This is a genomic window from Methyloversatilis discipulorum (genome assembly GCF_018780585.1).
In the GTDB taxonomy this organism is placed as follows: Bacteria; Pseudomonadota; Gammaproteobacteria; order Burkholderiales; family Rhodocyclaceae; genus Methyloversatilis; species Methyloversatilis discipulorum_B.
Map to the genome: position 1 here is coordinate 1 of NZ_JADMJL010000024.1, position 57,224 is coordinate 57,224.

Annotated in this window: 51 protein-coding genes and 1 tRNA gene (1 of these 52 running past the window's edge); 32 read left to right on the top strand and 20 right to left on the bottom strand. The window is 65.5% G+C overall.

Going from position 1 to position 57,224, the window contains the following annotated elements:
* Positions 1-63 precede the first annotated feature (63 nt).
* Positions 64-360, bottom strand: coding sequence for a His-Xaa-Ser repeat protein HxsA2 (gene hxsA2, locus IV112_RS21495; protein ID WP_366937690.1), 297 nt, complete (start codon positions 358-360; stop codon positions 64-66).
* A 36-nt stretch (positions 361-396) separates the two neighbouring features.
* Entirely contained in the window at positions 397-702 is a 306-nt protein-coding gene (gene hxsA2 / locus IV112_RS21500) for a His-Xaa-Ser repeat protein HxsA2 (RefSeq protein ID WP_366937689.1), read from the bottom strand.
* Positions 703-1,246: 544 nt separating this feature from the next.
* On the opposite strand from hxsA2 (IV112_RS21500), the gene IV112_RS11870 reads away from it, so the two are divergent.
* From IV112_RS11870 to IV112_RS11885, 4 genes are read left to right on the top strand one after another with little or no spacing between them, the layout of a single operon-like run.
* A complete protein-coding gene (locus tag IV112_RS11870; protein WP_296809751.1) occupies positions 1,247-1,936 on the top strand; it encodes a Tn7 transposase TnsA N-terminal domain-containing protein in 690 nt (229 codons plus the stop codon).
* Complete coding sequence (locus tag IV112_RS11875) at positions 1,933-3,909, top strand: Mu transposase C-terminal domain-containing protein (protein WP_304003719.1); 1,977 nt, start codon at positions 1,933-1,935, stop codon at positions 3,907-3,909. The genes IV112_RS11870 and IV112_RS11875 overlap by 4 nt, the downstream gene beginning before the upstream one ends.
* A 15-nt stretch (positions 3,910-3,924) precedes the next feature.
* Positions 3,925-4,851, top strand: coding sequence for a TniB family NTP-binding protein (locus IV112_RS11880; RefSeq protein ID WP_296809746.1), 927 nt, complete (start codon positions 3,925-3,927; stop codon positions 4,849-4,851).
* On the top strand, positions 4,848-7,073 hold the full coding sequence (locus IV112_RS11885; RefSeq protein ID WP_304003720.1) for a TniQ family protein: 2,226 nt from the start codon (positions 4,848-4,850) through the stop codon (positions 7,071-7,073). Before IV112_RS11880 ends, IV112_RS11885 begins: the two co-directional genes overlap by 4 nt.
* Before the next feature lie 549 nt (positions 7,074-7,622).
* On the opposite strand, the gene IV112_RS11890 is transcribed toward IV112_RS11885, so the two are convergent.
* The 6 genes from IV112_RS11890 to IV112_RS11915 all read right to left on the bottom strand — a co-directional run bounded on the left by IV112_RS11890 (position 7,623) and on the right by IV112_RS11915 (position 15,808).
* On the bottom strand, positions 7,623-8,774 hold the full coding sequence (locus IV112_RS11890) for a ribonucleotide-diphosphate reductase subunit beta (RefSeq protein ID WP_304003721.1): 1,152 nt from the start codon (positions 8,772-8,774) through the stop codon (positions 7,623-7,625).
* Positions 8,775-8,924: 150 nt separating this feature from the next.
* The gene (locus IV112_RS11895; RefSeq protein WP_304003722.1) at positions 8,925-11,786 is read right to left on the bottom strand and encodes a ribonucleoside-diphosphate reductase subunit alpha; all 2,862 of its coding nucleotides are present in this window, start codon (positions 11,784-11,786) and stop codon (positions 8,925-8,927) included.
* A gap of 258 nt (positions 11,787-12,044) precedes the next feature.
* Positions 12,045-12,599, bottom strand: coding sequence for a 1,6-anhydro-N-acetylmuramyl-L-alanine amidase AmpD (ampD, locus tag IV112_RS11900; RefSeq protein WP_304003723.1), 555 nt, complete (start codon positions 12,597-12,599; stop codon positions 12,045-12,047).
* Between the two features lie 59 nt (positions 12,600-12,658).
* The gene (locus tag IV112_RS11905) at positions 12,659-14,008 is read right to left on the bottom strand and encodes a sigma-54-dependent transcriptional regulator (protein ID WP_304003724.1); all 1,350 of its coding nucleotides are present in this window, start codon (positions 14,006-14,008) and stop codon (positions 12,659-12,661) included.
* Positions 13,978-15,600 carry a sensor histidine kinase gene (locus tag IV112_RS11910; protein WP_304003725.1) on the bottom strand — a complete coding sequence of 541 codons (1,623 nt, stop codon included), beginning with the start codon at positions 15,598-15,600 and terminating at the stop codon, positions 13,978-13,980. The genes IV112_RS11905 and IV112_RS11910 overlap by 31 nt, the downstream gene beginning before the upstream one ends.
* On the bottom strand, positions 15,578-15,808 hold the full coding sequence (locus IV112_RS11915) for a PP0621 family protein (RefSeq protein ID WP_304003726.1): 231 nt from the start codon (positions 15,806-15,808) through the stop codon (positions 15,578-15,580). Before IV112_RS11915 ends, IV112_RS11910 begins: the two co-directional genes overlap by 23 nt.
* A gap of 275 nt (positions 15,809-16,083) precedes the next feature.
* Between IV112_RS11915 and IV112_RS11920 the strand changes: the two genes are divergently transcribed.
* The 5 genes from IV112_RS11920 to IV112_RS11940 all read left to right on the top strand — a co-directional run bounded on the left by IV112_RS11920 (position 16,084) and on the right by IV112_RS11940 (position 26,382).
* Positions 16,084-17,472 carry a tetratricopeptide repeat protein gene (locus tag IV112_RS11920; protein ID WP_304003727.1) on the top strand — a complete coding sequence of 463 codons (1,389 nt, stop codon included), beginning with the start codon at positions 16,084-16,086 and terminating at the stop codon, positions 17,470-17,472.
* A gap of 57 nt (positions 17,473-17,529) precedes the next feature.
* On the top strand, positions 17,530-18,375 hold the full coding sequence (locus IV112_RS11925) for a FecR family protein (protein WP_304003728.1): 846 nt from the start codon (positions 17,530-17,532) through the stop codon (positions 18,373-18,375).
* 87 nt (positions 18,376-18,462) lie between these two features.
* Positions 18,463-20,346: a glycosyltransferase gene (locus IV112_RS11930; protein ID WP_304003729.1), complete on the top strand. Its 1,884-nt coding sequence runs from the start codon at positions 18,463-18,465 to the stop codon at positions 20,344-20,346.
* A 13-nt stretch (positions 20,347-20,359) separates the two neighbouring features.
* Positions 20,360-25,540, top strand: a complete 5,181-nt coding sequence (locus tag IV112_RS11935) for a glycosyltransferase (RefSeq protein ID WP_304003730.1) — start codon at positions 20,360-20,362, stop codon at positions 25,538-25,540.
* Entirely contained in the window at positions 25,537-26,382 is an 846-nt protein-coding gene (locus tag IV112_RS11940; RefSeq protein WP_304003731.1) for a class I SAM-dependent methyltransferase, read from the top strand. The genes IV112_RS11935 and IV112_RS11940 overlap by 4 nt, the downstream gene beginning before the upstream one ends.
* Here IV112_RS11940 and IV112_RS11945 read toward each other — a convergent pair.
* Positions 26,330-27,430 (bottom strand): class I SAM-dependent methyltransferase, encoded by a 1,101-nt coding sequence (locus tag IV112_RS11945; protein WP_304003732.1) that lies wholly within the window; start codon positions 27,428-27,430, stop codon positions 26,330-26,332. The two genes, IV112_RS11940 and IV112_RS11945, sit on opposite strands and share 53 nt — an antisense overlap.
* Positions 27,431-27,449: 19 nt before the next feature.
* On the opposite strand from IV112_RS11945, the gene IV112_RS11950 reads away from it, so the two are divergent.
* On the top strand, positions 27,450-28,304 hold the full coding sequence (locus tag IV112_RS11950; RefSeq protein WP_304003733.1) for a class I SAM-dependent methyltransferase: 855 nt from the start codon (positions 27,450-27,452) through the stop codon (positions 28,302-28,304).
* Positions 28,305-28,307: 3 nt separating this feature from the next.
* On the opposite strand, the gene IV112_RS11955 is transcribed toward IV112_RS11950, so the two are convergent.
* The 6 genes from IV112_RS11955 to IV112_RS11980 form a co-directional block, all read right to left on the bottom strand.
* Positions 28,308-28,982, bottom strand: a complete 675-nt coding sequence (locus IV112_RS11955) for a methyltransferase domain-containing protein (protein WP_304003734.1) — start codon at positions 28,980-28,982, stop codon at positions 28,308-28,310.
* Positions 28,983-28,993: 11 nt separating this feature from the next.
* On the bottom strand, positions 28,994-30,070 hold the full coding sequence (locus IV112_RS11960; RefSeq protein WP_304003735.1) for a class I SAM-dependent methyltransferase: 1,077 nt from the start codon (positions 30,068-30,070) through the stop codon (positions 28,994-28,996).
* A 100-nt stretch (positions 30,071-30,170) separates the two neighbouring features.
* Positions 30,171-31,070 (bottom strand): WcbI family polysaccharide biosynthesis putative acetyltransferase, encoded by a 900-nt coding sequence (locus tag IV112_RS11965; protein ID WP_304003736.1) that lies wholly within the window; start codon positions 31,068-31,070, stop codon positions 30,171-30,173.
* A complete protein-coding gene (locus tag IV112_RS11970; RefSeq protein ID WP_304003737.1) occupies positions 31,067-32,110 on the bottom strand; it encodes a GSCFA domain-containing protein in 1,044 nt (347 codons plus the stop codon). The genes IV112_RS11965 and IV112_RS11970 overlap by 4 nt, the downstream gene beginning before the upstream one ends.
* 325 nt (positions 32,111-32,435) lie before the next feature.
* Positions 32,436-32,512: transfer RNA gene (locus tag IV112_RS11975), tRNA-Pro, on the bottom strand.
* Positions 32,513-32,580: 68 nt separating this feature from the next.
* A complete protein-coding gene (locus IV112_RS11980; RefSeq protein WP_304003738.1) occupies positions 32,581-33,543 on the bottom strand; it encodes a polyprenyl synthetase family protein in 963 nt (320 codons plus the stop codon).
* A gap of 151 nt (positions 33,544-33,694) precedes the next feature.
* Between IV112_RS11980 and rplU the strand changes: the two genes are divergently transcribed.
* The 4 genes from rplU (at position 33,695) to proB (ending at position 36,637) form a co-directional block, all read left to right on the top strand.
* Positions 33,695-34,006: a 50S ribosomal protein L21 gene (gene rplU, locus IV112_RS11985; protein WP_019919226.1), complete on the top strand. Its 312-nt coding sequence runs from the start codon at positions 33,695-33,697 to the stop codon at positions 34,004-34,006.
* A 52-nt stretch (positions 34,007-34,058) separates the two neighbouring features.
* The gene (gene rpmA, locus IV112_RS11990; RefSeq protein WP_008057943.1) at positions 34,059-34,322 is read left to right on the top strand and encodes a 50S ribosomal protein L27; all 264 of its coding nucleotides are present in this window, start codon (positions 34,059-34,061) and stop codon (positions 34,320-34,322) included.
* Between the two features lie 124 nt (positions 34,323-34,446).
* Entirely contained in the window at positions 34,447-35,538 is a 1,092-nt protein-coding gene (gene cgtA / locus IV112_RS11995; protein ID WP_304003739.1) for an Obg family GTPase CgtA, read from the top strand.
* On the top strand, positions 35,522-36,637 hold the full coding sequence (gene proB / locus IV112_RS12000; RefSeq protein WP_304003740.1) for a glutamate 5-kinase: 1,116 nt from the start codon (positions 35,522-35,524) through the stop codon (positions 36,635-36,637). Before cgtA ends, proB begins: the two co-directional genes overlap by 17 nt.
* Before the next feature lie 24 nt (positions 36,638-36,661).
* Here proB and IV112_RS12005 read toward each other — a convergent pair whose 3' ends face one another.
* Positions 36,662-38,119, bottom strand: coding sequence for a sensor histidine kinase (locus IV112_RS12005; RefSeq protein ID WP_304003741.1), 1,458 nt, complete (start codon positions 38,117-38,119; stop codon positions 36,662-36,664).
* A gap of 122 nt (positions 38,120-38,241) precedes the next feature.
* On the opposite strand from IV112_RS12005, the gene IV112_RS12010 reads away from it, so the two are divergent.
* The 6 genes from IV112_RS12010 to IV112_RS12035 all read left to right on the top strand — a co-directional run bounded on the left by IV112_RS12010 (position 38,242) and on the right by IV112_RS12035 (position 43,843).
* Positions 38,242-38,403, top strand: coding sequence for a DUF1328 domain-containing protein (locus IV112_RS12010; RefSeq protein WP_024300587.1), 162 nt, complete (start codon positions 38,242-38,244; stop codon positions 38,401-38,403).
* Positions 38,404-38,443: 40 nt separating this feature from the next.
* Entirely contained in the window at positions 38,444-39,082 is a 639-nt protein-coding gene (locus IV112_RS12015) for a response regulator (RefSeq protein WP_019919231.1), read from the top strand.
* A complete protein-coding gene (locus tag IV112_RS12020) occupies positions 39,079-39,594 on the top strand; it encodes a response regulator (RefSeq protein ID WP_304003742.1) in 516 nt (171 codons plus the stop codon). Before IV112_RS12015 ends, IV112_RS12020 begins: the two co-directional genes overlap by 4 nt.
* Positions 39,595-39,908: 314 nt before the next feature.
* Positions 39,909-40,613: a PEP-CTERM sorting domain-containing protein gene (locus IV112_RS12025; RefSeq protein WP_304003743.1), complete on the top strand. Its 705-nt coding sequence runs from the start codon at positions 39,909-39,911 to the stop codon at positions 40,611-40,613.
* Positions 40,614-40,694: 81 nt separating this feature from the next.
* Positions 40,695-42,998 (top strand): TonB-dependent receptor, encoded by a 2,304-nt coding sequence (locus IV112_RS12030; RefSeq protein WP_304003744.1) that lies wholly within the window; start codon positions 40,695-40,697, stop codon positions 42,996-42,998.
* Positions 42,999-43,108: 110 nt separating this feature from the next.
* On the top strand, positions 43,109-43,843 hold the full coding sequence (locus IV112_RS12035) for an FxDxF family PEP-CTERM protein (RefSeq protein ID WP_304003745.1): 735 nt from the start codon (positions 43,109-43,111) through the stop codon (positions 43,841-43,843).
* Positions 43,844-43,855: 12 nt separating this feature from the next.
* Here IV112_RS12035 and IV112_RS12040 read toward each other — a convergent pair whose 3' ends face one another.
* Entirely contained in the window at positions 43,856-44,344 is a 489-nt protein-coding gene (locus IV112_RS12040) for a hypothetical protein (RefSeq protein WP_304003746.1), read from the bottom strand.
* Between the two features lie 124 nt (positions 44,345-44,468).
* Between IV112_RS12040 and IV112_RS12045 the strand changes: the two genes are divergently transcribed.
* Both IV112_RS12045 and IV112_RS12050 read left to right on the top strand, forming a co-directional pair.
* Entirely contained in the window at positions 44,469-45,767 is a 1,299-nt protein-coding gene (locus IV112_RS12045) for a sensor histidine kinase (protein WP_304003747.1), read from the top strand.
* A complete protein-coding gene (locus IV112_RS12050; RefSeq protein WP_304003748.1) occupies positions 45,760-46,293 on the top strand; it encodes a response regulator transcription factor in 534 nt (177 codons plus the stop codon). The genes IV112_RS12045 and IV112_RS12050 overlap by 8 nt, the downstream gene beginning before the upstream one ends.
* 36 nt (positions 46,294-46,329) lie before the next feature.
* Here the strand turns inward: IV112_RS12050 and IV112_RS12055 are convergent, their stop codons facing one another.
* The 3 genes from IV112_RS12055 to IV112_RS12065 form a co-directional block, all read right to left on the bottom strand.
* Positions 46,330-46,848, bottom strand: a complete 519-nt coding sequence (locus IV112_RS12055; protein WP_304003749.1) for a YcnI family copper-binding membrane protein — start codon at positions 46,846-46,848, stop codon at positions 46,330-46,332.
* 2 nt (positions 46,849-46,850) lie between these two features.
* Positions 46,851-48,962: a TonB-dependent receptor family protein gene (locus IV112_RS12060; protein WP_304003750.1), complete on the bottom strand. Its 2,112-nt coding sequence runs from the start codon at positions 48,960-48,962 to the stop codon at positions 46,851-46,853.
* Positions 48,963-49,066: 104 nt separating this feature from the next.
* Positions 49,067-49,435 (bottom strand): DUF2946 family protein, encoded by a 369-nt coding sequence (locus tag IV112_RS12065; RefSeq protein ID WP_304003751.1) that lies wholly within the window; start codon positions 49,433-49,435, stop codon positions 49,067-49,069.
* Positions 49,436-49,565: 130 nt separating this feature from the next.
* On the opposite strand from IV112_RS12065, the gene pcnB reads away from it, so the two are divergent.
* The 10 genes from pcnB to IV112_RS12115 all read left to right on the top strand — a co-directional run.
* The gene (gene pcnB / locus IV112_RS12070; protein ID WP_304003752.1) at positions 49,566-50,903 is read left to right on the top strand and encodes a polynucleotide adenylyltransferase PcnB; all 1,338 of its coding nucleotides are present in this window, start codon (positions 49,566-49,568) and stop codon (positions 50,901-50,903) included.
* Entirely contained in the window at positions 50,903-51,253 is a 351-nt protein-coding gene (locus tag IV112_RS12075) for a DMT family protein (RefSeq protein WP_304003753.1), read from the top strand. Before pcnB ends, IV112_RS12075 begins: the two co-directional genes overlap by 1 nt.
* 37 nt (positions 51,254-51,290) lie before the next feature.
* Positions 51,291-51,929, top strand: coding sequence for a deoxynucleoside kinase (locus IV112_RS12080; protein WP_019919244.1), 639 nt, complete (start codon positions 51,291-51,293; stop codon positions 51,927-51,929).
* Complete coding sequence (gene panB / locus IV112_RS12085; protein ID WP_296809708.1) at positions 51,926-52,762, top strand: 3-methyl-2-oxobutanoate hydroxymethyltransferase; 837 nt, start codon at positions 51,926-51,928, stop codon at positions 52,760-52,762. The genes IV112_RS12080 and panB overlap by 4 nt, the downstream gene beginning before the upstream one ends.
* Before the next feature lie 17 nt (positions 52,763-52,779).
* The gene (gene panC, locus IV112_RS12090; RefSeq protein ID WP_304003754.1) at positions 52,780-53,619 is read left to right on the top strand and encodes a pantoate--beta-alanine ligase; all 840 of its coding nucleotides are present in this window, start codon (positions 52,780-52,782) and stop codon (positions 53,617-53,619) included.
* A gap of 106 nt (positions 53,620-53,725) precedes the next feature.
* Positions 53,726-54,109, top strand: coding sequence for an aspartate 1-decarboxylase (gene panD, locus IV112_RS12095; RefSeq protein ID WP_019919247.1), 384 nt, complete (start codon positions 53,726-53,728; stop codon positions 54,107-54,109).
* Between the two features lie 95 nt (positions 54,110-54,204).
* A complete protein-coding gene (locus IV112_RS12100; RefSeq protein ID WP_019919248.1) occupies positions 54,205-55,083 on the top strand; it encodes a LysR family transcriptional regulator in 879 nt (292 codons plus the stop codon).
* Positions 55,084-55,225: 142 nt separating this feature from the next.
* Positions 55,226-55,492, top strand: coding sequence for a hypothetical protein (locus IV112_RS12105; protein ID WP_043363778.1), 267 nt, complete (start codon positions 55,226-55,228; stop codon positions 55,490-55,492).
* Positions 55,492-55,752: a hypothetical protein gene (locus IV112_RS12110; protein ID WP_304003755.1), complete on the top strand. Its 261-nt coding sequence runs from the start codon at positions 55,492-55,494 to the stop codon at positions 55,750-55,752. The genes IV112_RS12105 and IV112_RS12110 overlap by 1 nt, the downstream gene beginning before the upstream one ends.
* Positions 55,749-57,224, top strand: the 5' portion of a protein-coding gene (locus IV112_RS12115) for a PepSY-associated TM helix domain-containing protein (RefSeq protein WP_304003756.1). It continues 105 nt past the right edge of the window; 1,476 of the gene's 1,581 nt are visible here — the first part of the coding sequence; it begins with the start codon at positions 55,749-55,751; the stop codon falls past the right edge of the window. Before IV112_RS12110 ends, IV112_RS12115 begins: the two co-directional genes overlap by 4 nt.

A 57,224-nucleotide genomic window follows, 5' to 3' on the forward strand; every position in this document is an offset into this window, starting at 1 on the left:
GTTGCTGCCTCACGGACGAAAAATCCCGGAAGGGTGGCTTTGATCAGCGTTTCCCTAACACTTTTAGTAGCCCGATCGATGTGAGGAGTGCGATCGATGTGAGGAGTGCGATCGATGTGAGCGATGGTAGGCCATCATCTGACCAGTGTCGGCCCGCTTCAGAACAAAGTCGAAAACCTCCCCGTCCGAGTGGATAGCCACGGTCTCGGTAGTGCCAACCAGGTTGAGGACGTGATTATCAACGGACGGGGCGTAAGGCACCGCCAGATCCGTCCCCTTAGGCGCCTGCTTAGCGTAAGCGGAGAGAATCCCACTTGCTAACAGAGCAACGGGCACGAGAAACTTATGTGATTTTTTCACACGCTCTCCAGCCAAAGATCACTGCCAAGGCAAGAATTAGAACCCCGATCGATGCGAACTATGCGAGCTGTGCGACGCGTGAGACGCGTGAGACGCATGTGATTGATGCCAAGCCATCATCTCGCCAGAAGCGGCCCGCTTAAGAATGAAAGAGTAGTTGTCATCACCAGCTCGAACCAGTTGCTCCCCACCATGAGTGAGTGCAAGGGTCGTTGGTGCGTCAGTCAGGCCGGCCGCGACAGGGGTACTCGAAGGCTCCGTGTTCTCGATAGCAGCACTCGCGTACTGATTCGCTATGGCTGCAACAAGGCCAGCAACCGGCACCAAGAACTTGAACTTCATTTCTATCCCCCCTAAAACCGCTTCGGCCTACTGCTCTACGTTAGCATAAATCAATTCCGGTTAATGTTGTACCACCACGCCGGTACTCTTCTAAATACTCTGCGCACGAGAGTTCGAGGAAGTTGCGCTCTATCCGGGGTTCCTATAGTTCATGACGGCTCATGTGCCTGTGCAGCGCGCCCGCTAGATCGTTCAATGCCACGTCCAGTGCTTCGGCTTCGGTCGCTTGGATATGAGTGCGGCGGATATAGGCGCCAGGTAATCCCTCATTGCCCCCGCTCGGGTGCAGGTGGGGCAGACGCTTACATCCAATGATGCACCGTCGGGGAAGTGCAGGCATCAAGTTGGCTACGCTCCTGATGGCAAGAACCGCCCCCGAATTGAACTAACGCTCAATAGTTGGACGGTTGCCGTGCGCCAACTAGGTGGCGTTGCTCAAGCGGTACCTCACTGGGCTTTGGCCGCTCAACTTTAGCTTGGAGCACAGCACGGGGCGGATCCACCGACTGCTCCGCGTCCTCAAGGTCGGACATCGGGTTCCGTAATGTGGAAGATGCGCCACGACCAGATTGCTTCCAGCAACCTCACCACCGCCCCGCCGCAGCCGCCGTCTAAGACTCCTGCTCGGAAGATTGGCAGAGGGCGCCCCGGCGTCCACATCGTCCAGTTCCCGTCGGAGAAGAACCAACGAGTCATCCCTGTAGAGGGCCGGCTCGAGGCAGACATGTGCCTGCTTCTTGAGTTTGACCCCGCAATCAAGAGCTACAGGTCACAGCCGCTGACCGTTCGACTTGAGGACGAGCACGGGCTGTTCAATCACACGCCTGACTTTGAAGTTCAACCGACGGGGGGACGCGCCTTCCTGCTTGAGGTGAAGCCGCACGCACGAGCCTCTCAATCGTTTCGGGCTCAACGCATCGAAGTTGCACGGCAACACTTTCTCGGTATGGATCTCGAGTATGTGCTTCGGACAGAGCGCCATATCCGTATTGAACCTCGCATCACTACTCTGAGAAATCTGTACGGCCGCGCCCGAACGGTATCCCGAGAAGGACTCATCGATCTCTTGGCGCTATTGCCTAAAGACGGCTCGCCAGCAACTTTGAAGGAAATCGCAGCCCAGATGCCCAGCAACCTCGGGCACATCGGACGGGGTCTCCTTGAGGGGTGGGTAGAGGTGGAACTGGAGAAGCCAATTGGTCCGAATTGGCTTGTGTGGAGACGGCCACGATGAGCGCGCTGGCGAACCAAGAGTTCAGGCCGCCCAAGGTAGGCGAGCGCTATCTCTATTCGGGATTCGAGTACGAGGTGCTGCGGATTGACCAAGCGGTCGTCACCATCCGCGGCGTAAACGCGAAACGACAAAGCGATATCCCATTGCTGCGCTGGCAGGACCTCGCTGCACGGGGACGAATGACAGCGCTTGTCGAGCATGCAGAGTGGCAAGATCTCTACCGTAACGCCGCAAACCTCACAGACAAAGAAGCGACGACACATCAGCGCCGCCTCGCCTATGTGCAGGCATTTGAACGTGAGCTTCTCGGACGCGCGCCAACCGAGCTTGGACTCTTACTGATCAAGAGGGTCGCAGAGGAGCGGTCGGAAAAACCACCCTCCATCTCCCGCGTACGGTTCTGGCTTCGTCAGTATCGAGAAGCCGGGAAGAATCCGTTGGCCCTCATCACACGAGAGCATCGGACTCGACAGCGTAAGCCCCGCATGAACCACACGGTGATCGAGCTTACCCAATCGATCCTCCGTTCAACCTTCCTCGATGACCGACGCCCAAGCGCACAAGCGATCTATCACCTGCTGTGCGCGGAAATTGAAGGCGAGAATCTCAAGCGAAACCCTGAGGATAAGTTGCGCGCGCCCTCCCGCGCGTCGTTTTACCGGACGGTCGCGACCCTGGACGCTTACGACGCTGACTTGAATCGCCACGGAAAGCAGTACGCGAAGCGCAAACACCGCCATGGCGTGCGTATCCATCCACCTTCGATGGTTCTGGAGCGCGTCGAGTCTGATAGCAACTACGTGGATCTGATCGTAGTGGACGAGAACGGCGATCCGATAGGTCGGCCTGTATTGACCGTTCTTATCGACATATTCAGTCGCTGCGTTCTGGGGTGGGATCTCTCGTTTGTGCCGCCTTGCGCCGCAAAAACCCTCCGCGCATACAAAGACGCCCTTTCTTCGGAGAACGGGCGCCTCGCAGGCGGCGCTCCGATTGAGCTCATCGTAGATGGCGGCCCCGAATTCAGAAACAGCAGCCTGTTCCAAGTGGCAGAGCGATTTGGTACCTCTGTCCGCATCGTTTCCCCGCGGGAGCCCAACGAAAAGCCTCATGTGGAGCGGTTCTTCCGCACCATGAACACCACGTTCATTCACCTCATGCATGGAACGACCCGTTCCTCTCCACAGGATCGAGGTGACTACAGGGCCGTCAAGAACGCGTGGATTCAACTCGAGGAATTGCGCGAGCGATTCGCGGCCTGGCTCGAGCAGATCTACCACAACTCCCTGCATTCCGAGCTCGGGATACCGCCGTCAGTCGCGTGGAAAAAGGCGACTGAACTCGACACGCCTACACGGTATCGCGACGAAGGCTTGGACATGGTTTGCCGCAAGTCGGTTGAGCGCGCCATTTCCGGTGGGCGAGTGCAGCTCTTCAATTTGTGTTGGACAAGCCCCGCCCTGCCGGATCTGGCGGCAAGACTCGCACAGCATCCGGAGAAGGATCGAGTGACAGTTCTCTACGACGAGACCGATCTCGATCATGTGTTCGTTGTGGATCCTGAAGATTCCACCCGGCTTGTCCGCGCAGATCCCGTAGATGCGCGTTACCAAAAGGGGCTCACGTTTACTGAGCACCAGGCGGCCACCACTGCGCTCAAGGCTGCGGGCAAGGAAGCAACGAACACCATCCTTTTGAACCAAGCGCGCAAGCGCCTTTGGGACGAGCTCGATCTCTCGACGACGAAAGCCCGAAAGCGATTTGCTCGGATGCAGAACGAAAAGATGGCGAGTCGTCTCCGCGCCGCGGGAGACCAGGGCCAGCTCGCATCCGATCCGGACGCGAGCGCACTCCCCTCCGAACAGACTCACCTTCTGGAAGCAACGCTACCCTCTTTTGAGGAGAGCAAGCCTGGCCAAAGCACCGTCGAGGATATTTGGGACGAAGAAGGCGACATCTTCAAGTCCCTCTGATCGAGAACGACCAACATGAAACTGGAAATGCTGCCAACCGGTCTCGAGGCCTTTCGGGACGTGTTCTATCAACACGATGAGGTGCTGAAGTGCCTCGAAGCTTTCAACGAAGTCCTCCGCTTCAATGACGGCCGACTCGAGCCGGTATCGCTCGCCATAAGTGGCCGCGCCGGCACTGGCAAGACAACCCTTTGCAACCACTTGCTCGCGCAACACCGTATCCAGACACAGGAGGAACCCGAGGGCATCCGACGGGTGATTCCGGCGTTCTACCAAGCGGTGCCGGGGGTTGCGACGATCAAGGACTTGGCGCAGAAGCTGCTGATTCGCCTGCAGGTGACAGATCTTTCCGGGAACCGTACGCAGCTGACCGAGAGACTCGTTCAGAACCTGAAGACGTGTCAGACGCGCTTCTACATCCTTGACGAATTCCAGCACCTCGTAGATCCGAAAAAGGAGAAAACCCACGCAACCGTGCGGAACTGGGTCAAGGATCTGATGAACGAGTCCAAGGTGCCCATCATCTTGGTCGGGACGGAAGACCTGTTGCCACTTCTGGAAGGGGATGAGCAGATCGAACGGCGATTTCGACGCAGATGCTCCCTTACAGAGTTCAGCTTGAACAACGACTACCTCAAGGTTCTCGTGTTCTTTGTGAAACGTCTAAAGGACCATTGCTCGTTGCAACCAAGCGCTGAATTGAAGACGCCCCAATTCGGTCAGCGCATGTACGCAGCCACTGCCGGCAACATGTGCGCCACAAAGGATCTATTCGTCGAAGCGGCCGACCTCGCACTTCGTGGCAAGAGCGCAGAAATCAGCGGTGTGCACTTCAAGCAAGCCTTCGAACGCATCCAGATAGCTCGGGCGCTGGTTCCGGAAGGCCTCAACCCGTTCACCATGACTGAAGACAGCCTCGCACTATCTAGAAAGCGCCGATGAACTATCTGCCGCTGCCCATTCCTGGCGAATCGCCCCTTAGCGTCGTGCTCCGCTGTACGGAAGAGAACGGATACTCTTCGGCAAGCAAGTTCATCTACCGGTTGATCAAGAGCCCCGCTCAATCTGTTCTGTTTCGGAGCGGTCATTTCGCGAAAAAAATCGTAGAGCTATATCCGGAACGCCTTCAGGCGCGACTGCTCGCCTGCTTCTTTCAGGAACTGCCTAGCATATCTTCCCGCAAGCCGGTCCGGATTCTGAATGCGGAATTTCCTGGGGATCTAATCCGGTTCTTCCATCAGCCGGTTTGTCCTCGATGCGCAGCCGATGGCTACTATCGGGCGGAAACCAGCGTTGCGCTCTTCGAATACTGCGCCAAGCATGGCCAAAAACTGATTCGTAAGTGTCCTGAGTGCGAATCTCTATACGGGCCCGGGCAGCGCGGCATTGATCAGTGCAGCTGCAAGGCCAGGATATCCAGCAATCCCGGCTCCAGAGCATTCGCCTTTGGTGAGCGAAGGCTGTACCGAGCCATGGAGGATGGCGACCAAGCCTGGGTGACCCGCCTGCTGGCGTTCGTACGCGTTCTCGAGATCGAACGGGAACCCGACTACGTAAAGCGTTCGAAACTGCTCGCCTATGCAGCACTTCTCGCTATGGACGTCGACCGTGGAGTCCGCGCATTCGCGCGGCACCAACAAAGGCGCTATCCGCACCTACTACCCCGGGTTTGGCTCGCTCGTTTGCTTGCTATCCACTCCCCAGCGAGGCAAGCAGCCGAAGATCTTGCCCAACGCCTCTCCCGTGACTACGACATCTCTTGCGCAAGGACAGTCCCGGAGGGGGTCGCGGACGAAGACCTGTTGCTACTTTTGGACAGCAGAGCTGCTTCTGCTGTCCTGGGCATCACGCCCAACACACTCACTAGTCTGAGCACCGCCCAAATCCTGAGCCGCATCGAGCGCAATTCAATCATCAGAAATCGGTATGGCAGTCACGAGATATCGTCCTTGATGGCGAGGCTTTCGAAGAGCAGCCGTTCAGAGTTCCACGGATCTGACGAGCAAACGCGCACTCAGGCATATGCGGATGAGTTGGCTGAAATGAATGCGGGCGCCCGAATCGTCGATCGATTCGACATTGCTCAAGGACTGCCGTCTTTGAGGTCAATCAAGATTAAGGATGTGCAGCGAGCTCTGCCTTGCAGTGCCCGCGTTGCCGTACCGTGGGCCAACTTGGAGGAGTCAGGGACTGCAGAGAGCCAAGCGGAGGATAAAAAGCTCATGGGCTTGCAACAGACGGCTGAGCGCCTCCGTACCTACCCTGATGCTGTGCGACGGATAGAGAAGACCCGACTGATCTCCCGCCACGTCCCGTCCGGTGAAAAAGCTCGGCAACCCATGATGTTCGCCGCTAGCGACGTGGAGGCGTTCGATAGACAGTATGTGTTCGTGGGCAGCCTCGCAACGCAGTTGGCTACCGGAGCAACCTCACTATCCGACAAGCTTGCGGCTGTGGGGGTCCACCCGGTATCTGGTCCTAGGGTAGATGGCGCCTTGGTCAATGTTTTTCGCCGTTCGGACATCGCCAAAGTTGATCTCCAACGCGTGAAGGCGCTCAAGGACTACCCCACCCGAGCGGGACGCAAGCCGGCAGGCAGCGTGACCTACGATCAAACGGTCTGGATGACGGCCGTCGAAGCGGCTGACGAGCTCGCCATGAACACTCAACAGATCGCAGTCTTACAACGTACCGGGCAGTTGCCTGCAGAAGTTCCGCCCAATCGAGAAGCGGACAACCGAAAGTACTTCCGAAGAACTGCCGTCAAGCGATTGAAGGATGAGTTGGCCTCACTTCGAACGATTGAATCCGTATCGTCTGAGGTCGGCTTAACGAAGCGAGAGTTCGTCGTTCGCTTCATTGACTCGGGCTTCATTGAGTGCGTGGCGCCGTTAGGCGAGCTCCGCGTCCAACAAAGCGACATTCCAAGAATTCACGAGAACCTGAAGCGATTCATGAGCGCAGCTCAGGCTGGCACGCTCTTAAATACGCATAGCCGATACCTGCTGAATGCAGAACGAAGCGGCAGGATCACGCGAGCCCCTGAGAAGGAAACCCAGATCCACGGAGTGGTACTGTTCCGGCGGAACGACGTGCTCCAGATGGCTAACGCGGGCGAGGTGCAGCCGATTCGTAGGGGGGTGTCGAAGCGGTTGAACGCATAGTTCCACGCTCCTGACAGTTCCACCGCGAACCGGGCGGTCACTTTCCAGATTCCCCGACACGCCCTACCAGCGCCAAACACGCGTTCACCCCCAAGAACGCGAAGCCCAAAATGCACGTACCTGGGCGACGCATGCGCCCCTGCGCGTCATCCCTCATCTCTACCCGCTGGACGACCTCACTCCCCACCACTCTTGTCTCTAACGAGACTCCACTTCTGTCTCAATCGTTAAGCGGCCCGAGGTAAAGCCGGTTTCAATGGCGGCATGTAGGCGAGAACCCAAATCCGTGCAGGGCGGCAGAGACACACTACTCTCGTCTTTAATGAGATATTTTTCTTGTCTCTAGTGAGACAGCTAAAAGACAGCAAGGTCGTGCTGGTCCGAGAGCACGCAACACCTTCCCGCATGAGAGCGCTCTTCAATCCAGCGGGAACAAGAAAAAGGGCGCCCGAAGGCGCCCTGAGGTGTGCGTTACCGTCTCTAATGAGACGTTATCGTCTCTAGTGAGATTGCTCTCGTCTCTAATGAGAATCTACGTTTATTACATCATCAATCCCAGCTCAACGCCCCACCCGTCTGATACTCGATCACCCGGGTTTCGAAGAAGTTGCGTTCCTTCTTCAGATCGATCATTTCGCTCATCCACGGGAAGGGGTTTTCCGCGCCCGGGTACAGCACGTCCAGACCGATCTGCTGGGCGCGGCGGTTGGCGATGAAGCGCAGGTATTCCTTGAACATATTGGAGTTCAGGCCGAGCACGCCGCGCGGCATGGTGTCTTCGGCGTAGCGGTATTCCAGCTCGACCGCCTTGCGGAACAGGGCCTTCAACTCTTCGCGGAATTCCGGGGTCCAGAGGTGCGGGTTTTCGAGCTTGATCTGGTTGATCAGGTCGATGCCGAAATTGCAGTGCATGGACTCGTCGCGCAGGATGTACTGGTACTGCTCGGCAGCGCCGGTCATCTTGTTCTGGCGGCCCAGTGCGAGGATCTGCACGAAGCCGACGTAGAAGAACAGGCCTTCCATCAGGCAGGCGAACACGATGAGGCTCTTCAGCAGCTGCTGGTCGGCTTCGGGCGTGCCGGTCTTGAAGGCCGGGTCGGTCAACACGTCGATGAAGGGGATGAGGAACTCGTCCTTGTCACGGATGGACTGCACTTCGTGATAGGCGTTGAACACCTCGCCTTCGTCCAGGCCCAGCGACTCGACGATGTACTGGTAGGCGTGGGTGTGGATGGCCTCTTCGAAGGCTTGGCGCAGCAGGTACTGGCGGCACTCGGGCGCGGTGATGTGGCGGTAGGTGCCGAGCACGATGTTGTTGGCGGCCAGCGAATCGGCGGTGACGAAGAAGCCAAGGTTGCGCTTGACCAGACGGCGTTCGTCGTCGGTCAGGCCGTTCGGCGACTTCCACAGTTCGATGTCGCGCTGCATGTTCACTTCCTGCGGCATCCAGTGGTTGGCGCAGCCGGCGAGGTACTTTTCCCAGGCCCACTTGTACTTGAAGGGCACGAGCTGGTTCACGTCGGTGCCGCCGTTGATGACGCGCTTGTCTTCGGCGCGGATGCGGCGCATGCGCGCGTCGCCCTGGGCGGCCGGCGTGGCCGGCGGCGACATCGGCAGTTCGCGCGAGTCAGGCATCGGAGTGCGCAGCGCCAGACCGGGTTGCGGTGCGGTCATCGGCAGGTCGTCTTCGAAACTCAGCATTGTTGTTCTCTCCTTCAGTCGGCGCGCACGGCGCGCCGGGTATTGCTTTAGTCAGGTGGGGCGATGCGCGGAGCACGCTCCGCTCGCCGCTGGCCCCCAGCCTCTAGCCCCCCACCCTTGCCCGCAGACGCAGGCAAGGGTGGAAAGTCCTCACTGGCAGGCTTCGCAGGTCGGGTCGTCGATGGCGCAGAACTTGGGCGCCGGCTCTTCGGACTGGCTGGGCACCGCGTTCAGTTCGCCGCCGCGGCCGGTGGATTTCTCGGCGTGGGTGGCGCCCATGGCGCGCAGGTAGTAGGTGGTCTTCAGGCCGCGCAGCCAGGCGAGCTTGTAGGTTTCGTCCAGCTTCTTGCCCGAGGCGCCGGCCATGTAGATGTTCAGGCTCTGCGCCTGGTCGATCCACTTCTGGCGGCGCGACGCGGCTTCGACCAGCCACTTCGGCTCGACTTCGAAGGCGGTGGCGTACAGCGCGCGGATGTCGGCCGGGATGCGGTCGATGCGCGACAGCGAGCCGTCGAAATACTTCAGGTCGGCGACCATCACTTCGTCCCACAGACCCAGCTTCTTCAGGTCGCGCACCAGGTGCTCGTTCACCACGGTGAATTCGCCCGACAGGTTCGATTTGACGAACAGGTTCTGGTAGGTCGGCTCGATGCTGGCATCGACGCCGATGATGTTCGAAATGGTGGCGGTCGGCGCGATCGCCAGGCAGTTCGAGTTGCGCATGCCGTAGTTCGCGATGCGGTTGCGCAGCGCGTCCCAGTCCATCGTGACCGAGCGGTCGACTTCGAGGTAGCCGCCGCGCTGCTCGGCCAGGATGTCCAGCGAGTCGTGCGGCAGGATGCCGCGGTCCCACAGGCTGCCCTTGTAGCTGGAGTAGCGGCCGCGCTCTTCGGCCAGTTCGGTCGAGGCCCAGTAGGCGTAGTAGGCCACCGCTTCCATCGAGCGGTCGGCGAACTCGACCGCCGCGTCGGAGGCGTAGGGCGTGCGCAGTTCGTGCAGCGCTTCCTGGAAGCCCATCAGGCCCATGCCGACCGGGCGGTGCTTCAGGTTGGCGTTACGCGCCTTGCCGACCGAGTAGTAGTTGATATCGATGACGTTGTCGAGCATGCGCATCGCGGTGCGGATGGTCTTGCGCAGCTTGTCGTGGTCGAGCGCCTTGCCGCCGTTGCCGTCGTCCTTCAGGTGGGCGACCAGGTTCACCGAACCAAGGTTGCACACGGCGATTTCGGTGTCCGAGGTGTTCAGCGTAATTTCGGTGCACAGGTTCGAGCTATGCACGACGCCGACATGCTGCTGCGGCGAACGCAGGTTGCACGGATCCTTGAAGGTGATCCACGGGTGGCCGGTTTCGAACAGCATCGACAGCATCTTGCGCCACAGCGCGACCGCCTGCGTTTTCTTGAACAGACGGATCTCACCGCGCGCGGCCTTCTCTTCGTAGCGGGTGTAAGCCTGCTCGAAGGCGCTGCCGTAGAGGTCGTGCAAGTCCGGGCAGTCGGCCGGCGAGAACAGCGTCCATTCGCCGTTTTCCATCACGCGGCGCATGAACAGGTCGGGAATCCAGTTCGCGGTGTTCATGTCGTGCGTGCGGCGGCGGTCGTCGCCGGTGTTCTTGCGCAGGTCGAGGAATTCCTCGATGTCGAGGTGCCAGCTTTCGAGATAGGCGCAGACGGCGCCCTTGCGCTTGCCGCCCTGGTTCACCGCGACGGCGGTGTCATTGACCACCTTCAGGAAGGGGACCACGCCCTGCGACTTGCCGTTGGTGCCCTTGATGTGCGAACCCAGCGCCCGCACCGGCGTCCAGTCGTTGCCTAGACCGCCGGCGAACTTGGCCAGCAGCGCGTTTTCCTTGATCGCCTCGAAAATGCCGTCGAGATCGTCGGCCACCGTGGTGAGGTAGCAGGACGACAGCTGCGGGCGCAGCGTGCCGCTGTTGAACAGCGTCGGCGTCGAGCTCATGAAGTCGAAGCTGGACAGCAGCTTGTAGAACTCGATCGCTCGCTCTTCGCGGTTGATCTCGTTCAGTGCCAGGCCCATGGCGACGCGCATGAAGAACACCTGCGGCAGTTCGATGCGGCGGTCGCGGATGTGCAGGAAGTAGCGGTCGTACAGCGTCTGCAGGCCGAGGTAGTTGAAGCGCAGGTCGTTGCGGTGGTCCAGCGCGGCGCCCAGCTTGGCGAGGTCGAACTGGGCCAGCTTGGAATCGAGCAGTTCGGCTTCGATGCCCAGCTTGATGTAGCGCGGGAAGTACTCGGCGTAGGCGGTGGCCATGGCGGCCTGCGACGTCTCCTCACCCAGCACTTCGTGGCGGATGGTGTGCAGCAGCAGGCGAGCGGTGACGTAGCCGTAGGCGGGGTCCTGCTCCAGCAGCGAACGGGCGGCCATGATGGCCGACTTGCGCACCTCCTCGACCGGCACGCCGTCGTACAGATTGGACAGCGTGGCGTTCAGGATGGCGTCGACCGACACCACGTCGCCCAGCGCCTCGCACGAGGCTTCGATCAGACCGCGCAGCGCGGCGTGGTCCAGCGGCATGCGACGGTTACCGTCGACCACATGCAGCACCGGCTGGTCAGCCGCGGCTTCGACCGCGTGCTGCTTCTGCGCACGCTCGGCGGCGCGCTTCTCGCGGTACAGCACATAGGCGCGGGCCACGTCGTGCTCGGCCGAGCGCATCAGCGCCAGTTCGACCTGGTCCTGGATGTCTTCGATGTGGAAGGTGCCGCCGTGCGGCTGGCGGCGCACCAGTGCCTGCACCACCTGGGTGGTGATGCCACCCACCTGTTCGCGCACGCGCGCCGACGCGGCACCCTGCCCGCCATTCACCGCCAGGAAAGCCTTGGTCACCGCGATCGAAATCTTGGCCGGCTCGAAGTTCACCACCGCACCGTTGCGGCGGATCACCTTGTAGTCAGCGTGCAGGGCGGCCGTGTTCGGCAGCTCGTCGATGCTGATCTGGTCGGGGCTGGGGGACTGCGTACGGGGGCTCGTGTGTTCGGCGGTCAATTGCATGCGGACGTCTCCCTGTGAGGCCGTCGCGAGCGCGACGGAGAGCGGTTTTTGATGGGATTTCGCTAACTGACCACTATAGGTAGTGGTTGAAGCTCGATGAGCTACTAATTCTAGTGAGCCCTTCCGGCACCCGCAAGCGCGATTTTTCTGCTAGGCAGCGTCCCGGCGGCCCGAAAATCACCCTTCGATGCGCAGGGGATTGGCACCGGGCAAGGGCTGGCGAGGTGGAATCCGGCGCAAACGCCGGTACGGCGGGAATCAGTCCCGCCGAGTGACGCCGGGCAAGCGTTTCCAGTCGAAGCAGGCACCGGGATCAATCTTTCTTCCTGGTGCGATATCCGAATGACCTACCACGTCCGCCACCGGATGCCGTTTGCGCAGCGCATCAATCAGCGCTGCGGCGCACCGGTACTGTGCGTCCTCGAAGGGCAGCACGTTGCAGCCTTCAAGCTCTATGCCGACCGAGAAGTCGTTGCAGCCTTCCCGCCCGCCCCAGCTCGAACGCCCGGCGTGCCACGCCCGGCGCGTGGTCGGCACGAACTGCAGCAGCTCGCCGTTGCGCCGCACCACGAAATGCGCCGACACGCGCAGCGGCGCAACGTCGACGAAATACGGGTGGGCCGCCGGGTCGAGCCGGTTCAGGAACAGCTCTTCTATATAGGGGCCGCCAAACTCGCCCGGCGGCAGGCTGATGCAGTGCATGACTACCAGCGACACCGGCTCGCCCTCGGGGCGCGGGTCGGAGTTGGGCGATTCGATGCGGCGGGCGGCGGTGCACCAGCCGTCGGCGTCGATGTGGAGATCAGGCGACACCGCGCGCTCCCGTGCACAGGCACTGCGCGTGCAGGCGGTCAGCCTCCCGACGAACGCACTCAGTCATTGATGCCCAGCCGCTGCAGGCGGTAGCGCAGCGAGCGGAAGGTAACGCCGAGCAGGCGTGCGGCGGCGGTGCGGTTGTAGCGCGTCTTGCGCAGCGCGTCCTCGATGGCGGCGCGCTCCATGCGGTCGAGATAGTCCTGCAGCGGCAGTTCGCCGGCCGGCATGTCCGGCACCTCGTCGTCGACCGGCATCAGGCCGAGGTCGGCGGCGTCGATGCGCTCACCCGAGCTGAGCGCGTAAGCGCGTTCGAGCACGTTCTCCAGTTCGCGCACATTGCCCGGGAAGGGATAGGCGCACAGCGCATCGACCGCCGCGCGCGTCAGTTCGGGCTTCTTGCCGTCGGCGGCGGCAATGCGTTCGAGCAGGGTCTGCGCCAGTTGCGGAATCGATTCGCGGCACTCGCGCAGGCTGGGCATGCGCAGTTCGAGCACGTTGAGCCGGTAGAAAAGGTCCTGCCGGAAACGGCCCTCCTCCACCATCTGCCGCAGATTGCGGTGGGTGGCGCTGATCAGGCGCACGTCGGTCGCCTCTTCGGTGCGCGCACCGACGCGGCGCACCGACTTTTCCTGTATCGCGCGCAGCAGCTTCACCTGCATCGCCAGCGGCAGGTCGCCCACTTCGTCGAGGAAGAGCGTGCCGCCGCGGGCCGCCTGGAAATAGCCTTCGCGGTCGGTGTCGGCGCCGGTGAAAGCGCCTTTCGCATAACCGAAGAATTCGGACTCGACCAGGTTCTCCGGAATGGCACCGCAATTGACCGCGACGAAAGGCCCTTCGCGCCGCGCACCCAGCTCGTGGATGAGCCGCGCCGCACGTTCCTTGCCGCTGCCGGATTCGCCATGGATATGCACCGGCGCGCCACTGCGCGCGAGCTTGGCGATGGTTTCGCGCACCTGCGTCATGGCCGGCGCGTCGCCGACCAGCGCGTCGGTGCCGGCCGGCCGCACCTCGCCGCCGCGCGTCGGCAGGTCGAGCGCCGAACGCACCAGTGCGCGCAGCTGCTCGATCGATACCGGCTTGGCGAGATAGTCGAAGGCGCCTGCCTTCAGTGCGGCGACCGCGTTGTCCATGCTGCCGAAGGCGGTGATGACGGCCACCGGCAGGTCGCGGTGGTGTTCGGCGATGTGGCGCACCAGGTCCATGCCCTCGCCATCGGGCAGGCGCATGTCGGTCAGGCACAGCGCGAAGCGCTCCTTGCCCAGCAGTTCGCGCGCCTCGCCGACCGAACCGGCGAGCGACGCGTGCAGGCCCATGCGCGCCAGCGACATGTCGAGCAGTTCGCGCAGGTCGTCTTCGTCGTCGACGACCAGCACTTTCAGCTCCCGCTCAGTCCGCCGCCGTTCCATGATTCGTCCAAGCTCCTGTTCAGGCCGCGCAGGCGAAAGTGCGCACCCGGCGAATTATCCACGAAGTCGAGCGCGGCCCCGTTGGCGTCGCTGAGTTCGCGCGCGATGTAGAGGCCCAACCCGGTACCGCGGCTGTGGGTGGTGAAGAAAGGTTCGAACAGGTGAGCGCGCGCGCTGTCGGAAACGCCGGGCCCGTTATCGACGATGTCGAGCAGCGTGGCGTCCTCGGTCGCGCTGACCGTCAGGCGCACCGCGCCGTCGTCCGGGCCGGCGAAGCGCAGCGCATTGCCGAGCAGATTCCACAGCACCTGATGCAGATGGCCGCGATCGAACCAGATGCGCGCCGGCACCCCGGTTTCGATGTGCACGCGCGCACGCACGCCGGGTTCGCGCATCGCGAATTCGTCGACGAAGGTGCGCACATAGCTGCCCAGTTCGAGCAGTTCCGGCTCGGCGCGGTCGCGACGACCGAGCTCCAGCACGTCGCTGACCATGCGGTCCAGCCGCTGCGCGTTGTCGCCGATGATGCGGGTGAGCCGCGCCTGGGTTTCGGCGCGCCGCTCCTCCTGCAGCAGTTCGGCCGCCTGGCTGATGGCGGCCAGCGGATTGCGGATCTCGTGCGCCATGCTGGCGGTCAGCCGGCCCAGCGCGGCGAGCTTGATCTGCCGCGCCTGTTCGCGCAGCCGGGCAAGATCTTCGATGAACACCAGATGCCCACCGGCACCGCCGGCCGGCACGCAGCGTACGCGCAGCGCGGCGGGTCGCGACGGCAGGTCGAGCACGAACACGCGCTCGCGGTCGGGGTCGGCCTGCGCCGCCATCGCCGCAGCGAGCGCAGGCGAATAGTCGGCCAGCATGACCGGGCGCGGCATCAGCGGATCGAGCAGACGACGCGCCTGCGGATTGGCCTGCCGCACGTGGCCGAGCGGGTCGACCACCAGCACGCCGTCATCCATGTCGCGGATCACCCGTTCGTTCACCCGCACCTGCTCGGCCAGATCGCGACCGCGCTCGCGCGCCAGCGACTCGTTGGCGATGACCCGACGCGCCAGCAGACGCACCGCGATCGCGGTGGCGAAGAAGCCGATGCTGATCGAACCGACGTGCACGAAGCCACCGGCGTCGGAACCCAGCGTGACCCACTGCATCGCCTGCTGGAACAGCATCGCCAGGCTGGCCACTGCGGCGTAGAACACCGCCAGCCTGCCCTGCCCGACCAGTGCCGCGAAGGCCAGCACGACCACGTGCATGAAGGGCAGACCGGTGCTGAGTCCGCCGCCGGCGTAGGTGAGCAGCGTGAGGAAGAAGATGTCGGCGAGCACGCCTGCAGTCAGCCGTGCGTCGTCGGTCGGCAGCAGGCGGTCGGCGCCGAGCATGACGCAGACGGCGAACACCCAGTAGCCGCGCGCGGCGCTGGCGAACAGCGCGCCGCGGTAATCGGCAAAGCTGATTTCACCCGGCACGCCGAACACCAGCGCGACCAGCACCGAGGCGATCAGCAGCCGATACAGATTGAAGTAGCGCAGCGAACTCACCCCCGCCACCGGCAGCGCGGCAGCGGCGGCAGCGTCAGACCCGGCCGTTGTGAGCATCGCGATGCTCGGGGCAGCAGAAGTATTGCGCATCGGTGAACACGGCCTCGCCCTCGGGAATGCGCAGACCGCACTCGGCGCACTGCACGATGCGCTCGGCCACCGGCTCGGCAGGCTTGTTCTTGTCGGACTTGGTGCGCGCAGGCTTCTTGAAGAACCACAGCCAGACCAGGAAGGCCAGGAGCGCAAAAAACAGGATGCGGGACATCTCGGGCGACAGCAGGCGGAATGCGAAGGAAAAGCAGCGTACCAGCTTGGCCGGGCAGCCGGCGCAGAAAACAAGCAAGCCACCGCGGAAGGTGATTTATTTCGGAATTCCTGGTCGGGGAGAGCGGATCAGACGCCAGGATTCGAACCGCCGGCCTCTGCGTCCCGGGTGTGCGCGACGGCCGATACGGCGGGAGATTCTCAGAGGCCTCGGATGTACAGTTCTGTTACATTCCGGCCGTATATGTACGACTGTCCAAAGCCGAGGAACCCCAATTGAGGCGTCTGACTGACCATCGAGTTTTCCGGCCGCTGCCGTTCGCGATCATTTCCGCAGGTGCATTTCTGTGTGCCTCGGCAAATGCACAGACGCCGGGAAACTGGCCGCTCGACCGTCAGGTCGATGAGGCTTTCCAGCAGGTCATGCGTGCGCCGGCCGACATGGAAGCCGGCTTGAGCTATGCCCGCCTGCTCGTGCAGGACGGCAATTACGAGGGCGGGATCGCCGCCATGGAACGCCTGCTGCTCGATCCGGCCGCTCACCCGGCCGTGCGCGTGGAACTGGCCGTGCTGTACTACCGCCTGGCGTCCTACAGCATGTCGGAAGCCCTGCTGCGGCAGGCGCTCGACGACAACCGCCTGACGGGTGAGCAAAGGACCGCTGCGGAAAATCTGCTGCGCGACGTCAGCAAACGCAACCAGGTGTCGCAGTTCGACGGTGTGCTGGTGTTCGGTGTGCGGGCGCAGACCAACCCCGCAGCACGCTCCGACCGCGACACCGTTCTGTCCGGTGGCCTGCCGCTGGCGGTTGCCGCACCGTTCAAACCGAAGTCGGACACCGACCTGCAGGCGACGCTGCGTCTGGACCACCGCTATGACCTCGGCACCCAGAACGAGGCGGCCGTCGTCAGTTCGCTGGTGGCCCAGGTGATCAAATACAGTTCGTCCTCCGGCTCACGGCTGTCGGCCAGTCAGGCGGATCCGTACAACCTCGCGCTGGTCGAGGTGACCAGCGGCATACGCTTCAAGCCGTCCGCCACCGGCGCGCCCGGCCTGACCCTGCGCCCGCACCTCATCGTCGGCACGCTGAGCGCACAGGGACACAAATACCTCGACAGCTACGGCGTCGGCCTCGACGCGGGCTATCTCATCAACGAGCGCACGGTGATCGACGCCGGTTACGAGTACCGCAATTTCGACTACGCCTCGCGCATCGACGTCCCGAACGCCAACCTGCTCGGTGGCCCGGACAATCTGTTCCGCGTACGTCTGACCCGGGAACTGAGCCCGGGCACGGCACTGAGCGGCGAACTGCGCGCCCGCTTCCATCGCACCGACCGCGATTATTACGACTACGACGGCTACGAAGGGCGGCTGACCTATGCGTTCAGCTACGCCAACCCGTTCGTCGCCAATGGCGGTGCCTGGACGACGTCGATCTGGGGCGGCGTGCATCAGCGCCACTACCAGGCCGCCGATCCGTCCGTCGATCCGACCAGGAAGCGCCGGGATACCGAGTGGCGCATCGGTATCGGCAACACCGTGGCACTGTCGACCGCCTGGTCGCTGCTGATCCAGGTCGAGCACATGGACACCGACGCCAACCTGCCCAACTTCCGCAACAAGAATTCTTCCTTGTTCGGTGCCGCGGCCTATCGCTTCTGACGCGCGCACAGCCATGCACCTGACAATGAACCGCTACGATTGCATGAGGAACTCGCAATGACCCCGCCGATTTCCAAGGACTGGTGGATTGCCGCCGCCCTGACCAGCGCCGCGCTGCCGACCGCCTTTGCGCAGAATGCACCGACGCCCCGCGCAGGCGTCGTGTCCGCGATCACCGCCAGCGCACCAACAACTTCCGCAAACCAGAAGACCGTGGTGGTCGGCGACAACGTCGTGCCCGGCGAGACGCTGCGCACCGGACCGGACGGACAACTGCACGTTCTTTTCCTCGACCAGTCGGCCGTCACGCTGGGCGCCGATTCCGAGCTGGTCATCGACACCTTCAACTACGACCCGGCCAGCAGGCAGGGCCAGATCCGGCTGCGCCTGAACCAGGGACTGCTGCGCGTGGTCGGCGGACACATCAGCAAGACCACCGCGACCGAAATCGCCACACCGCAGGGCAAGGTGGAGATCCGCGGCGGCATTTCCATCGTCAACGTCAGCGGGAATACGACGAGCGCCACCTTCCTGTTCGGCCAGCAGATGCGGGCGACTTCCAACGACGGCAACACCCAGACCATTACGCGTCCGGGCTTTGGCAGCACCCTCGGTTCCCAGGGCGTTTCAACACCGTCACGCACCCAACCGCAACAGCTCACCTCGCTGTTGCAGCAGCTGGAAACCAGACCGAGCGGCGGCAACCAGGGCAACCCCAATCCGTCGCCTGCCCCCGCCGGCCAGCTGATCAGCACCGGAACTACGCCTGGCGGCGCCAACAACCCGGGTAGCACGCTGGCCAACGACAGACTGAAGAGCGTCGTCGACAACAGTGTCGGAAGCAACCCGTCGCAGACCTTGCGCAACCTTCTTTCGGTCGGCCAGCTCAACAACGCTTCCTGAGCACGCGTCTTGGGGGAGCAAGGCGGGTGCCCGATCCGGGTCGCCCTGCAGCAGACGCTCCCGCCGCCTTCACAACACGGGTAGGCCATGCGCGTCCTGTTTGTTTCCAACTATGCCCATCTGCCCGACCTCACCGGCGGGCTGCAGACCACCACGCACGACCTCTGCCTGGCCATCAAGTCGATGGGCGCCGATGCCGCGGTTCTGTGCGGTCGTCTGCAAATTGACCCTTCGGCCGCCGAGCAGCCGGCGAGCGGTGACGAGAGCCTGGGTTACCTCGTGCTGCGCGCCGATGCGCCGGAAAAGGCGCTGCCGATGGCCGCTGCCGCCTGGGGCGCCGATGTCATCGTCGTGCAGAATGGTTTGGCGCTGGCACCGATGGTGCTGGCCAGTCTGACGACCGGACGCCCGACGGCGGTCTATCTGCACAACGTGGAGACGCACCAGCTCGCCGGTCATCTTGCACCGCATCCGTCGCTGCTGTTCCTCGCCAATTCGGCGTTCACCGCACAGCGCTGGCGCACGCTGTATGGCATCGACTGTGCAGTGATTCCGCCGGTCGTGGCGCCCGAGTCCTATGCGAGCGGGCAGACCGGCGACAAGGTGCTGTTCGTCAATCCGACGCCGATCAAGGGCGTCGAAATCATGTTCTCGCTGGCCGCGGCCTGCCCGGAACTGCCCTTCCTGGTGGTGGAAAGCTGGCACATCGACCCGCACTGGCGCGCCTACTGTCTCGACCGGGCAGCGCGGCTGGGCAATATCGAATGGTGTGGCCCGACGCGCGACATGCGCGAAGTGTTCGCCCGCACGCGGGTACTGCTGATGCCCTCGGTATGGGAGGAATCCTTCGGCCGCACCGTGATCGAGGCCCAGATCAATGGCCTGCCGGTGCTGGCCAGCACGCGCGGCGCGCTGCCCGAGCTGGTGGGCGACGGCGGTTTCGTGCTCGCCCCCGAAGCGGCGATCGACGACTGGGCGCAGGCCTTGCGCCAGCTTTACGATCCGGCGCTCAGCGCCCGACACAGAGAAGCGGCGCTGCGTCAGGCAGCGGCCCACGTCGTGTCCACGCCGCTCATCGTCGGAGAACTGCTGAGCATGCTTGCCGTGCACGCCAGCCAGTCGCTCATCGACGACAGCGACAGATCAGGTACGACGCTCGACAGCAGCGTCACCCCGGCTGCGCCTGGGTCGCTCCCCGCTGCCCTGCGCGAGGTCGCGCCACGCTCCCCGCGGCGCGAAGACTGCCGCTTCTACCATTCCTGCGATCTGGCCGACGGCGAAGAGGTGACCGGGGAATGGGATCTGCGACCTGACCCGTTCGGCTATCTGGGCGACATCTGCGTAACCGGTCAATCGGTACTGGAGATCGGCCCGGCGAGCGGCTTTCTGTCCTTCTGCATGGAGGCGGCCGGTGCAACCGTCACCTGCGTGGAACCACCGATGTCGCATCTGTGGGACATCGTGCCCCTCGAAGGCTTCGACACGTCGGGCTGGCGCGAAGCGTTCAGCGAACAGATCGAGATGGTGCGCAATTCATTCTGGTATCTGCATCGACAGCACGACTCACGGGTCAGGGTGTTCGAGGGCGATCCCTATGAACTCCCGCCCGGTTTCGGCCCTTTCGACATCGGCATCCTGGCGTCGGTGCTGCTGCACTGCCGCCGCCCCTTCGATCTGCTGCAGAGCGTCGCCGAACGGGTCCGGCACACGATGGTGGTCACCGAAGCTTACGACCCGGCGCTGGGCGATGCGCCTGCATGCTGGCTGCTGCCGCACACCGGTGTGCCCCAGGTGCACACCTGGTGGCAGTTCACGCCGCAGTTCTTCGTATCGGCGCTGGGCGTAATGGGGTTCACCGAGTGCACGGTCAGCATCCATAAACAGAAGCAGCCGGCCGAGAACCGGGAGGTGGCGATGTTCACGGTCGTGGCCCGGCGGCCGGTAGCGAGCGGCGACCGCGCGCTGCCTTGACGACGCACGCGCCGTGAATGCGACGGAGCTGATCCGGCAGGCCTGGCGGCATTTCGCCGACGGCGATAAGGCGGCGGCCATGCACTGCGCGCAGCAGGCACATGCCACCGATGGCGGGCCGTCGGGCGCCGCTGCGCTGGGCTACTTCCTGCTCGATGCAGGTCGGATGGATGCGGCCGCGGACGTCCTGTTGCCGGCACTGGCCCGCGCTTCCCACTACGCACCGTTGCACTGGTATGCCGGCCTGCTGCACCAGCGCCGCGGCGACGTCGCGCCCGCGATCGAGGCTCTGCGCCGTGCCTGTCTGCTGGATGCCCGTTTGGATGAAGCCGCCTTCACGCTGGCCTGGCTGCTGCAGGACGTCGATCAGGTGTCCGAGGCCGCGATCTGGGCGGAGAAGGCGCTGCAGGCCTCCCGTCAACCGCAACGCCTGCTGCAATCGGCATGGCTGTCGCAGCGACAGGGAGCGCTGCGGGAGGCGATCGAGTTTTACGAGGAAGCCATTGCGGCCTTTCCTCATGGCGCGCCGGAACAGCGCACGCTGCACCGCCACCTCGCGCAATGCCATGCTTCCCTGCACCGCCCCGATCTGGCCGGCCGGGCACTCGCACGCGGACTCGAACATCTGCCCTTCGACGCCGAGTTGCTGACGGAACAGGCCTGTCACGAGTGGGACCAGGGCCGGCGCGCACACGCGATCGCACTGGCGCGCAGCCAGGCGGACACCCATCCGGAACGGGCGGACGCGTGGTACCTGCTCGGCGTGCTGCAACACCGCTCGGGTGATCTCGAAGCGGCTGAGCAGTGCTACGCCGAAGTCCAGCAGCGCGACCCGACAAACGCCGATGCCTTGCAGCGTCGCGCGCAGATCCAGTCACGCTGGGGTCGCGCCGAAGCGGCGCTGTGGCTGGTCGAACTCGTGCTGCAGCAACAGCCGCAGTCCTTGCCAGCGCAGGCACTGAAGGTACAGGCGCTGCTCGACCTGAAGCGGACCGCCGAAGCGCGCCGTCAGCTGTGGCCACTGCTGCGCGCAGCACCGGGCGAAAGCGAGCTCTGGCGCCTGCTGGCTGCGGTGCATGGCCAGCGCGGCCGGGGCGGTCTCGCGCGGCGCGCGCTCGTGCGTGCTCTGCGCCTCGACGCGGACAACGTGGCCGCACTGCGCGCGCTGGGCTGGCTGGCGCTCGAGCAGGGCGAACTGCCGGTGGCGAAGGACGCCATGCGGCGGGCGCTCGCACTCAGCGGGGACGATCAAGGCACAAAGGTGCAGGCCGCCTTCGTGTTCGCAGCGGGCGACGAGCTGGCGCTGGCTGCGCAACTCGCGCAGACGGCGGTCGCGTACGACCCGCAGCAGGTCGATGCCTGGAGGGCCCTGGCCGAAGTGCGGCTGCGGCAGCGCCGCCTGAGCGAAGCCGAAACCGCCATCGAAACCGCGCTGCTGCTGCAGCCGGATCGTGGCGACAGCCTGCGGCAGCTGGGCTGGATATTGCTCGCGGACCAGCGCCCGGGCCAGGCTCAGCTGGCCTTCCTGCGCCTGCGCGCGCTGCAACCGGACGATGTGCTGCCCTTGCTGGAGCTGGCCGAGGCCTGTCTGCGCTGCGGCGATTTCAGCCACGGTCTGGAGGCGGTCGACGACGTACTTGCCCGGCAACCCGGTCATGCCCAGGCCATGCTGATGAAGGCCCGGTTGCTGACCGAGAGCGGCGACCCGCAGCCGGCCAGCGCGGTACGCGCGCTGGATCTGTGTCGTCGGCTGGCGAGCGAACACCAGAACGTGGCCGGTGCGGCCGCCGTGCTGGCGCGCCTCGTCGGTGTCGACGCTCCCGGCGCGCGCGCGGCGCTGAAGCAGGCCTCGGTACCGGAACGGCGGGCCGCGCTGCGCGAGGCGCTGGCCGTGGCCATCGCGCGCCATGGTCATGACTGTGTCGACCGTCTGCTCACCGCCGCCGTGGAGGACTGTCCACCCGATCCGTGGGTCGACAGTGCGGCGCTGTATGGCGCAACGCTGTCCGACGCGTCGACGCCGGCCGATCTCGCGCGGGCCGCGCGCGACCTGTACCGCGCACTCAAGCTGCGGGCAGGCCTGGATCGAACGCCGCGGCCGCCCGCGCTGCGTCGGCACGGCGCGCGACTGCGCATCGCCTACGTCGCGGGGCAACTGCACCAGAGCCTGCTGCGCCGGGTGCTCGCGAATCACGACGCCGAACAGGCCGACGTGTTGCTGTTCAGCAACCGTCCGCCGCCGGATCTGCCGCCGCACATCCACTGCGAGCCGCTGGTGGCTGCCCGACTGGCCGCATCGTGCGCGGCGAACCGCATCGACGTCGTGATCGATGCCGGCGGGCTGCATCCGTTCGAGGGCCAGTTCGAACTGCTGGAAGCCTACGCCCGCCGCATCGCGCCGTTGCAGGTGGGCTGGCTCGGTTGCCCGGTCACGGCCGGAGGGCTGTTCGACGTGCTGCTGACCGACGCTCACGCGGTGCCGGCCGCGCACGAGGCGTTCCACGAAGAGGCGCTGTGGCGGCTCGACGGCGGCCAGTGGTGCTGGGACCCGCCTGTTCATGCACCGCAGCCGCTGCCGCCGCCGGTGCTGCGCAATGGCGTCGTCACCTTCGGCGTCACCGCGCGCGGGCTGCGCATGACCGGCGCCTGCCTCGAAACATGGGCCCAGGTGGTCGCGGCGACCCCGCGATCGCGCATCCACTTCATCGGTGAAGTGGCCGGCGACTGGCCGCAGCGTACGCGCATTCTGGCCGTTCTGAACGCCCACGGCATTGACGGCGCACGCGTGGCGTTCGACCCGCCGCGCAGCCACGCCGGGCTGTTCGAATGGCTGCAGCAGATCGATCTGGTGCTCGACAGCTTTCCAGGCAACGGCGGGCTGAGCCTGTTCGAGCCGCTGTGGATGGGCGTGCCGGTGATCAGCCTGGCGGGCGACTGGGCCGGCGCGCGCCAGGGGCTTTCCGTACTGGCCTCGCTCGGACTGGATAGCTGGGTGGCCGACAGCGCGGCCACCTATGTCGACACCGCGACCGCACTGGCCGCCGACGTCGATACGCTGCGACACCATCGCACCACCCTGCGCCAGCGCATGTACGAATCACCTCTGCTCGATGGACGCCGGGTGGCGCGCCAGATCGAGCAGGCGTGCGAGCGCATGCTCGATCTGGTTGCCTCAGACGCCGCCGAAGACGACCCGAAGGCACAGATCCGCGCCCGGGCGCGCCGTGCGCTCCAGGTCTGGCTGGACAAGGCGACGGTCCTCGAACTGCCGGCGCTGCCGGCAAGCGCGGTGCCAGACCTATCGGTGATCGTGGTCCTCTACAAGCAGGCCGGACTGACACGCACGACGCTGCAGGCGCTGGCCGATCAGCGGGGTGCGGTGTTCGAAACCCTCATCGTGGACAACGCCTCGGACGATGAAACGGACTCGCTGCTGCAACGCGTGCGCGGTGCGCGCATCGTGCGCAACGCGGAGAACACCGGCTTCCTGCGCGCCGCCAATCAGGCAGCGGCGCTGGCACGCGGACGTCATCTGGTGTTCCTCAACAGTGACGCCATCCTGCAGCAGGGCGCGCTGGCGGCGGCGCTCGCACGGCTCGACGGCGAGCCGGCGATCGGGGTGCTGGGCGGTCGCATCGTGCTGACAGCAGGCGGATTGCAGGAAGCGGGTAACGTGATTTTCCGCGACGGCTCGACGCTGGGCATCGGCCGCGACGAAGACCCCTTCTGCCCCGCGGCGATGGCGAGCAGGGCGACCGATTACGTGTCCGGCGTGTTCATGGCAGTGCGCGCGCCTCTGTGGCAGATGCTGGGAGGCTTCGACGAACGCTTCGCGCCGGCCTATTACGAGGACACGGATTTCTGCCTGCGCGCCTGGCGCGCCGGTTTCCGCGTGGTGTATGAGCCGGCCGTGCTGGTCGAACATCTGGAATGGGGCAGCGCCACCGGCGACGAAGCGCCACGGCAGATGCGCGAGAACCGGCAGCGCTTCATGGACTGCCATGGCGAATGGCTGAAGGGCCAGCCGGCACCCGCGCCGCAGCCGCTGTCGGGCGACCGCTGGCGCTCGCCCGAGGACCACCCGCGCCGTCCGCGCGTGCTCATCCTCGACAACGAAGTGCCGCACGCGGTGAAGGGCGGCGGCCTGCCGCGCGCGCGCCTGATGCTGCAGGCATTGCGCGACTGGCCGGTCACCTTCTTTCCGCTCTGGCAGGAGGAGGATGACTGGCGTGACGTGTACGCGTCGCTGCCCGCGAGTACGGAAGTGGCGCTCGGCCATGGCATGGGCCGGCTCGAAGCCTTTCTCGAACAGCGTCGCGGTATCTATGACGTGCTCGTGGTGAGCCGTCCGCCCAATCTTCAGGCACTGTCGCCGCTGTTCCGGCGCAGACCGGAACTGTTCGCCGGCATGCGCATGATTTACGACGCGGAAGCGCTGTTCGCGCTGCGCGAGATTCCGGAAGCGGCGGTCAAGGGACGTCCGCTGACGCGTGCGGCGGCACAGACCCGTCTGGCCGCCGAGATCGGGCTGGCCAGAGGGGCCGATCAGGTGTGGGTGGTGTCGGAACGCGATGCCCGCCTGTTCCGCGCCGCCGGCCATCAGGTCCGGATACTGAGTCACGCGATATCGACCCGCCGCGCGGCACCGGGGCCGCAGCCGCGCAGCGGTCTGCTGTTCGTCGGCGCGCTGCATCCGGACACGCCGAACGAGGACGGTCTGGTCTGGTTCATCACCGAAGTCATGCCCCGGTTGCGCACCCTGTTGCCGCATGCGCCGGTACTGTCCGTCGTCGGCATCAACCGTTCGCGTCGCGTGAGCGATCTTGCCAGCGAAGACGTGCAGCTGATCGGTCCGGTGGACAACCTGGAGCCGCTTTACGACCGCGCACGCGTGTTCGTCGCGCCAGTGCGGTTTGCCGGCGGCGTGCCGGCCAAGGTGATCGAAGCGGCCGCCCACGGTGTGCCGGTCGTGGCCTCCGCCGTACTGGTGCGGCAGCTGGACTGGAGCGCGGGCATCGACATCCAGTCCGCACGCGATGCCGACGCCTTTGCTCGCGGCATCGCACGCCTTCTGCATGACGATGAACGGTGGGCCCGGCAGCAACGCGCTGCTTGGGATCAGTGCGATGCCCGCTACAGCCCGGAGCGCTTCGGCCACATTCTGCGCGACGCGCTGTCGGAGGCACCGCGATGAGCGCCCGTCATCCGCTGGAAGAGCCCACGCTGCGGCGCTTCCGTCATCTGATGGCGCACGGACTGACGGACGCCGCGCGCGATTGTCTGCTCGATGCACTGGTGCGTGAGCCCAACCTTCCCGGCGTGCACGTCGCGCTGGCGCGGCTGCGCTGGCCGGGGCCCGACTACCGTTTCTGGCTGGCCTGGTTCCACGCACACCTGACACCGCGGCTGTATCTGGAAATCGGCGTCGAGAAGGGCGAGTCGCTGGCGCTGGCCCTGCCATCGACCCGCGCGGTGGGCGTGGACCCCGCGCCGCTCGGCGATCCGCTGCAGCACTGTCGTGCGAACGCGCGCCTTTACCGCCAGACCAGCGCCGACTTCTTCGCCGCCGTGCCAGCGGACAGCGGGCTGACGCCCGACGGTTTCGACCTCGCCTTCATCGACGGCGACCACCGCTTCGAAACCGTGCTGGACGACTTCATCGCCGCCGAAAGCCACGCCGCGCCCGGTGCGGTCGTGCTGCTGCACGACACGCTTCCACTCAACGCGCTCACCGCGGCGCGCGAGCGCCGGACCGGGTTCTACACCGGCGACGGCTGGAAAATCGTGCCCTGTCTGCGGGGCCTGCGTCCGGACCTGCACGTCATGACGCTGCCGACCGCACCGACCGGTCTGACGGTAATCACCGGGCTCGACCCCGCAAGCCACGTACTGCGCGACCGTCTGCCGCTGATCCGTCAGGCCTATGCGGCGCTGCCGCCTGACCACGCCGTGGCGGCGCCGCACGCCGTGTTTTCACTCGGCATCAACGATACGGACTGGGTGGCGCGGTGGCTGCAGTCCGCACGCGGGCGATGACGCATGCGAGATCCCGCTGCACGCGCCCGGACTGGAAAAGATCGTCCTCGGAGCGCAACAGTGCGTGCAGCCAGGGCTCGGCCTCGGCGCTCATGAAGTTCTGCGCGATTGCGGCCAGCACCACGCGCATCAGTGCGCCGCCATAAGGTCGATGCTCGAACACGTCAAAGTGGTGGTCGAGCAGCGGCAGCACTTCCGACGAGCGCACCGCTTCGGTGGGGTCCACCGCAATCACCTCATCCACCGATGGCCGCCACAGATTGCCCTTGAGCTGTCCGTCGCCCGTCGTGCGAAGGTGGTGCGGCAGCATATCGACCAGCTGGTTCATGAAACGCAGTTGTGAATTCGCGCACTGGAAGCGGTCGGGGCCCACGTATTCGTCCAGGTAGAACCAGCCTGCCGGTGCCAGCAGCTGGGCCACGCCCGCATACAGGTCTTCGAGGTTGGCGCAGTGGTGCACGCTGGAAATGCCCAGCACGGCGTCGAAGCTGCCGGGCTCGAAACCGCGCTGCCCCACTGGCAGGCTGTTCATGTCCGCCTGCACGTAATGGATGCGCGCGCCAGCGGCTCTCGCCTGCTCGCGCGCCAGATCCAGCGCTTTGGCGGACAGGTCGATAGCCACGATCTCGTCTGCCCAGCCGGACCGGGCAACCAAGCGTTCGTCCCTGCCCTGACCGCAGCCGAGGAAAAGCACTCGCCGGAGCGGCAGGGGCTGATGGGCTGCGACGACGCTGAAGAACCACTCGAGTGGCTCGATCGATGCGTCGCCGGTGACCTGCTCGTGCAGGCGCGCCTTGACCGCCGGAAGGTGGGTCCAGTGCAGGCCGTGCGCGACCCAGGCAGCGGGATCACCCCAGGCTGCATCGAGCCGGCCGGCGAGTTCGTGGTCGATATCGGGAAGTGGAGTGCTGTGCGACACGGGATTGGGTGAGTGCGGTTTCTGGGAGAGGCCGGTGCGAACCGGCATGCAATAATGCGGCAGAGACGCGGGCGGACGAACGCCGGCCAAGGGCGAGTTTGACACGGCCGCGCGGCGCAATCGGTCCATTCGAGTCGGAAATCACGCGATGAAGCAGCCCCCCGAGGTCGTCCCCGAGTTGTTTCCATCCGGCCACTTCTATTCGCCCTACCCCGATCCGCAGGAACTCCGGCGTAACGAGGACCGCCTGTTCGGCAACGTACCGCGCGAACTGCCCGGCATCGACATGCGTGAGACCGCGCAGCTGGCCCTGCTTGAGCGCTTCGCGCTGCTGTACTCCACTCTCCCGTTCGCCGACCAGCCCACGCCCGGACTGCGCTATCACTACCTGAATCCGGCCTACGGCCATTCCGACGCGATCATGCTGCATTGCATGCTGCGCACGCTGGCGCCGCGACGGCTGATCGAAGTCGGCTCCGGTTACTCGTCATGCGTGACGCTCGATACGAACCAGTATTTTCTGGGCCGCTCGCTGCGCACCACCTTCATCGATCCCTTCCCGCAGCTGTTGCAGTCCCTGATCAGTCCCGACGATGCGGCCCGTTCCACGATCATCGCCAGACCGCTGCAGGACGTCGGTATCGACGTGTTCAGGCAGCTGGAAGAGAACGATGTGCTGTTCATCGACTCGACGCATGTCGGCAAGGTGGGCAGCGACGTCAATCGCCTGCTGTTCGAAATCTTTCCGGCGCTGGCGCCGGGTGTCGTGATCCACCTGCACGACATCTTCTATCCCTTCGAGTATCCGAAGGAATGGATTTACGAAGGTCGTGCCTGGAACGAGGCCTACATGGTCCGCGCCTTCCTGCAGCACAACGACCGTTTCCAGGTGCTGCTGATGAACACTTTCATGTCGCACTTCCACCGCACCTTCTTCGAAACCCGGATGCCCTTGTGCCTGCGGAACACCGGCGCCAGCCTGTGGCTGCGCAAGGTGGGCTGAGCGTCACTGCTGCGGCTTGGCGTGACCGGTGAGGGCATGCAGGCGGGCCCCGTCCTCGGTCGCCGCCTGGGGATTCAGGATGCCTTCGACGCCGTAGCGGCGGCCATTCATGTAGCGCCCGATGCGATCCAGCATGCGCGCCGGGTAACGCGCCACACAGTCCGCATCCTTGACGAAGATGGCGACGAAGTCATTCCAGATGTCGAGCTGCTGATAGGCGGTGAATGATTCCAGCAGCGCCGGTCGATAGCCCGACCGTACCCCCCAGCGCATGAGCGCGTCGCCTGCGTCCGGATAGAAGCGCCAGCAGTCGACCGGATAGCGGTGAAACTCGCCGTTCGATGGCGCGTTCAGGTAGAACAGTCCATCGGGTTTGAGCACGCGCAGCACTTCGTTGAAAGTGAGCCAGAACATGTCGACATGTTCGAAACACGAACTGCTCACCACCACGTCGGCGACGCCATCCTCGAACGGCAGTCGATAGGGGTCATCCAGCACCACGTCCACCCCGCGGCCGGCGGCGAAATCCAGACCTACATAGCGTGCGCCGGGTGGCGCCAGCTGACGCAGGGAGCCGTTGATGTCCTGCGATCCGATGTCGAGTATCAGCGCCGGTGCGCCGGGGTCGACATAGGTTGCAAAGAACAGCCTGCCGTTCTCCATCGCGCTGGGATGCATGTCCGTTCCCTTCAGTCCGCACGTCGCCGGAGCAGCGCGAGGTCCTGTGTGCCAGCCGTGGCGGGGATGATGTCCAGCACATCGAACCAGCGCGACCACCGGGTCATGATGTAGTCGGGCGAATGCATCACGTTGCGGTAGTACGAAGGATGGTCGAGCACGGCCTGCAACTGGTCGTTGGCGCCGGTATCCAGTATGCCTCTGCGATGCGCTTCGAGATTCAGCGTGGGCGGCGTATCGAAGAACACCATCTGTGCGAGCCCCTGGACCGACAGCAGGAGCAGCGCGCCGGGACGCGTGATCCGACGCAGCTCCGTCAGCCAGGCGTCCTGCACCGGCTCGTCAAGGTGGGTGAGCACCGACAGCCCGATCACCAGATCGAATGCGCCATCCGGAAATGGGGTGGGCGGCATCAGGTCGATGTGGACGAAGCGGGCGCCGGGCAGCGTGCGGTCACAGCAGGCGACGTTGTCGGCATCGATGTCGATGCCGGTCACCGACGGCGACAGCAGCGACAGATAGCGGCTCAGCCGGCCCGCGCCACACCCCCAGTCGAGGATGGCCTCGAAGGAGCCGATGGGACGGTCGAAACGCTCAAGCAGCAGTTGCTCGACGTGCTTGGCGATGGTGGCGCCGCCCAGCCGGAAGATCTGCGCGTTGTCCGTGCCAATGACGCGCTCGATCTGCGCTGGCGACGGCATGTCGGGCTCACGCGCGGGGTCGGCCAGATACCACGCGGTGCGGTACGACAGCCGGTGTTCGCCGAACGGGCCGGTCACGTTCAGGCGGATGAAGCCGTCGGCAAACAGGTCCGGCCTGCCGTCGCGGCGATGCCTGCAGAAGAAGCGCGAGTTCACGGCATGCGGGATGTGCGCGAACGGCGCCAGCAGGTCCGGCGACGCTAACGCACGATCGACCTGATCGAAATCGGCACCGTTGATCAGGAAGCGCAGTTGCGCCGGTTCGTTCCAGATCGACAGCGCCCATCCGGATACCGTGATGTCGTCGTCCGTGACGGCGATGTAGTCCGGCATCCATCCCAGATAGCGTGCGGCGGCGATCTGGATGTCGGCGTGATAGATGTTCATGCGTGTGTCGTCGAGTATCCGGAGGGCGAGTGCGTCGAGGCCCTGCCCTCACCGGGCAGGCGCAGCACACCGGCGTAATCGGTCAGCGCCTGGGCATGGTTCATGGGCGAACGTGCTCACTCAGGAATCGTGCCGCCCGCTCGATGGCCGGGGAGAACCAGTCGGCACTTTCCAGGCGATTCTCGGTGTAGCACGCGTAGCTGCTTTCAATCAGCTCCCCCCAGGAAATCATCCGCTCGCCATGGGTCAGCCGCAGCGCTTCGGCAGGCCTCACTTCGTCACACTCGCCCGGCGTGGATCCGGGCAACCCAGGATAGACCGGCCACAGCAGGGAGTACTTCAGCAGCCAGTCCTCCGGCGGAGGCACCGCCAGAGGTTCGACGTTCACCCGGGCCAGCATCTGCTTTGCCAGTTCGAACAGGACGGACACGGCCGGGTGGTTCGGGCAGTGCATGAAGGTGCGGCGGGCAGCAAAAATGTAGCGGGCGTCGAACCCCAGATTCGAGAAACTGTCCAGCAGGGCCTGTCGGTGGTGCGCAAAGTCGCTCACATAACCGAGACCGGCGTAGACGAAGCGATTGAACAGCTCAGGTACGCGCGTTGCGGGCAGCTTGCAGAGGTAGGCACCGGCGATAATGGCCGAGTGATAGTGGGATGCGACAGTCTGCACATAGGTGCCGTTGCAGCGGAGCACGCAGCTGTCCGGATGAAACCCGCCGAACACCACGGTGGGGATGGCGATCACCGAACGCGGACGCGCCTGCGACAAGGCGTTCCGCAAGGCCTGCTGAGGCCCCGCGCTGGCAACGGCATACTCCGGCAGGTGCGCAAACAGCACATCCACCTCGTTCGCCAAAGCCATCACGGCCGCCAGCGTCGACTCGTCACCGTCCTCCAGCTGCTCGACCTGTATCGCATCGAACAGATGATCGGGCGCAAGCGCTTCGAGACAGTCGAGCAGGCCGCGCGACTGGCAATTACCGACGATGCCGAATCTCATGGTGCGGTCAGCTGCTCTTCGTCACACCACACTTCGTACCACTGGTCACGCTCCGACCGGGTGGTCTGCGCGGCCGGCGATGCGTGCGCCGGCGTCTCGGTGGCCGGGCCCTGTGCCAGGTAAAGCCGCGTGAAGTAATCGACCACGTCGCGCACCCCCTCGGGAGTTACGTGGCGCATGTCTGCCTGAAAGTAGCGCCCCATCGTGTGATGGCCGGCAACGCACTCATAGGAGGGAAAGTAGGTAGTCAGATCGTCCTCTCGCGTCATCATGTCCGCCACCACGCGCAGTGCCGCCTTGGTGTAGCTGTTGGATACCAGCACATGACGCGGTTCGTAGGTGGCCGCAATGGACACCGGCGACACACTCAGCACCAGCTTCACCGATGGATTCAGCAGGCGCAGATTGCCGATCAGGTGCCGCAGGTCATCCACCATCTCCGGCACCGAAAAATTGTGGAAGCGGCAGTCCGACTCCCCTTCCGGCCCGCCGTGCACGCCGGGCGCCAGCGGAAACACGGCGCCATCGAAATCGGATACCCATGCTTCGGTCATCCCCAGCGTGAACACGAATACGTCGCACTGCTCGAACATCCGGCGTACGGCCGCCAGGTGCGATACACGGTCCGCGAGCAGATCATCGAGCGTGGCAAAGCCATTCGGCTCGACATTGGGCCGGAACGGGTCAACGAAGGCATCGCCCCAGCGCCAAGCCAGCTCGCGAGGCTCGAACAATCCGTACGCGCGCTCGAACAGCTGAAGCAGTTGCCGCACGGTATAGATGTTGCCAAAACGCGCCGGGTAGACGCCGAACTGGCGGTCTGCCGGCCCGGTTTCAGTCACCAGATAGTTGAAGCCCTGCGTCGGCAGGAGGCGAGCCAGATGTTGCGCAAAGCAACTTCCCGCCGACACGATCCTGTCCGTCGTGTGGATCAGGAGGTCGTCGTTCCCGGCCGGAACCTGCGTCATGTCGAACCCGGCAACGCCAGCGGTGCGCGACCAGAAGGCGGTGTCCGGCAGATCGGTGTAGGGATGCGGCATTGCAGTGAGCTGGGCTGTTTCGTTCCGGGTCGCCAAGGCTACATCGAACAGGACGGTTTTTCGACCTGGGTCGAGTGTGGCGGAGCCTTACACCCGAAACGCGTCCGACGAAGGGAAAGCTGCCAACGTGCATAGGGCCCGAGGCCCGACCGCGGAGAATTGCAGGAAGCCGGACCGAGCGGCCCTTCCTGCTCGAGGAGATGTTTTGCGTGAGCGCGTTTCGCCGGATGGTGGCACGCCGGCGTACGCCACAGAAGGCATGCCCCGGACGCAGGTCCGGAAAACAAAAAAGCCACCCCGGAGGGTGGCTTTTTCGCGGGATTCTTGGTCGGGGAAAGAGGATTCGAACCTCCGGCCCCTGCGTCCCGAACGCAGTGCTCTACCAGGCTGAGCTATTCCCCGAACCTCACAGCAAACTACCGAGGCAGCTCGTCGTGCCCGTTGCCGTAAGCAACGAGGCGCGCACTTTACTAGAACTTTCTCTCGACTGCAAACGTTGCCAGATCGAGCAGGCTCTGCAGGTATTCATTCGCCTGCAGTCCGGCCAGTTCCGCACGCGCCAGTTCTGCTTCCTCCCTCGCGCGAACGCGGGCGATCTCGAGCGCGCCGCTGTCCACCACCGCCTTCAGCACGTCGGCCCAGTCGTCGCGCCCACCCTCCTCGATGGCATGCCGGACGACGGCAACCTGATCCGGCGTCCCGTTCTTCATCACGTGGATCAGCGGCAGCGTGGGCTTGCCCTCGGCCAGGTCGTCACCGAGGTTCTTGCCGATCGATCCTTCGTCGCCCGAGTAATCGAGGATGTCATCGACCAGCTGGAAGGCGGTGCCCAGGTGCATGCCGAACCGTGCGAAACGCTCCTCGACGTCGGCATCGACGCCGGCCAGCATGGCGCCGAGGCGGCTGGCCGCCTCGAACAGCTTGGCGGTCTTGTAGCGGATGACCTGCAGATAGCGGTCTTCGTCGACGTCGGCATCGTGGCAGTTCAGCAACTGCAGCACCTCGCCCTCGGCGATGATGTTGGTCGCCTCGGCCAGCACGGCCTGCACGCGCATGCTGCCGACCGACACCATCATCTGGAAGGCGCGCGAATAGAGGAAGTCACCGACCAGCACCGAGGCCGCGTTGCCGAACAGCGCGTTGGCGGTCTTGGCGCCACGGCGCAGCTCCGATTCATCCACCACGTCGTCGTGCAGCAGCGTCGCGGTATGGATGAACTCGACCACGGCGGCCAGTTCGGTACGATGCGTCCCCGAATAGCCGCAGGCGCCCGAGGTGAGCAGCACCAGCGCAGGACGCAGCCGCTTGCCGCCGGCACCGATGATGTACTCGGCCACCTGGCGCACCAGCACGACGTCCGAGTGCAGGCGCTCGCGGATGACGCCATCCAGCGCGCGCATGTCGTCCGCAATCAGGCTGTAAAGACGGTTCATTGAAGACAAGGAAGTGCTGCCGGACGCGGAAAAACGCGGATGGTAGCAGCGCGCGAAAACCCGTCAAGCCGTTGATGTTTCGCAGCCTTTGACAAAAAGCCAGCGTCTCGGATATAGTTGTGGATTCCCTTAAACCTTACTGGGGTTACACATGTACGCGGTCATAAAAACCGGTGGCAAGCAGTATCGCGTTGCCGCTGGCGAAAAAATCAAGGTAGAACAGATACCTGCGGATGTGGGCTCGGAAATCGTGATCGACCAGATTCTGATGGTCGGTGAGGGCGAATCGGTCAAGATCGGTGCGCCCCTGGTTGCCGGTGCCAGCGTTCGTGCAACGGTGCTCACTCAAGGGCGCCACAAGAAAGTGACGATTTTCAAGATGCGCCGTCGCAAGCACTACCAGAAGCATCAAGGTCATCGTCAGAACTACACCGAACTGCGCATCGAAGCCATCAACGGCTGAGAATGTTGAAAAATGCGCTGAGCAGGGCTGAGCGTATCCAGGAGAGCATCAAATGGCACACAAAAAAGGCGGCGGCAGTACGCGTAACGGCCGCGACTCAGAATCGAAACGCCTTGGCGTCAAGAGCTATGGCGGTCAGCTGATTTCGGCAGGCAGCATCATCGTGCGTCAGCGCGGCACCGAGTTCCACCCCGGCGACAACGTCGGCATGGGCAAGGACCACACGCTGTTCGCCAAGATTGACGGCGTCGTGCAGTTCGTCGTCAAGGGTGCAAACCGCCGTCGCGTGGTCACCATCGTTCCGGCTGCAGCCTGATTCCGGCTCGCCTGAACCGAAGCCCTGCCCGCGAGGCAGGGCTTTTTGTTTCTGCCGCCTGCGCATGCGGCGGCACCAAGCAAGAATTCGATATCCCAGTCACTCCAGGCACGCGTGAAGCGAAATGAAATTCTTTGACGAAGCGAAGATAGAGGTCATCGCCGGCGATGGCGGCAATGGCTCGGCCTCGTTCCGCCGCGAAAAATTCATTCCGTTCGGCGGTCCGGACGGTGGTGACGGCGGCCGCGGCGGCAGCATCTGGGCGGTCGCCGACCGCAACCTGAATACGCTGATCGATTTCCGCTACACGCGCATGTTCCGCGCCGCAAGCGGCGAGAACGGTCGCGGCGCCGACTGCTACGGCAAGGGCGGCGACGATCGCGAACTGCGCATGCCGGTCGGCACCACGATCACCGATCTGGCAACCGGCGAAGTGATCGCCGACCTCGACCACGACGGCGCCCGGGCGATGATCGCCAGAGGCGGCCGCGGCGGTCTGGGCAACCTGCATTTCAAGTCGAGTACCAACCGCGCGCCGCGCCAGACCACGCCGGGCGAAGCCGGCGAGCGACGCGAACTGAAGCTCGAACTGAAGGTGCTGGCCGACGTCGGTCTGCTCGGCATGCCAAATGCCGGCAAGTCCACCTTCATCCGCGCCGTTTCGGCGGCGCGCCCCAAGGTCGCCGACTATCCCTTCACGACGCTGGCGCCGAATCTCGGCGTCGTACGTGTCGACGACTCGCGCAGCTTCGTCATCGCCGACATTCCGGGTCTGATCGAAGGTGCTGCCGAAGGCGCCGGCCTCGGCCACCAGTTCCTGCGCCATCTGCAGCGCACCCGCCTGTTGCTGCATCTGGTCGATCTGGCCCCCTTCGATCCGGAAGCGGATCCGCTGCACGACGCACGCGCCATCGTCGAGGAGCTCCGCCGCTACGATGAATCCCTGTACCAGAAACCGCGCTGGCTGGTGCTGAACAAGATCGACCTGATTCCCGAGGAAGAGCGCGAACAGCGCGTGCGTGATTTCGTCGAGGCCTTCGGCGCCGAACGTGCGTTCAGCATTTCGGCGATGACACGTCAGGGCTGCGATGCGCTGTGCTACGCCATCATGGATCACGTGGAAGCGACCCGTCCGCCGCCCGAACCGGAGCCGGACGTGCGCAATCTGGACGCCAGCGAACCGGGCGATGGAGCGGACGATGAGAACGCGCCTTGAGAATGCGAAGCGGCTGATCGTCAAGGTCGGCAGCGCGCTGGTCACCAATAACGGCGCTGGGCTGGACCTCGGCGCACTGCAGGAATGGGCGCGCCAGATCGCCGCACTGCGCGCTGAAGGGCGCGAAGTGCTGCTGGTGTCGTCGGGCGCCATCGCGGCCGGCATGCAGCGTCTGGGCTGGAGCACCCGCCCCAGCGCGATGCACGAACTGCAGGCCGCTGCCGCCGTCGGCCAGATGGGTCTGGCCCAGGCCTACGAAGGCGCCTTCTCGCAGTACGGGCTGGCCAGCGCGCAGATCCTGCTGACGCACGAAGACCTCGCCGATCGCACCCGCTACCTGAATGCCCGCTCCACCCTGTCCACGCTGATGGAGCTCGGCGTGGTGCCGGTGATCAACGAGAACGACACCGTCGTCTACGAAGAAATAAAGTTCGGCGACAACGACACGCTGGGCGCGCTGGTCGCCAACCTGACCGAAGCGGACTGCCTGGTCATCCTGACCGATCAGAACGGCCTCTACACCGCCGACCCGCGCAAGGATCCGTCCGCCACGCTGATCAGCGAAGGCGAAGCCGACGACCCGCGCTTCGAGTCGATGGCCGGCGGTGCCGGCACCGGCATTTCGCGCGGCGGCATGATCACCAAGGTGCGTGCCGCCCGCCGCGCCGCGCGCAGCGGTGCCGACACGGTGATCGCCAGCGGCCGCGAGCCGGACGTGCTGCTGCGTCTGGTGCGCGGCGAAGCGCTCGGCTCCTTCCTGAAGGCGGGCAACACGCCGCTGGCTGCGCGCAAGCAGTGGCTGGCCGATCACCTGCAGCTCGCCGGCACGCTGATACTGGACGAAGGGGCCGTGAAGGCGCTCGGCGAAGGTCGCAGCCTGCTGCCTATCGGCGTGACCGAGGTGCAGGGGCAGTTCGAACGCGGCGCGGTCGTCGCCTGCCGCGACAGCACCGGGCGCGAACTGGCGCGCGGCCTGATCAATTACTCGGCGTCGGAAACCCGGCGCATCGCGCGTCGCCCGTCGGCCGACATCGAGGCTTTGCTCGGTTACGTCGACGAACCCGAACTGATACACCGCGACAACATGGTTCTCGCCTGACGCACCCGGCCGGGTGCGTCAATTTCACGCCAACGGCAGCGCGAATTCCAGCAAGGTGCCACGCTCCGGTGCCGGACCGATGGCAAAGCGGCCGCCCAGCGCATCGGCGCGATATTTCATGCCGAGCAGGCCGTGCGAACCGGTCTTGCCGCGCGCCGTGGCGGCGATGCCGACACCGTTGTCGCGGATTTCGAGCCGGACGGTCGGCCCATCGACCGTCAACGCGATGCGCACTTCGGTCGCCTGCGCGTGCTTCCTGATGTTCGTCAGCGCTTCCTGCGCGACACGGTAGATCGCGATCGCCCTGTCCCGATCCAGCTCCAGCGCATCCGGCAGTTCCAGGTCGACCGTGAACGGCGCTGAAGCGCGCGTCTCTTCGGCCAGCGACTCGAGCGCAGGCAACAGGCCCAGATGGGTCAGCACGGTCGGCACCAGACCTTCGATCACGCGCCGCTTGATCTGCACGCCCTGCTCCAGGATGTCGCAGACGCGCGACAGCGACTCGACGTCCGGACTGTCCTGCTTGCGCGCCCGGCGCAGCAGCATCGACGCCTCCATCCGGCTGGCGGTCAGGATGGATCCCAGTTCGTCGTGCAGTTCGCGCGCCAGCGCGGACTTCTGCCGCTCGGCCTCGGTCTGCAGGTGGCTGGCCAGCTCCGACAGCTCTTCGGTGCGCACCCGCACCAGCGCGTCGAGCTCGTCGCGCGCCGCGCGCAGGCGGTCGGCGATCTGCGCTTCGGCCTGGCTGCGCATCGCATAGGCACGCAACAGCAGGATGAGCATCAGCACGCCAATGGCGATGACGACGATGGCCGCCGCACGCTGGCGTTCGATTTCCTCGCCCAGCAGCGTCATCTGCTCCTCCAGATAGGCGCGCTCGGTGCGCACCAGCGGTTCGAGTGCTTCGCGCAGTTCGTTCTGGTCGACCACCGGCGGCAGGAAGGCGTCCATCACCTCGACCGGGCTCGCATCCTGCGGCAGCGCCCGCAGCCGCTTCAGCTCCTCGGACTCCGCTGCGGTCAGGCGCTTGACGACGGCGACGCGCTCCTCGTCTATGCCCCGACGGGCTGCCCAGCCGAGCACATGGGTGCCCGCCTCGGCGAGACGCTGCACCGTAGCCAGATGCTGCGCCAGATGATCGGGCGACGGCTCCTCGGTGTAGCGTGCCTCGGTGGCCATCCCCTGCGCATTGTCGTAGACCAGATTGTTCAGCGCCGCCAGCGACAGGCGCGAAGCGTCGATTTCCTCGCGTTCGCGCTGCATGCCCTGGAAGGTGGTCTCGGACACCGCGGCGAAAGCCACGCCGATCAGCACCACCAGCAGCGCCCCCCAGCGGAAGCGCGCCAGCCGCATCAGCACGCTGTCGGTCAGGCGTTCCGCGCCGTCGGTCGCCGACCCGGCCTTGCGCGCCGCACGCGACAACCCTTCGACGATGGCGCGATGCCGCGCCGCCGCCTTCGCCGAGCGTTCCGCGTCAGACATGTCCGACGCCCCCGCCATGGCGCGGACGACAGCCCGTATCGGGCGTCCCGCCTAGGATTCGATCACGCACGCTGGCAACGCCGTCCGTGCCGGCCCTGTTCCTGTTCATCAAGGAGGCTGTCATGCTTCACTATGCCCTTATCTTCTTCATCGTTGCGCTGATCGCGGCATTGTTCGGCTTCGGCGGCCTCGCCGCAAGCGCGGCCGGCATCGCCAAGATCCTGTTCTTCGTATTCCTCGCGCTGACAATCGCCTCCTTCGTGGTGGGACTGTTCAAGCGCTGAGGCGGATAATCCGCTCAGCTTCCACGACGACCACGCCATCATGCAAAAGAAACGCGTACTGCTCGCTGACGACCACCAGATCGTGCGCAACGGCCTGCGCCAGCTGATCAATGCCGAAGCCGACCTCGAAGTCGGCGCTGAAGCGTCGACCAGTGCCGAAACGCTCACCCTGCTGCGCCAGCAGGACTTCGACGTGCTGCTGCTCGACATTTCGATGCCCGACCGCGACGGCATGGACACGCTGCGCCTGCTGCGCACGCACCGGGCCGATCTGCCGGTGCTCATCATCAGTGCCTACGCCGAGGAACAGTACGCGCTGAACATGCTGCGCGCCGGTGCCAACGGCTACATCCGCAAGGATGCCGACGTGGACGACATCCTGACCGCCATCCGCACCGTACTGCGCGGTCGCCGCTACGTGAGCGACACCGTTGCCGACCTGCTGACGCAGCGCCTGAGCGGCGACGCAGACGCCCCGGCGCACCAGCAGCTGTCGGAACGCGAGTTCCAGGTGCTGCACAAGCTGGCGACCGGCAAGTCGGTCACCGAAATTGCCGACGAACTGTTCATCAGCGTGAAGAGCGTCAGCACCTACCGCAGCCGTCTGCTCACCAAGCTGAACCTGAAGAGCAATGCGGAACTGACCTACTACGCGCTGAAGAATGGTTTGATCGAATGAGTACGTCTGTCGGCTCGCACCTACATCCGGCGCCGCAAGGTGGTGAGATACTTGGCGCGCAATCCAATCCCTATCGCCCCACCGACTACGAAGCGCACAGAGCCGTGCAACCGCATCCGTCGCCCGCCACTCCTCCGCTCGCCCGTTCGCGCCCGCTGCGCGTGTTGCTGGTCGAGGACTCGCTGCTGATCCGAAAGCATCTGGTGTCATTGCTCGAGGACAGCGAGGGCATCGTCGTGTGTGGCGAGGTCGATACCGAAGCCGACGCGCTGACTGCCTTGCGTGTCGGTCGCTTCGATGCGGTGGTGGTCGACCTGCAGCTGCGCGAGGGCAGCGGTTTCGGCGTCTTGCAGCACCTGAAGCTGAACCATCCGGATCTGCTCGCCATCGTGCTGACCAACAGCAATACCGCGGCCATGCGCGCGCGCAGTCTGGCGCTGGGCGCTCATCACTTCCTCGACAAGTCGAGCGAATTCGAACGCGTCGCCGAGCTGCTCGAAGGCCTGCGCTGAGCGCTCTTCGCGCCCCCACCCCAGAAGACTAACGACAGCCGCAGCTGCGAATTTCGTAAGCATTCCGCCGTACGTCTCCACGCGCGATCTCATGCAAAAGTCATCACCCTCCCGCTTCGACGAGCGCGCTGCGGCATAGTGTCGCACCCTGAAATTCCGCGGTTTCGATGCAGCACAATCCCGTCCCGGACGTTGCGTAGTTGAGGCGACGCGCGTGACCTCACGAGGTCCGCGTTGCGATGCCTGAGCGACCCTCGTCGCCTGAAATCCGCCTGCATTCGCCTCGACTGCAGGCATCTACGAGGACGAGATGCATGAACCGCTTTCTGAATTTCGGCGTCGCGCTCGCGCTGTCGGCCGGCATGACCGTCGCCCACGCCGCAAGCAGCTACGACGTAGTCACCACGTGGTACGAACCCGACACGCAGCCGAACAACACCATTTTCACCGGCAGCTTCGACTACGACGCCGCGACGCGCACGGTCACGAATCTGCACGGTCAGTTGAGCGAATCGATGACCGGCATGATGGGCGGCGGAATGACCTGGCTGTCGCTCGATCATCAGCTGGTGTCGTGGTACGACGCGGCGCTCGGCGGCACCTTCGCCGCCGCGTTCAGGAACGCCAACACCAACACCTTCTGGACCGGCGCCGGTGGCAACGGCTGGTCGCCTGCGTCGGGTATCGCGGCCGGCGGCGTCCACTACGGTTTTCCCGCCACCCGCACCAATCCGGGCAATGCCTACGCACTCATCTTCATTCCCGATGATCCGCTCGCTGCACTGACTCAGACGCAGATCAACAAGCTGGCCTACGCCGACTGCGCAGCCGGCGGCATGATGGGCGCCGTGTGCATGACCGGCACCAGCGTGGCTGGATACGGCGCCGAGGGCACGATGAGCGGATACCCGCTGTCGCAGACCATCACCGCGGCGGTGCCGGAGCCCGAAACCTGGGGCCTGATGCTGGCCGGCCTGACCCTGATCGGCGCCGTCGCGCGTCTTCGCCGGGCGATCTGACAAGGTCGTCGACCGACGCTCCGGCCACCCGGAAGGCGGCGAGGTCCCCACCTCGCCGCCCTTCTGCCATTTCTCCCGCACATGACTTCTTCCCGTCCGCGACCGCATTCGCGCCTCGCGATCCTGCTGTTGGGTTCCTGCCCGGCGCTGCTTCCGATCGGCGCCTTCGCTCAGTCCGAAGCCGTGTCGGCGCCGACCCCGCTTGCCCCCATCCGGGTCGAAGGCGCGCGCGACGAAAGTCCGATCGGCGTGACGACGCTGCCCTCCTCCACGCTCGATGCGCTGCGCGCGACCCGCAGCGACACGGCGCGGCTGCTGGAGGGCATTCCGGGCGTATCGACCTACGGCGCGGGAGGCATCTCCAGCCTGCCGTCGATCCGCGGGCTGGCCGACGAGCGCCTGAAGATCACCGTCGATGGCATGGACCTGATGTCCGCCTGCCCCAATCACATGAATCCGGCCCTGTCGCTGATCGACCCGAGCAAGGTCGAGACGGTGGCCGTCTACGCCGGCATCACGCCGGTCAGCGAAGGCGGCGACAGCATCGGCGGCGCGATACAGATCAGGTCCGCATGGCCGAAATTCGCCGCGTCCGACAACGAAGCGCTGACTGAGGCAAAGGTCGGCACCTTCTTCCGCAGCAACGGCAACGCTCGCGGCCACAGCGTGGACCTGTCGATCGCCAGCAGCCGCCTGAGCCTGCGCTACAGCGAATCCGCCAGCGAATCCGACAACTACCGGACGGCGGGAGATTTCAAGCGGGACGGCTTCTGGAAACAGCTCGGTCAGCGCCCGGTCGCGGAGCGCGAGGTCGCATCGAGCGGCTATGCCGGATCGAAGAACAGGGAGGTCGGCCTGGGCCTCGCGTGGTCGTCGACCAGCCTCCTTCACCTGACCTTCAGTGAACAGAAGCTCGACTACCAGGGCTTCCCGAACCAGCGCATGGACATGATCTTCAGCCGGCCGGATCCAGCCAATCCGGGCAACTACGTCATTGCGGAAAACACACCGTCGAACGTGAACCGGACCATCAACCTGCGCCACCTCGGACAGCACGCCTGGGGCGAACTCGAAGCGCGCCTGTTCCGGCAGACCGTGGCTCACCACATGGATCTGAACCAAGACCGCTTCTTCGGCATGTTCATGCCGATGAAGTCGGACGCAAGTACGCTGGGTGGCCTGCTGAAGGCCAGCATTCCGGTGAGCCAAGAACATCTGCTGCGCGTCGGTACCGACTTCCAGCAGTATCGACTTGACGACTGGTGGCCGCCCATCGGCACCGCACCGGGCGCGATGTGCTGCGACGATTTCCAGAACATCCGTAACGGCAAGCGCGACCGCATCGGTCTGTTCTCCGAACTGGAGACCAGCTGGAACGCGGCCTGGCTCAGCCTGCTGGGCATCCGCGGCGGTCTGGTGCATGCGGACGCCGACACCGTACAGGGCTACAGCAATTTCTACGCGGCCGACGCTGCCCGCTTCAACCGGCGCGACCGCAGCAGGAACGACACCCATCTCGACCTAACCGCGCTCGTACGTTACACGCCGGATGCGCGGCAGAACTACGAGGCCGGCATCGCGCGGAAGACGCGCTCGCCCAGCCTGTACGAGCGCTACCCGTGGTCGACCTTTCCGATGGCCGCCCTGATGAACAACTTCGTCGGCGACGGCAACGCCTACCTCGGCAACCCCGACCTGAAGCCCGAAGTGGCCTACACCGCAAGTGCGAGCGCGCACTGGCACGACGAGGGCAAGGAGCGCTGGGACTTCAAGCTTTCCGGCCACGCCACCTATGTCGACGACTACATCGACGCACGGCGCTGCCCGCGTGCGCTCAGCGCCCAGTGCAACACGCTGAACAGCAGCGCCGACGATCGCTACGTCATCCTGCAGTACGTGAATCAGCGGGCGACGCTGCAGGGCATCGACGTGTCCGGTTCGACACTGATCGCACAGCATGCGGACATCGGCAGGCTCTATCTGAACGGCATGGCGAGCTACGTAGACGGCCGCAACCTCAGCAGCGGCGACAAGCTCTATCACATCATGCCGCTGCACGCGAAGATCGCGCTGGAACATCGCTCGCAGCAGTGGACGAACACCCTCGAAGTGCATTCGGTTTCAGCCAAGGACGAGGTGTCGCGTGTCAGGAACGAGGTGCAGACCCCGGGCTATACGCTGCTCAACCTGCGCAGCAGCTTCGCGTGGAAGAACGGCCGCCTCGACCTCGCGCTGGAGAACGCGCTGAACAGGTTCTACCTGCTGCCGCTGGGCGGCGCCTATCTCGGCCAGGGCAATTCGATGACCACTTCTGGCATCCCTTGGGGCATGTCGGTTCCCGGCCGGGCGCGATCGCTGAATGTGGCGCTCAACCTGAACTTCTAGTCGCAGCGGACGCTGGCGCGACGATTTGCCGCATTCCGCCGGCGTGTCGGGTTCGCTCTAATGCGCGCCACCGAGTCGCATCCGCGCTCATTACAAAAAGGAGACATGACATGGTCCGCCCGCAATCCCTGACCCTCGCCCTCGCGCTCACCTTTGCATTGCCGCTCGCCGCCGAAGCGCATATCGGCTACGGAGGTCGTGATTTCGGCGGTTTCGATGCCGCCGGTGGCATTGTCACCATCGCCAATCAGACCGTGTCCGGCAATTACGGCTGGGCCGACGGCCTCGACGCCGACTTCGGCGACTCGCACCGGCTGCGCGCCTTCCGCTTCTCGCTGAGCACGACTACTACCGTCACCTTCAGCGTCGCCGCGAACGCGGGCGCGACCGCCACCTCGGTCGGCGGACTGCTGCCCGGCTTCTCGATCTACGAAGGCCTGGCTCACCTCGCACCGTTCGGAGCTGACCACGACGGCGCCGCAGCGTCCGAGGACTACCTCGCGTCGCTCGATGGCGCTCCGAAGGAAGGCGCATTCCGCGCATTGAACGACTGGAAGATCGGCAATGATGCCGGCGACCCGCTGTCGGTGTTCATCTTCCGCGGCTATGCCGCCGACAGCGATCTCGACGGCTTCGTGACCGGCAGCTTCGAACTGGGTGCCGGCGACTACAGCATCTTCGTCGGCGGCGTGAACTACGTTTCGCAACTGGACGCGACGCGTCCGACCTACGGCATGACGGCCACGCTGGCGGTCGCCGCCGTGCCCGAACCCGAAACCTATGCGCTGCTGCTGTCCGGTCTCGGGCTGCTCGGCCTTGCCGTCCGCCGTCGCAGCGGATGCTGAGCAGGCGCCCCGTCAACCACCGGCGCGCGACGGCTCGCCGGTGGTGAGGTCGAAGGGCGCGATCAGCGTCTCGCCAGCTGTACGCACCACCAGGCGGGTGCGCCAGCGCATCGCGCCGGTGGCGCAGATCGGCAGGGTGACGCTCGCCTCGAAGCCGCCGGTCGGCCGTGGCGCCAGCACCTGCCTGAACAGCCCCATATTCATGTCGGCGCCCTCGAACTCGAGCTCGACCTGGCGGACATCCACATCGCTCAGCGCCAGCGACGCGACGAAAGGCGTACCGGCCGGAACCGGGCGCGGCGTCACCGTCAGCTCCAGCCAGCCTCCTCGGTCGAGCGCCACGCGGCAGGGGCCGCTATCCAGCCGGCAGGGCGGCGACGCGAGCATGCGCGGCACGGCGTCCTCCGTGAGGTCGCGCCGGCTGCCGACGATCACGATGCCGATCAGCAGCGCCACGATCAGCACATGCGGCAACGACTGTCGAATCAGGGCGCGCTTCATGCTGTGTACGGTCCAGGAGCGTGGCGTGTCGAAAGCGGTGAGTGTGCACCAGGCGCCGTCAGCGCGGGCGGCACACGCACGCAGATCGATTGAAGCACCCGCAGCGAATCCATAGACTGAACGCATGCCCCCGCACAGCACTGCCTTGCCATCCGCACCGCTGCCCGCGCAAACGCCGGCGCGGCCGCACGACCGGCTGCTTCCGGGGTTGATCAGGGCGCGCTGGTGGGCGCTGGGCGCGCTGCTGTTGCTGCTGGCCATCGCCCCCGGACTGCTCGACCTGCCGCTGCCGCAACAGCCGATGCTGGCCATTCTCGCCGCGGTGGGCCTGTGGAACGGTCTCATGCACTGGCAGTTGCACCGCAGCGCCGGTGCACCGGACGCCACCGGCTGTCTGCTGCAGCTGTGCATCGACCTGCTCGCCTTCGCCGCGCTGCTCTATTTCAGCGGCGGTGCCACCAATCCGCTGGTGTTCATGCTGCTGCTTCCGGTGGTGCTGTCGGCATTGCTGCTGTCGCGCGGCGCGGTACTGGCGATCGCCGCACTGGCCATCCTGCTCTACTCGCTGCTGATGGTGCAGTTCATCCCGCTCGAGCTGGGCGATGCCCGGCGCGCGACGACGCTGCACCTGTCCGGCATGTGGCTCACCTTTGTCGTGTCGGCCGCCATGCTCGCCTGGTTCGTCATGCGCACGACCGATGCACTGCGTCGACGTGACGCGGAACTGGCGCGCGCACGCGAACAGACCTATCGCGACGAACGCGTGCTGGCACTTGGCGCGCTGGCGGCGGGGGCCGCACACGAACTCGGGTCACCGCTGGCCACGCTGGCCGTACTGGTCGGCGAGATGGAGCGCGACACGCCGGCGGACACGACCGCAGCGGCCGACCTGAGACTGATGCGCGAACAGATCGCCTACTGCAAGCGCATCATCACGCGCCTGACCGAGCAGGCCGGCGACCAGCGCAGCGAAGGCGCCGAGTCGATGCGGTGCGACGCTTGGCTGGAAGGCCTGCACGCCGCATGGCGCAGCCTGCGCGGTGAATGCGACACCACCTTCACGCTGCTCGGCAGCGGCGAGCCGCCGCTCATCGTGATCGAGCCCACGCTGGGCCAGGGTGTGGTCAGCGTACTCGACAACGCGCTGCGCGCCGGCGCGCCGGTTGACCTGGCACTCGACTGGAATGCCGAGGAAGTGCGCATCGAGGTGCGCGACAGCGGACCGGGCTTCTCCGACGACGTGATGCGCAAGGCCGGACGCCAGACCTTCGGCGACGCCGCCCAGGGCAGCGGCATCGGCCTGTTGCTGACCACCGCCAGCCTGGAGCGCATGGGCGGCACGCTCGAACTGGACAACCCCTGGACCGGTGGCGCGCGGGCGACGATCCGGCTGCCTCTCGCACGGATAGGCCTTCATGTCTGAATCGATACTGGTCATCGACGATGACGAAACCTTCAACGCAGTGCTGGTGAATGCACTGCGCCGGCGCGGGCTGGACGCCTACGGGAGTACCGACCCCGCCACTGCGCTTGCCGTGGCCGCGCGGCAGAAACCCGCCCGCGTCGTGCTCGACCTGAACCTGAATGGCACGTCCGGCCTGTCCCTGGTCAGGCCGCTGATCGACGCGCTCCCCGAACTGCGCATCGTCGTGCTCACCGGTTACGCGAGCATCGCCACCGCGGTCGATGCGATCAAGCTGGGCGCTTTCCAGTATCTGGCCAAGCCGGTCGAGGTCGATGCCATCCTGTCGGCTTTCGACTGCGTGATCAGCGCACCTGCCGATGACATGCTCGACGCCGAGCCGCTGTCTGTCGGACGCCTGGAGTGGGAGCACATTCAGCGCGTGCTGAAGGAACACGACGGCAACATTTCCGCCACCGCGCGCGCATTGAAAATGCATCGCCGGACGCTGCAGCGCAAGCTGCTGAAACGTCCGGTCAAGGCCTGACGCCAAGGGCCGTGCAACGGCCCCTCCGTCGCGACCTCAATGATGGGCGTGACCGGCGGCAGGCTGGATGTCGAGCACCGCGGCCGGCATCTTCAGATCGCGCGTGGTCTGCCCCTCGGCGGGAATCTGCGACCAGTCGTTCGCACCCTGTTCGCACACCTGCGTCACCTTGAACCAGCGGCGTCCCGCTGCGTCGGGTAGCTTCATCATCAGCGCGAACTCGTCATAGTGTGCGTCGGCCAGCGGGCCGCCGCGCCAGCTCACTTCGACCACGGCCTCGGTGACCGGCTTGCCGTGATTCATCAGCGGCTGCGCCAACTTCTCGCTGCGCGTGCTGACCGTCCAGCCCGGTTTCACCATCGGTTTCACGCTGGCCATCGGCTCGGGCAGCGTCACCGTCAGCGCGACGGTGGCCGAACCTTCGCAGCCGTGGCCGACGCGGAACACGCCCTTGTAGTAGCTACCGGCCGTTGCAACCTGCTGTTCGAGCACGACGTGCGCGCTGGCGACGATGGGTGCGGCCAGCAGCGCCAGTGCGCAGATCCTGATCTTCATCCTTACATCCTCCATTCGATGCCGGCATAGACGGCACGGCCGTCCCCCGGCAGGTAGACGTTGCGCGCGGCAGCGGCCAGCGCACTGAAATCTCGCACCACATTCGTGGTGGCGGCGTAGCGGCGGTCTCCGAGGTTGCGTCCCTCGATGAACCAGGACAGCTGGCGGCCGAGCTGCTGCTGCATGCGCAGGCCGAAGATGGCGTAGTCGTCGGCGAACTCGGTATTCGCCATATCGACCGCATAGCGCTGCGGCGACCATTCGGCGCTGGCGGCGATCTTCAGCGGGCCGCCCGGCGCACCGGCAAAGCGGTAGCCCAGCTCGCCGCGGAACAGCGTGCGCGGCACGCCAGGCAGGCGGTTGTCGCCGAACAGCGCATCGCCGTCGAAGCGGAAGTCGTTGTAGAGCAATGCCTGACGCCACTCGAAGCCGCCGCCGAACTGGCCGTGCGCCGCAAACTCGACACCGCGGTGCACAGTCTTCGGCACGTTAATCGTGGTTGTCTGACCGGTGATCGTATTCACGGCGACACCCAGCAGCTCGTCGGTCACCTTTGCGCGGTAGAGCGCCAGATCGACCGCGCCCCAGCCGAAGCTGCCGCGGCCGCCCACTTCCCACGTGGTCGCACGCTGCGCGCGCAAGGAATCGATCACCGCGGCGCCACCAGTCAGCTCGCCGAAGGACGGCGGCTCGAAACTGCGCGACACGTTGCCGAACAGCTGCACCGCCGGCGACAGATCGTGACGGATGCCGAACTTCGGACTCCAGCCTTCATAGGAACGGCTGAAGCTCTCGTCGGCACCGCCACAGACCAGCGGACCGCCGGTGAAGCACAGGTCGCGGCTGCGTCGACGCGCATTGGTGTACTGCGTACCGACCACCGCGGTCCAGCCTGGAACGAAGGTGAACTGATCCTCGACATAGGCTTCGACATTGCGTGCCGAGGTGTCGAACTTGTTGGCGCGGGCGCCGCGCGTGCCGCCGATGTTTGTCCAGCGGTCGTCGTCGGTGTCGCCACGCGAACTCGCCAGGCCGGCGACCAGGCGGTTCGGCCGGCCGGCCAGCGTGCCGTCGGACACCATGCGCAGTTCGGCACCGAAGTCCTTGCTGCGCTGGTCGAGTACCTGGAAGATCGGGTGGAACAGGTCCTTGTCGGCGTAATAGGCCGACAGCTCGAAACGCAGACCGTCGGCCGCCTGCCAGACGGTGCGATTGGACACGCGCCACAGATCGATGTCGCGCTTCTGGTTGCCGGTGACGTTGCCGGCGGCTGCCTGGCGCGGATTGTCACGCAGTTGCTGACGCGTCAGGTTGCCCGGCAGTTCGGAGTCGCTCTGCGCAGCCTGTACGAAGAAGCGCGTTTCCAGCGACGGCGCGAGCAGCACGCCGAGATTGCCGACCACGCGCTGCGTGTCCTGCCGCGCGTGATCGCGGAAGCCGTCCTGGGCGAAGCTGGTCGCGCTGAAGTAGCCGTCGACGCGCCCGGCCGCGAAACCGCCGGCCAGCTGGCTGCGCAGATAGCCGAAGGCGCCGGTCTCGGCGCGCACCGTCAGAGCCGGCGCATCGTGGCCGGTCGGCGACACGTAATTGATCGCCCCGCCGAGCGTGCTCGATCCGTACTGCAACGCATTGGCGCCGCGCCACACTTCGATGTAGCGCGTGGCCAGCGGCTCCAGAACCTGGAAATCGCCGCCACCGTCGGCCAGATTGATCGGCACGCCGTCCTGCATCAGCTTGATGCCGCGCAGGTGGAAGGTGCGCTGCAGTCCGGAACCGCGGATCGACAGCCGCGACTCCTCGGAGCCGAAGCGCGGCTGCACGAATACGCCGGCGCTGTAGCCCAGCGCGTCCTGCAACGTGGATACGCGGGCGTCGCGGAAGCTGGCGGAATCGATCACGGCAGCGCCACCCGGCGTCAGCGCGAGCGCGGCGCGCGCTTCGTCGATGCCAGGCAGCGTGGCGGCGTCGATGCGCCGTGCCTCGACGCGCACGGCGGGCAACTGCAGCGCGCTGTCGGCGAAAACAGCCGGTGCGGCCGCCAGCGCGGCAAGGGCGAGAGGAATGCGTTTGAGACGCGCGCGCGCAGGCGCGGTCGCGTGGGACGACGGGAACATGACGGCACTTTCGAATGGAGTGCGTCGCGCCGCGCGCAGGCGCAGGACGGCGACACGGAACGCGCGACGGCGGTCAGGCCGTCACGCGGACGAAGGCGATGGAATCAGGCGAGCGCTGGCGGCGCGCGTGGGGAAGGCGCCAGCAGCGTGGCGGCGGTGACGGCGGCAGAGAGCGCCGGCGGCGGCGCCTGCCGCTCGGCATGCAGCGCAAAGACGGCATGCGCCGGTTGCGTCGGCAGCACCGGCAAGGACTGCGCGACACACCAGGGGCAATGACCGGCGTTGCCGCCTTCGTCGTCACCCTGTTCCGCGGTCGATGCCGATCCGATACCGAAAGCGGTACAGATCTGCGCCATGCCGGTCGGATCGGCCGACTGCTGCCAGCGCATCAGCGTGGGCAGCAGCGCCTGCGCGCACACTGCGAACAGCGCGAGCATCAGGGCGAGGCGGAAACGGGGGCGGGCGGGCGACATGGGCGCGGATGGTAGCCCGCCAGCGGCCCGCCGTGCAACACAGGCGGCCGGCGCACGCTGCATGCGTTAACATGTCGCGTCCGGCGCTGCCGCGCCCTGGTCCGAGTCACGCCAGAAAGTCCCCTTACTGATGATCCGAAAGTTGCTGCGCCGGATATTCCGTCGCCCCGAAGACAACGCCCGTACGCAGGCCGCGAGCAGCGGCCCTGTCCATATTCCGCGCGCACAGCACGGCATCGCGCGCGAACAGCTGCTGCCGGCGGCGCGCAAGGTATGCGATGCGCTGCAGGCCGAGGGCTACCAGGCCTATGTGGTCGGCGGCGCGGTGCGCGACCTGATCGCCGGCATCGAACCGAAGGACTTCGACGTCGCCACCAGCGCCACGCCGGAACAGGTGACCGCGGTGTTCCGCCGCGCGCGCATGATCGGCCGCCGCTTCAAGATCGTGCACGTCATGTTCGGCCGCGACGTGATCGAGGTGACCACCTTCCGCGGCGACTCCGAGGCGGTGACCGACGAACATGGCCGCATCCTGCACGACAATGTGTTCGGCACGATGGAAGAGGACGCCGCGCGCCGCGACTTCACGGTCAATGCGCTGTACTACGACCCGGCGACCGAAACCGTCGTCGATTTCCATCACGGCGTGGCCGATCTGAAGCAGAAGACGCTGCGCATGATCGGTGATGCCCCGCGCCGCTACCGCGAAGACCCGGTGCGCATGCTGCGTGCGGTGCGCCTGGCGGCCAAGCTCGGTCTGGTGATCGACCCCGACGCGCGCGAGCCGATACGGTCGATGGCCAGCCTGCTGGAGAACGTGCCGCCGGCCCGCCTGTTCGACGAAATGCTGAAGCTGCTGACCAGCGGTCACGCCGTGCGCTGCGTGCGCCAGCTGCGCGAGGACGGCCTGCACCACGGCCTGTTGCCGCTGCTCGACGTCATTCTCGAACAGCCGATGGGCGAGCGCTTCGTCATGCTGTCGCTGGAGCGCACCGACGAGCGCGTGCGCGAGGGCAAATCGATCTCGCCCGGCTTCCTGTTCGCCACACTGCTGTGGCACGAGGTGCTGGCCGACTGGGAGAAGCGCAAGCAGGCGGGCGAACCGTCGATCCCGGCGATGTTCGAGGCGATGAGCGCAGTGCTCGACCAGCAGGCGGAGAAGCTCGCCATCACGCGGCGCATCGCCACCGACATCAAGGACATCTGGCTGCTGCAGCCGCGCTTCGAACAACGCGCCGGCAAGCGCCCCTACCGCCTGCTCGAACTGCCTCGCTTCCGCGCCGCCTACGACTTCCTGCTGCTGCGGGCGGGAAGCGGTGAGGTCGAACAGGAACTGGCCGACTGGTGGACCGACTTCGCCGCCGCCGACGGCCCGACGCGCGAATCGATGCTGCGTCCTGAAGAAGCGCCGAAGAAGCGCCGCCGCCCGCGGCGCAAACCGATGGCCGGCGCGGCCGCGGCCGAGTGATGCTGCCGCAGCTGCCTGCATGGACACAGGCCGCGGGTCTGTTGATCGCGTCGAACGTGTTCATGACTTTCGCCTGGTACGCCCACCTGCGCGACCTGAACCACCGCCCGTGGTGGTACGCCGCGCTGTTTTCCTGGGGCATCGCGCTGTTCGAGTACCTGCTGCAGGTGCCGGCGAACCGCATCGGCCACACGCAACTGTCACTCGGCCAGCTCAAGATCATGCAGGAGGTGATCACGCTGAGCGTATTCGTGCCCTTCGCCGTGTTCTACATGAACGAACCGCTCAAGCTTGACTATCTGTGGGCCGCGCTGTGTATGCTGGGCGCGGTGTATTTCATCTTCCGCTGATCTCCCGATCCGCTTCCCCGACCGGAATTCCCCATCGATGCTGGACAAGGCACGCTACATCGTCGTCGAAGGGCCCATAGGTGTGGGCAAGACCTCGCTGGCCCGGCGGCTGGCGGACCACCTGCAGGCGCCGACGCTGTTCGAGAAGCCGGAAGAGAATCCCTTCCTCGGCCGCTTCTACCAGAACATGGAGCGCTACGCGCTGCAGACCCAGCTGTTCTTCCTGTTCCAGCGCATGGAACAGCTGCGCGAGGTGATGCAGGACGACCTGTTCTCCGGCCGACTGGTGGCCGACTTCCTGATCGACAAGGACCCGCTGTTCGCGTCGATGAACCTGACCGACGACGAATACGCGCTGTACCGCCAGATCTACGCCTCGCTGAAGCTGCAGGCGCCGGCGCCGGACCTGGTGATCTACCTGCAGGCCGACGCCGATACGCTGGCCGAGCGCGTGCGCAGGCGTGGCCTCGACGCCGAACGGCGCATCAGCGAGAGCTATCTGGCCCGCGTGGTCGAGCGCTATGCGCGCTTCTTCTACCAGTACGACGCCAGCCCGCTGTTCATCGTCAATGCCGAGGAACTGAACCCGGTCGACAGCGACGACGACTTCGCGCTGCTGGTCGAGCGGCTCGGCCAGATGCGCTCCTTCCGCGAATTTTTCGGATACGCCTCATGACCTATATGCGCGACACCGACCCGGCGCGCCGCCCGGTCACGCTGAACACCCTGCTGCGCATGCGTGCGAACGCCGAGCCGATCGCCATGCTCACCTGTTACGACTCGACCTTCGCCGCCGTGTGCGATGCCGCCGGCGCCGAAGTGCTGCTGGTCGGCGACTCGCTCGGCAACGTGCTGCAGGGCCACGACACGACGCTGCCGGTCACGCTGAACGACATGGCCTATCACACCGGCTGCGTCGCCCGCGGTCTGGCCAACGTCGGTGGCCGTGCCTTCCTGATCACCGACCTGCCCTTCGGCAGCTATCAGGAGACGCGCGAACAGGCGATGCGCTCGTCGGTGCAGCTGATGACCGCCGGCGCACAGATGGTGAAGCTCGAAGGCGGCGCCCACATGGCCGACACCGTGCGCTTCCTGGTCGAGCGCGGCGTGCCGGTGTGCGCCCATCTCGGTCTGACGCCGCAATCGGTGCATCAGCTCGGCGGCTACCGCGCCCAGGGCGTGACCGACGCCGCCGCCGCCCGGCTGCTGCAGGACGCCAAGGAACTGGAACAGGCGGGGGCGACGATGATGGTGCTCGAAATGGTGCCGGCCCGCCTTGCCGCCGAGGTGACCACGAGCACGCAGCTGATCACGATAGGGATCGGTGCCGGCGTCGACTGCAGCGGTCAGGTCCTGGTGCTGCACGATGTGCTCGGCCTGTTCCCGGGCCGCCGCCCGCGCTTCGTGCGCAACTTCATGCCGGGCGCCGACGACGTGCATGACGCGTTGAGCCGTTACGTCGCCGCGGTCAAGGACCGCAGCTTCCCCGGCCCCGAACACTGCTACTGATCCAGCGAGTCTCCCCGATGCAGATCCACCCAACCATCGCCGGCCTGCGCGCCGCGCTCGATGCCGAACGCGCACGCGGCGCGCGCATCGCCTTCGTGCCCACCATGGGCAATCTGCACGAGGGCCACGCCTCGCTGATGCGCCAGGGGCGCGACCACGCCGACGTGGTGGTGGCCAGCGTGTTCGTAAACCGGCTTCAGTTCGGACCGAACGAGGACTTCGACCGCTACCCGCGCACGATGGACGCCGACTGCGCGCGCATGCAGGCGGCGGGGGTGGCGCACGTGTTCGCACCGTCGGAAAGCGAGTTGTATCCGCTGCCGCAGACGCTGCGCGTGGTACCGGACCCGGTGCTGGCCGACATCCTCGAAGGCGCCTTCCGGCCCGGTTTCTTCACCGGCGTGGCGACCGTGGTGGCCAAGCTGTTCAACGTCGTGCAGCCGCAGGTGGCCCTGTTCGGCAAGAAGGACTACCAGCAACTGATGGTGATCCGCCAGCTGGTGCAGCAGATGGCGCTGCCGATCGCCATCGTCGGTGGTGAAACACTGCGTGCCGACGACGGTCTGGCGCTGTCTTCGCGCAACGGCTACCTGTCGGCGGACGAAAGGGCGCAGGCGGTGCAGCTGTATCAGGCCCTGGTGGCGGCGCGCGAAGCATTGCGCGCCGGAAACCGTGACTACGCGCGGATCGAGACCGACGCCATGGCGTTTCTCCAGGCCCGTGGCTGGTCTCCACAATATATTGCGGTGCGACGACAAGCCGACTTACAATCGCCGGCCGCTCACGAATCCAGTCTGGTGATCGTGGCCGCCGCCCTGCTCGGGTCGACGCGCCTGATCGACAATCTGGAAGTGTAGGTCGCCACGATGCGCTCAAGGCCGGTGGCGTTCCAGTAGCGCACTGTCGCGCACGCCCTTGCGTGCGCGTGTTGTCTGAACAGCGCGATATCGAAGGAGCGCCCATATGCAACGCACCATGCTTCAGTCCAAGCTTCACCGGGTCACGACGACGCATTCCGAGCTGCACTACGAGGGCTCCTGTGCGATCGACCAGAATCTGCTCGACGCCGCGGACATCCGCGAGTATCAGGCGATCGACATCTACAACGTGACCAACGGCGAGCGTTTCTCGACCTACGCGATCAGCGCCGAGCGCGGATCCGGCATCATTTCGGTCAATGGCGCGGCAGCGCGCAAGGCCGCCGCCGGCGACCTGCTCATCATCGCCTGCTACGCCCAGTACACCGAGCTGGAACTGGCCCGCTACGAGCCCAAGCTCGTATACGTCGATGGCAAGAACAACATCGTGAACCAGCGTGGTCACATTCCGGTGCAGATGGCCGGCTGATCCCCGCCCTGCACGTTGTCAAGGCCCGCCCCGTGCGGGCCTTTTCATTTGGCCCGATGTGAAACAATGCGGCCTCCCCGCACCCGAACACCGCGATGAACCTGCACCTGCTCCGCATCTTCCACACCGTCGGCGAACACGCGAGCTTCTCGCGCGCCGCCGAGCATCTCGGCATCAGTCAGCCCGCCGTATCGAAGGCGCTGCGCGAACTGGAAGACCAGCTCGACGTGGTGCTGATCGAGCGCGGCGCGCGCATCGTGTCGCTGACCGAAGCCGGTCAGGTGCTGTTCGAGTACGCGGGCGGCATCTTCGCGATGGAACGCGCCGCGCTCGAAGCGCTGCAGGCCTATTCCAACCTCGAACGCGGCCGCCTGCGCATCGGTGCCAGCATGACGGTGGCCGGTTACTGGCTGCCGGGCTACGTCGCCGATTTCGCCCAGGCGCATCCGGGCATCACGCTGAGCCTGACCAGCGCCAACACGCAGACGGTGGCTGACCGGCTGCTCGCCTGCGAAGTCGACATCGCACTGGTCGAAGGCCCGGTCGAAGACGAGCGGATCGAATCCCGCCCCTGGCGCGACGAAACCCTGCTCATCGTCGCCCCGCCCGACAGCGCGCTGGCGAAGGCCGGCACGGTCAGCGCCGCCGACCTGAGCGCCGTCACCTGGGTAGTGCGCGAGCACGGCTCCGGCACCCGCGAAGTGATGAACCGCTGGCTGGACAAGCTGGGCATCGTGCCGGCTCGCACGATAGAAGCCGGCAGTACCGAGGCGGTCATCCAGACCGTTGCTGCCGGCGGCGGCGTGTCGATGGTGCCGCGCGTCAGCTCGGCCGACCAGATCGCGCTCGGCAAGGTCGCCACGCTGACGCTGCCCGGCGTGCAACTGACGCGCCAGCTCTACCGCCTGCGCCTGCCGCGCCGCCCGCTCAGCCCGGCCGCGCTGGCGTTCGAGGCGATGATCGCGACCGACTGAACGAGGAAGCGCGCGCGGAGAATGCCTCCGCGCCGAACACCCTTCTTCAGCCCGGGTTATTAATACGAATCATTCCTGTTCACATACGCAGTTACATGGCGTCTAATTCCGGGCCAAGCAATCGAGTGGCTGGTCCGCAATCATGATTATTCTCGCCATGTTGACGTGCGCGCTGTGTGCCGTCGCCTGTTACATCTGCAGCCCGCGGCAGGTGCTGCTGCACCGCCGCCCTCCTCTGTCCTGGCGACTTGCCGCCTGCATCGTGCCCGGTGCACTGTCGCTGTGGGCATGGGCCGAGGCGCTCGGCCCGGTCGCCGGCCCCTGTGCCGGACTGGTCGCCTGGATGCTGATGCTCGCCACCCTGCCCTGGGCGCTGCTGCCCGGACAGTCCGCACGGGAGCCATCGTGATGTGGGGGCGTTTTGCAGCCGGCGCGCTGCTCGGCATTCCGCTCGCCGCCGCACTGACCGGGCTGATCGCCTGGGGTTGGCCCGGGCGTTGGCAGGATGTGCTGGTGCCGTCCCTGCAACTTTTCTTCCCGCTGTGGACCGCCATCGCCTGCGCCGCCGTGCTGTTCGCCGACACCCGCAGCGCCTGGCTGCGCATGCTGTCGCTGAACATCGCGGCCGCAGGTCTGCTGACCCTCGTACGACTCGGAGGCGCGCTGTGAAGTCATCCACCCTTCGACATTTCTCGACCCTGCACACGTGGACCGGCCTGATCGCTGGCTTCGCGCTGTTCGTCGCCTTCTACTGCGGCGCCATCACGGTGTTCCACGAGGACCTGCACCACTGGCAGAGCCCCGAGCACCGCCACACCGCACAGGCGGTCACGACGGATGAACTGCCCGCCCTGATCGACGGCATGGTGCGCAAGCATCCGCAGGCGGCCGCCGACTTCTTCGTGCAACTGCCCTCCGCGAGCGCGCCATCGCCGGTCGCCTACTGGAAGAAGGAGGACGGCGAATGGACGCATGCACCGCTGCGCGTCGCCGCCGGACTGGACGACGAAGCGCCGCATTCCGGTCTGGCCGACCTGATCAACAGCCTGCACTTCTCGCTCGGGCTGCCGGTCGCCGGCATCTATGTGATGGGCATCGTGTCGATGATGTACGGCGTAGCGCTGGTGTCAGGCGTGCTCATCCACCTGCCGCTGCTGCTGCGCGACCTGTTCGCGCTGCGTCCGGGGCGCAACCTGAAGCGCTTCTGGCAGGACGCGCACAACGCGATCGGCGTCTGCAGCCTGCCTTTCCATATCGTGTTCGCGATCAGCGGTGCGCTGCTGTGCCTGTCCGCGGTGCTGATCGCGCTGATGAACGTGCCGGTGTTCGGCGGCGAACTGCCGCTCGAGATCCGGCGTGCAACGCGGGTGTCGACCGGTGCCGATGCGGCCGGCGAAGCGTCGCCGATGCAGTCGCCTGCAGCGCTGGTCACGGCCGCGCGCGCAGCCGCCCCGGAATTCGAGCCGAAGTGGCTGCGCTACTACCAGTACGGCGACCGCGCCGCTCAGGTCGAGGTGCGTGGCACCAGCCCGCGCGCGCTCGCGGTATCCGGCGGCGTGGCGCTCGAAGCAGCCACCGGGCGTGTACTGAACGTGCAGACCGGAGGCCGCAATGACGCCAATCATGCCGCCTACGCCGGCCTCTACGCGCTGCACTTCGGGAGCTATGGCGGTGCCATCGTGCAAGGTCTGTATGGCCTGCTCGGTCTGGCCGGCGCCTTCCTGTTCTTCAGCGGCAATCTGCTGTGGATAGAGGCACGGCGCAAGCGCCAGCAGGTGGCGCAACCGACGCATCTGGTCCGCATGGCGCAGGCGACGATCGGCGTCTGCGTCGGCTGCTGCGCCGCGGTGTCCGCCGCCTTCGTCGCCACCCAGATCGCCGCCGCGATGCCGGGCGCCGACCGCGAACTGATCGAGAAGAGTGCCTGCTTCGGCGTGTTCTTCGCCGCGCTGGCGTGGTCCTTCGTGCGCCCGCCTTCGCGCGCAGCGGTCGAACTGCTGCTGCTGACCGCGGCATTTACGGCCGCGATTCCGCTCAGTCACGGCGCGCTGACCGGTGACCATCTGCTGCACAGCGCCCTGCTCGGCGACTGGGTCCTGCTCGGCATCGACCTGTGCGCGCTGCTGATGGCGGCCGGCTAT

Bases quoted from the DNA above. Each gene is read 5' to 3' on its own strand.
- hxsA2 (WP_366937689.1), bottom strand. From the start codon at position 702: ATGAAGTTCAAGTTCTTGGTGCCGGTTGCTGGCCTTGTTGCAGCCATA.
- IV112_RS11870 (WP_296809751.1), top strand. From the start codon at position 1,247: ATGTGGAAGATGCGCCACGACCAGATTGCTTCCAGCAACCTCACCACC.
- IV112_RS11875 (WP_304003719.1), top strand. From the start codon at position 1,933: ATGAGCGCGCTGGCGAACCAAGAGTTCAGGCCGCCCAAGGTAGGCGAG.
- IV112_RS11880 (WP_296809746.1), top strand. From the start codon at position 3,925: ATGAAACTGGAAATGCTGCCAACCGGTCTCGAGGCCTTTCGGGACGTG.
- IV112_RS11885 (WP_304003720.1), top strand. From the start codon at position 4,848: ATGAACTATCTGCCGCTGCCCATTCCTGGCGAATCGCCCCTTAGCGTC.
- IV112_RS11890 (WP_304003721.1), bottom strand. From the start codon at position 8,774: ATGCTGAGTTTCGAAGACGACCTGCCGATGACCGCACCGCAACCCGGT.
- IV112_RS11895 (WP_304003722.1), bottom strand. From the start codon at position 11,786: ATGCAATTGACCGCCGAACACACGAGCCCCCGTACGCAGTCCCCCAGC.
- IV112_RS11905 (WP_304003724.1), bottom strand. From the start codon at position 14,008: ATGGAACGGCGGCGGACTGAGCGGGAGCTGAAAGTGCTGGTCGTCGAC.
- IV112_RS11910 (WP_304003725.1), bottom strand. From the start codon at position 15,600: ATGCTCACAACGGCCGGGTCTGACGCTGCCGCCGCTGCCGCGCTGCCG.
- IV112_RS11915 (WP_304003726.1), bottom strand. From the start codon at position 15,808: ATGTCCCGCATCCTGTTTTTTGCGCTCCTGGCCTTCCTGGTCTGGCTG.
- IV112_RS11925 (WP_304003728.1), top strand. From the start codon at position 17,530: ATGACCCCGCCGATTTCCAAGGACTGGTGGATTGCCGCCGCCCTGACC.
- IV112_RS11930 (WP_304003729.1), top strand. From the start codon at position 18,463: ATGCGCGTCCTGTTTGTTTCCAACTATGCCCATCTGCCCGACCTCACC.
- IV112_RS11940 (WP_304003731.1), top strand. From the start codon at position 25,537: ATGAGCGCCCGTCATCCGCTGGAAGAGCCCACGCTGCGGCGCTTCCGT.
- IV112_RS11945 (WP_304003732.1), bottom strand. From the start codon at position 27,430: ATGGACCGATTGCGCCGCGCGGCCGTGTCAAACTCGCCCTTGGCCGGC.
- IV112_RS11950 (WP_304003733.1), top strand. From the start codon at position 27,450: ATGAAGCAGCCCCCCGAGGTCGTCCCCGAGTTGTTTCCATCCGGCCAC.
- IV112_RS11955 (WP_304003734.1), bottom strand. From the start codon at position 28,982: ATGCATCCCAGCGCGATGGAGAACGGCAGGCTGTTCTTTGCAACCTAT.
- IV112_RS11960 (WP_304003735.1), bottom strand. From the start codon at position 30,070: ATGAACATCTATCACGCCGACATCCAGATCGCCGCCGCACGCTATCTG.
- IV112_RS11965 (WP_304003736.1), bottom strand. From the start codon at position 31,070: ATGAGATTCGGCATCGTCGGTAATTGCCAGTCGCGCGGCCTGCTCGAC.
- IV112_RS11970 (WP_304003737.1), bottom strand. From the start codon at position 32,110: ATGCCGCATCCCTACACCGATCTGCCGGACACCGCCTTCTGGTCGCGC.
- IV112_RS11980 (WP_304003738.1), bottom strand. From the start codon at position 33,543: ATGAACCGTCTTTACAGCCTGATTGCGGACGACATGCGCGCGCTGGAT.
- rplU (WP_019919226.1), top strand. From the start codon at position 33,695: ATGTACGCGGTCATAAAAACCGGTGGCAAGCAGTATCGCGTTGCCGCT.
- rpmA (WP_008057943.1), top strand. From the start codon at position 34,059: ATGGCACACAAAAAAGGCGGCGGCAGTACGCGTAACGGCCGCGACTCA.
- cgtA (WP_304003739.1), top strand. From the start codon at position 34,447: ATGAAATTCTTTGACGAAGCGAAGATAGAGGTCATCGCCGGCGATGGC.
- proB (WP_304003740.1), top strand. From the start codon at position 35,522: ATGAGAACGCGCCTTGAGAATGCGAAGCGGCTGATCGTCAAGGTCGGC.
- IV112_RS12005 (WP_304003741.1), bottom strand. From the start codon at position 38,119: ATGTCTGACGCGGAACGCTCGGCGAAGGCGGCGGCGCGGCATCGCGCC.
- IV112_RS12010 (WP_024300587.1), top strand. From the start codon at position 38,242: ATGCTTCACTATGCCCTTATCTTCTTCATCGTTGCGCTGATCGCGGCA.
- IV112_RS12015 (WP_019919231.1), top strand. From the start codon at position 38,444: ATGCAAAAGAAACGCGTACTGCTCGCTGACGACCACCAGATCGTGCGC.
- IV112_RS12020 (WP_304003742.1), top strand. From the start codon at position 39,079: ATGAGTACGTCTGTCGGCTCGCACCTACATCCGGCGCCGCAAGGTGGT.
- IV112_RS12025 (WP_304003743.1), top strand. From the start codon at position 39,909: ATGAACCGCTTTCTGAATTTCGGCGTCGCGCTCGCGCTGTCGGCCGGC.
- IV112_RS12030 (WP_304003744.1), top strand. From the start codon at position 40,695: ATGACTTCTTCCCGTCCGCGACCGCATTCGCGCCTCGCGATCCTGCTG.
- IV112_RS12035 (WP_304003745.1), top strand. From the start codon at position 43,109: ATGGTCCGCCCGCAATCCCTGACCCTCGCCCTCGCGCTCACCTTTGCA.
- IV112_RS12040 (WP_304003746.1), bottom strand. From the start codon at position 44,344: ATGAAGCGCGCCCTGATTCGACAGTCGTTGCCGCATGTGCTGATCGTG.
- IV112_RS12045 (WP_304003747.1), top strand. From the start codon at position 44,469: ATGCCCCCGCACAGCACTGCCTTGCCATCCGCACCGCTGCCCGCGCAA.
- IV112_RS12050 (WP_304003748.1), top strand. From the start codon at position 45,760: ATGTCTGAATCGATACTGGTCATCGACGATGACGAAACCTTCAACGCA.
- IV112_RS12055 (WP_304003749.1), bottom strand. From the start codon at position 46,848: ATGAAGATCAGGATCTGCGCACTGGCGCTGCTGGCCGCACCCATCGTC.
- IV112_RS12060 (WP_304003750.1), bottom strand. From the start codon at position 48,962: ATGTTCCCGTCGTCCCACGCGACCGCGCCTGCGCGCGCGCGTCTCAAA.
- IV112_RS12065 (WP_304003751.1), bottom strand. From the start codon at position 49,435: ATGTCGCCCGCCCGCCCCCGTTTCCGCCTCGCCCTGATGCTCGCGCTG.
- pcnB (WP_304003752.1), top strand. From the start codon at position 49,566: ATGATCCGAAAGTTGCTGCGCCGGATATTCCGTCGCCCCGAAGACAAC.
- IV112_RS12075 (WP_304003753.1), top strand. From the start codon at position 50,903: ATGCTGCCGCAGCTGCCTGCATGGACACAGGCCGCGGGTCTGTTGATC.
- IV112_RS12080 (WP_019919244.1), top strand. From the start codon at position 51,291: ATGCTGGACAAGGCACGCTACATCGTCGTCGAAGGGCCCATAGGTGTG.
- panB (WP_296809708.1), top strand. From the start codon at position 51,926: ATGACCTATATGCGCGACACCGACCCGGCGCGCCGCCCGGTCACGCTG.
- panC (WP_304003754.1), top strand. From the start codon at position 52,780: ATGCAGATCCACCCAACCATCGCCGGCCTGCGCGCCGCGCTCGATGCC.
- panD (WP_019919247.1), top strand. From the start codon at position 53,726: ATGCAACGCACCATGCTTCAGTCCAAGCTTCACCGGGTCACGACGACG.
- IV112_RS12100 (WP_019919248.1), top strand. From the start codon at position 54,205: ATGAACCTGCACCTGCTCCGCATCTTCCACACCGTCGGCGAACACGCG.
- IV112_RS12105 (WP_043363778.1), top strand. From the start codon at position 55,226: ATGATTATTCTCGCCATGTTGACGTGCGCGCTGTGTGCCGTCGCCTGT.
- IV112_RS12110 (WP_304003755.1), top strand. From the start codon at position 55,492: ATGTGGGGGCGTTTTGCAGCCGGCGCGCTGCTCGGCATTCCGCTCGCC.